56 protein-coding genes and 1 riboswitch (2 of these 57 running past the window's edge) are annotated in these 57,671 nt (G+C 40.4%); of the genes, 20 read left to right on the plus strand and 36 right to left on the minus strand.

Annotated features, from left to right (window positions below; genetic code table 11):
• Together EEJ45_RS07325 and EEJ45_RS07330 are read left to right on the plus strand one after the other, a co-directional pair.
• A protein-coding gene (locus EEJ45_RS07325; RefSeq protein ID WP_124564148.1) for a glycerophosphodiester phosphodiesterase crosses the window boundary here: on the plus strand, nt 1-598 show its 3' portion. It extends 134 nt beyond the left edge of the window; 598 of the gene's 732 nt are visible here — the last part of the coding sequence; its start codon lies beyond the left edge, outside the window; its stop codon occupies nt 596-598.
• 136 nt (nt 599-734) lie between these two features.
• Nucleotides 735-2,786 (plus strand): transglycosylase domain-containing protein, encoded by a 2,052-nt coding sequence (locus tag EEJ45_RS07330; RefSeq protein WP_124564149.1) that lies wholly within the window; start codon nt 735-737, stop codon nt 2,784-2,786.
• A 217-nt stretch (nt 2,787-3,003) separates the two neighbouring features.
• On the opposite strand, the gene EEJ45_RS07335 is transcribed toward EEJ45_RS07330, so the two are convergent.
• Both EEJ45_RS07335 and EEJ45_RS07340 read right to left on the minus strand, forming a co-directional pair.
• A complete protein-coding gene (locus tag EEJ45_RS07335) occupies nt 3,004-3,513 on the minus strand; it encodes a YwhD family protein (RefSeq protein ID WP_124564150.1) in 510 nt (169 codons plus the stop codon).
• Nucleotides 3,514-3,528: 15 nt separating this feature from the next.
• Entirely contained in the window at nt 3,529-4,197 is a 669-nt protein-coding gene (locus tag EEJ45_RS07340) for a site-2 protease family protein (protein ID WP_124564151.1), read from the minus strand.
• On the opposite strand from EEJ45_RS07340, the gene EEJ45_RS07345 reads away from it, so the two are divergent.
• Entirely contained in the window at nt 4,120-4,500 is a 381-nt protein-coding gene (locus EEJ45_RS07345) for a 2-hydroxymuconate tautomerase (protein ID WP_245999850.1), read from the plus strand. The two genes, EEJ45_RS07340 and EEJ45_RS07345, sit on opposite strands and share 78 nt — an antisense overlap.
• A 24-nt stretch (nt 4,501-4,524) precedes the next feature.
• Here EEJ45_RS07345 and EEJ45_RS07350 read toward each other — a convergent pair whose 3' ends face one another.
• Both EEJ45_RS07350 and EEJ45_RS07355 read right to left on the minus strand, forming a co-directional pair.
• Entirely contained in the window at nt 4,525-5,832 is a 1,308-nt protein-coding gene (locus EEJ45_RS07350; RefSeq protein WP_124564153.1) for an HD domain-containing protein, read from the minus strand.
• A 75-nt stretch (nt 5,833-5,907) separates the two neighbouring features.
• Nucleotides 5,908-6,132, minus strand: coding sequence for a YuzB family protein (locus EEJ45_RS07355; protein WP_124564154.1), 225 nt, complete (start codon nt 6,130-6,132; stop codon nt 5,908-5,910).
• 557 nt (nt 6,133-6,689) lie between these two features.
• Here EEJ45_RS07355 and EEJ45_RS07360 point away from each other — a divergent pair.
• The 5 genes from EEJ45_RS07360 to lipL all read left to right on the plus strand — a co-directional run bounded on the left by EEJ45_RS07360 (nt 6,690) and on the right by lipL (nt 10,372).
• Nucleotides 6,690-7,358, plus strand: coding sequence for an RsfA family transcriptional regulator (locus EEJ45_RS07360; RefSeq protein ID WP_124564155.1), 669 nt, complete (start codon nt 6,690-6,692; stop codon nt 7,356-7,358).
• Nucleotides 7,359-7,583: 225 nt separating this feature from the next.
• Complete coding sequence (locus EEJ45_RS07365; protein WP_124564156.1) at nt 7,584-8,024, plus strand: MarR family winged helix-turn-helix transcriptional regulator; 441 nt, start codon at nt 7,584-7,586, stop codon at nt 8,022-8,024.
• A gap of 16 nt (nt 8,025-8,040) precedes the next feature.
• On the plus strand, nt 8,041-8,679 hold the full coding sequence (locus EEJ45_RS07370) for a nitroreductase family protein (RefSeq protein WP_124564157.1): 639 nt from the start codon (nt 8,041-8,043) through the stop codon (nt 8,677-8,679).
• A 26-nt stretch (nt 8,680-8,705) separates the two neighbouring features.
• Nucleotides 8,706-8,999, plus strand: coding sequence for a putative quinol monooxygenase (locus tag EEJ45_RS07375; RefSeq protein ID WP_124564158.1), 294 nt, complete (start codon nt 8,706-8,708; stop codon nt 8,997-8,999).
• Between the two features lie 539 nt (nt 9,000-9,538).
• Complete coding sequence (gene lipL, locus EEJ45_RS07380; protein ID WP_124564159.1) at nt 9,539-10,372, plus strand: octanoyl-[GcvH]:protein N-octanoyltransferase; 834 nt, start codon at nt 9,539-9,541, stop codon at nt 10,370-10,372.
• A 37-nt stretch (nt 10,373-10,409) separates the two neighbouring features.
• Here lipL and pta read toward each other — a convergent pair whose 3' ends face one another.
• Nucleotides 10,410-11,381, minus strand: a complete 972-nt coding sequence (gene pta, locus EEJ45_RS07385) for a phosphate acetyltransferase (RefSeq protein WP_124564160.1) — start codon at nt 11,379-11,381, stop codon at nt 10,410-10,412.
• Nucleotides 11,382-11,595: 214 nt separating this feature from the next.
• Between pta and hemQ the strand changes: the two genes are divergently transcribed.
• The 3 genes from hemQ (at nt 11,596) to gerQ (ending at nt 13,373) form a co-directional block, all read left to right on the plus strand.
• Complete coding sequence (gene hemQ, locus EEJ45_RS07390; protein WP_124564161.1) at nt 11,596-12,339, plus strand: hydrogen peroxide-dependent heme synthase; 744 nt, start codon at nt 11,596-11,598, stop codon at nt 12,337-12,339.
• A 188-nt stretch (nt 12,340-12,527) separates the two neighbouring features.
• The gene (locus tag EEJ45_RS07395; protein WP_124564162.1) at nt 12,528-12,956 is read left to right on the plus strand and encodes a cell wall hydrolase; all 429 of its coding nucleotides are present in this window, start codon (nt 12,528-12,530) and stop codon (nt 12,954-12,956) included.
• A gap of 15 nt (nt 12,957-12,971) precedes the next feature.
• A complete protein-coding gene (gene gerQ / locus EEJ45_RS07400; protein WP_124564163.1) occupies nt 12,972-13,373 on the plus strand; it encodes a spore coat protein GerQ in 402 nt (133 codons plus the stop codon).
• Nucleotides 13,374-13,739: 366 nt separating this feature from the next.
• Here gerQ and EEJ45_RS07405 read toward each other — a convergent pair whose 3' ends face one another.
• The 3 genes from EEJ45_RS07405 to EEJ45_RS07415 are packed head-to-tail and all read right to left on the minus strand — an operon-like array spanning nt 13,740 to nt 15,379.
• On the minus strand, nt 13,740-14,111 hold the full coding sequence (locus EEJ45_RS07405) for a DUF423 domain-containing protein (protein ID WP_124564164.1): 372 nt from the start codon (nt 14,109-14,111) through the stop codon (nt 13,740-13,742).
• Between the two features lie 21 nt (nt 14,112-14,132).
• Nucleotides 14,133-14,390: a YwdI family protein gene (locus tag EEJ45_RS07410; protein ID WP_124564165.1), complete on the minus strand. Its 258-nt coding sequence runs from the start codon at nt 14,388-14,390 to the stop codon at nt 14,133-14,135.
• 5 nt (nt 14,391-14,395) lie between these two features.
• Nucleotides 14,396-15,379: a potassium channel family protein gene (locus tag EEJ45_RS07415; protein WP_124564166.1), complete on the minus strand. Its 984-nt coding sequence runs from the start codon at nt 15,377-15,379 to the stop codon at nt 14,396-14,398.
• A gap of 93 nt (nt 15,380-15,472) precedes the next feature.
• Between EEJ45_RS07415 and EEJ45_RS07420 the strand changes: the two genes are divergently transcribed.
• Entirely contained in the window at nt 15,473-16,738 is a 1,266-nt protein-coding gene (locus EEJ45_RS07420; protein WP_124564167.1) for a purine/pyrimidine permease, read from the plus strand.
• A gap of 84 nt (nt 16,739-16,822) precedes the next feature.
• Nucleotides 16,823-17,641, plus strand: coding sequence for a Cof-type HAD-IIB family hydrolase (locus EEJ45_RS07425; RefSeq protein ID WP_124564168.1), 819 nt, complete (start codon nt 16,823-16,825; stop codon nt 17,639-17,641).
• A 26-nt stretch (nt 17,642-17,667) separates the two neighbouring features.
• On the opposite strand, the gene EEJ45_RS07430 is transcribed toward EEJ45_RS07425, so the two are convergent.
• Complete coding sequence (locus EEJ45_RS07430) at nt 17,668-18,330, minus strand: uracil-DNA glycosylase (RefSeq protein WP_124564169.1); 663 nt, start codon at nt 18,328-18,330, stop codon at nt 17,668-17,670.
• A gap of 100 nt (nt 18,331-18,430) precedes the next feature.
• On the opposite strand from EEJ45_RS07430, the gene EEJ45_RS07435 reads away from it, so the two are divergent.
• Nucleotides 18,431-19,669 carry an NADH:flavin oxidoreductase/NADH oxidase family protein gene (locus EEJ45_RS07435; protein WP_124564170.1) on the plus strand — a complete coding sequence of 413 codons (1,239 nt, stop codon included), beginning with the start codon at nt 18,431-18,433 and terminating at the stop codon, nt 19,667-19,669.
• 332 nt (nt 19,670-20,001) lie between these two features.
• Here EEJ45_RS07435 and EEJ45_RS07440 read toward each other — a convergent pair whose 3' ends face one another.
• From EEJ45_RS07440 to EEJ45_RS07475, 8 genes are all read right to left on the minus strand, one after another.
• Nucleotides 20,002-20,994 (minus strand): ABC transporter permease, encoded by a 993-nt coding sequence (locus EEJ45_RS07440; protein ID WP_124564171.1) that lies wholly within the window; start codon nt 20,992-20,994, stop codon nt 20,002-20,004.
• On the minus strand, nt 20,987-21,904 hold the full coding sequence (locus tag EEJ45_RS07445) for an ABC transporter ATP-binding protein (RefSeq protein ID WP_124564172.1): 918 nt from the start codon (nt 21,902-21,904) through the stop codon (nt 20,987-20,989). Before EEJ45_RS07445 ends, EEJ45_RS07440 begins: the two co-directional genes overlap by 8 nt.
• The gene (locus tag EEJ45_RS07450; protein ID WP_124564173.1) at nt 21,901-22,710 is read right to left on the minus strand and encodes an SGNH/GDSL hydrolase family protein; all 810 of its coding nucleotides are present in this window, start codon (nt 22,708-22,710) and stop codon (nt 21,901-21,903) included. The genes EEJ45_RS07445 and EEJ45_RS07450 overlap by 4 nt, the downstream gene beginning before the upstream one ends.
• A gap of 138 nt (nt 22,711-22,848) precedes the next feature.
• Nucleotides 22,849-23,769: a homoserine kinase gene (gene thrB / locus EEJ45_RS07455; RefSeq protein WP_124564174.1), complete on the minus strand. Its 921-nt coding sequence runs from the start codon at nt 23,767-23,769 to the stop codon at nt 22,849-22,851.
• The gene (thrC, locus tag EEJ45_RS07460; protein WP_124564175.1) at nt 23,766-24,827 is read right to left on the minus strand and encodes a threonine synthase; all 1,062 of its coding nucleotides are present in this window, start codon (nt 24,825-24,827) and stop codon (nt 23,766-23,768) included. The genes thrB and thrC overlap by 4 nt, the downstream gene beginning before the upstream one ends.
• The gene (locus tag EEJ45_RS07465) at nt 24,824-26,119 is read right to left on the minus strand and encodes a homoserine dehydrogenase (protein WP_124564176.1); all 1,296 of its coding nucleotides are present in this window, start codon (nt 26,117-26,119) and stop codon (nt 24,824-24,826) included. Before EEJ45_RS07465 ends, thrC begins: the two co-directional genes overlap by 4 nt.
• 196 nt (nt 26,120-26,315) lie before the next feature.
• Nucleotides 26,316-27,221: a homoserine O-acetyltransferase MetA gene (gene metA / locus EEJ45_RS07470; RefSeq protein WP_124564177.1), complete on the minus strand. Its 906-nt coding sequence runs from the start codon at nt 27,219-27,221 to the stop codon at nt 26,316-26,318.
• Nucleotides 27,202-28,503 carry a bifunctional O-acetylhomoserine aminocarboxypropyltransferase/cysteine synthase gene (locus EEJ45_RS07475; RefSeq protein ID WP_124564178.1) on the minus strand — a complete coding sequence of 434 codons (1,302 nt, stop codon included), beginning with the start codon at nt 28,501-28,503 and terminating at the stop codon, nt 27,202-27,204. Before EEJ45_RS07475 ends, metA begins: the two co-directional genes overlap by 20 nt.
• 89 nt (nt 28,504-28,592) lie before the next feature.
• Nucleotides 28,593-28,695: riboswitch (SAM riboswitch) on the minus strand.
• A gap of 236 nt (nt 28,696-28,931) precedes the next feature.
• Here EEJ45_RS07475 and EEJ45_RS07480 point away from each other — a divergent pair.
• On the plus strand, nt 28,932-29,684 hold the full coding sequence (locus EEJ45_RS07480; protein ID WP_124564179.1) for a DUF6944 family repetitive protein: 753 nt from the start codon (nt 28,932-28,934) through the stop codon (nt 29,682-29,684).
• A gap of 35 nt (nt 29,685-29,719) precedes the next feature.
• Here the strand turns inward: EEJ45_RS07480 and EEJ45_RS07485 are convergent, their stop codons facing one another.
• The 3 genes from EEJ45_RS07485 to EEJ45_RS07495 all read right to left on the minus strand — a co-directional run bounded on the left by EEJ45_RS07485 (nt 29,720) and on the right by EEJ45_RS07495 (nt 32,499).
• On the minus strand, nt 29,720-30,949 hold the full coding sequence (locus EEJ45_RS07485; RefSeq protein ID WP_124564180.1) for a S8 family peptidase: 1,230 nt from the start codon (nt 30,947-30,949) through the stop codon (nt 29,720-29,722).
• 135 nt (nt 30,950-31,084) lie between these two features.
• The gene (locus tag EEJ45_RS07490) at nt 31,085-31,204 is read right to left on the minus strand and encodes a YjcZ family sporulation protein (protein ID WP_124564181.1); all 120 of its coding nucleotides are present in this window, start codon (nt 31,202-31,204) and stop codon (nt 31,085-31,087) included.
• Nucleotides 31,205-31,419: 215 nt separating this feature from the next.
• Nucleotides 31,420-32,499, minus strand: a complete 1,080-nt coding sequence (locus tag EEJ45_RS07495) for an alpha/beta fold hydrolase (RefSeq protein WP_124564182.1) — start codon at nt 32,497-32,499, stop codon at nt 31,420-31,422.
• A gap of 708 nt (nt 32,500-33,207) precedes the next feature.
• Here EEJ45_RS07495 and EEJ45_RS07500 point away from each other — a divergent pair.
• Entirely contained in the window at nt 33,208-35,751 is a 2,544-nt protein-coding gene (locus EEJ45_RS07500) for a bifunctional diguanylate cyclase/phosphodiesterase (RefSeq protein ID WP_124564183.1), read from the plus strand.
• Nucleotides 35,752-35,827: 76 nt separating this feature from the next.
• On the opposite strand, the gene EEJ45_RS07505 is transcribed toward EEJ45_RS07500, so the two are convergent.
• From EEJ45_RS07505 to EEJ45_RS07565, 13 genes are all read right to left on the minus strand, one after another.
• A complete protein-coding gene (locus EEJ45_RS07505) occupies nt 35,828-36,022 on the minus strand; it encodes a YbdD/YjiX family protein (protein ID WP_187695350.1) in 195 nt (64 codons plus the stop codon).
• Nucleotides 36,012-38,087: a carbon starvation CstA family protein gene (locus EEJ45_RS07510; protein ID WP_124564185.1), complete on the minus strand. Its 2,076-nt coding sequence runs from the start codon at nt 38,085-38,087 to the stop codon at nt 36,012-36,014. The genes EEJ45_RS07505 and EEJ45_RS07510 overlap by 11 nt, the downstream gene beginning before the upstream one ends.
• Nucleotides 38,088-38,207: 120 nt before the next feature.
• The gene (locus tag EEJ45_RS07515; protein WP_124564186.1) at nt 38,208-38,921 is read right to left on the minus strand and encodes a LytR/AlgR family response regulator transcription factor; all 714 of its coding nucleotides are present in this window, start codon (nt 38,919-38,921) and stop codon (nt 38,208-38,210) included.
• Between the two features lie 191 nt (nt 38,922-39,112).
• Nucleotides 39,113-40,312: an MFS transporter gene (locus EEJ45_RS07520; protein ID WP_124564187.1), complete on the minus strand. Its 1,200-nt coding sequence runs from the start codon at nt 40,310-40,312 to the stop codon at nt 39,113-39,115.
• 157 nt (nt 40,313-40,469) lie between these two features.
• Nucleotides 40,470-41,147, minus strand: a complete 678-nt coding sequence (locus EEJ45_RS07525; RefSeq protein ID WP_124564188.1) for a GntR family transcriptional regulator — start codon at nt 41,145-41,147, stop codon at nt 40,470-40,472.
• 144 nt (nt 41,148-41,291) lie between these two features.
• A complete protein-coding gene (gene rfbD, locus EEJ45_RS07530) occupies nt 41,292-42,143 on the minus strand; it encodes a dTDP-4-dehydrorhamnose reductase (protein WP_124564189.1) in 852 nt (283 codons plus the stop codon).
• The gene (gene rfbB, locus EEJ45_RS07535; protein WP_124564190.1) at nt 42,143-43,165 is read right to left on the minus strand and encodes a dTDP-glucose 4,6-dehydratase; all 1,023 of its coding nucleotides are present in this window, start codon (nt 43,163-43,165) and stop codon (nt 42,143-42,145) included. Before rfbB ends, rfbD begins: the two co-directional genes overlap by 1 nt.
• 10 nt (nt 43,166-43,175) lie before the next feature.
• Nucleotides 43,176-43,733: a dTDP-4-dehydrorhamnose 3,5-epimerase gene (gene rfbC / locus EEJ45_RS07540; RefSeq protein ID WP_124564191.1), complete on the minus strand. Its 558-nt coding sequence runs from the start codon at nt 43,731-43,733 to the stop codon at nt 43,176-43,178.
• A gap of 8 nt (nt 43,734-43,741) precedes the next feature.
• Nucleotides 43,742-44,614, minus strand: coding sequence for a glucose-1-phosphate thymidylyltransferase RfbA (rfbA, locus tag EEJ45_RS07545; RefSeq protein WP_124564192.1), 873 nt, complete (start codon nt 44,612-44,614; stop codon nt 43,742-43,744).
• Between the two features lie 149 nt (nt 44,615-44,763).
• Nucleotides 44,764-45,471 carry a glycosyltransferase family 2 protein gene (locus tag EEJ45_RS07550; protein WP_164464221.1) on the minus strand — a complete coding sequence of 236 codons (708 nt, stop codon included), beginning with the start codon at nt 45,469-45,471 and terminating at the stop codon, nt 44,764-44,766.
• Nucleotides 45,472-45,486: 15 nt separating this feature from the next.
• Complete coding sequence (locus tag EEJ45_RS07555; RefSeq protein ID WP_124564193.1) at nt 45,487-46,311, minus strand: glycosyltransferase; 825 nt, start codon at nt 46,309-46,311, stop codon at nt 45,487-45,489.
• Nucleotides 46,312-46,337: 26 nt separating this feature from the next.
• Complete coding sequence (locus tag EEJ45_RS07560) at nt 46,338-47,687, minus strand: hypothetical protein (protein WP_124564194.1); 1,350 nt, start codon at nt 47,685-47,687, stop codon at nt 46,338-46,340.
• Between the two features lie 48 nt (nt 47,688-47,735).
• On the minus strand, nt 47,736-48,518 hold the full coding sequence (locus EEJ45_RS07565) for a glycosyltransferase family 2 protein (protein ID WP_124564195.1): 783 nt from the start codon (nt 48,516-48,518) through the stop codon (nt 47,736-47,738).
• 432 nt (nt 48,519-48,950) lie between these two features.
• Between EEJ45_RS07565 and EEJ45_RS07570 the strand changes: the two genes are divergently transcribed.
• Nucleotides 48,951-49,964 carry an LCP family glycopolymer transferase gene (locus EEJ45_RS07570; protein WP_124564196.1) on the plus strand — a complete coding sequence of 338 codons (1,014 nt, stop codon included), beginning with the start codon at nt 48,951-48,953 and terminating at the stop codon, nt 49,962-49,964.
• 26 nt (nt 49,965-49,990) lie between these two features.
• On the opposite strand, the gene EEJ45_RS07575 is transcribed toward EEJ45_RS07570, so the two are convergent.
• Nucleotides 49,991-51,244, minus strand: coding sequence for a flippase (locus tag EEJ45_RS07575; protein WP_124564197.1), 1,254 nt, complete (start codon nt 51,242-51,244; stop codon nt 49,991-49,993).
• A 426-nt stretch (nt 51,245-51,670) separates the two neighbouring features.
• On the opposite strand from EEJ45_RS07575, the gene EEJ45_RS07580 reads away from it, so the two are divergent.
• The 3 genes from EEJ45_RS07580 to EEJ45_RS07590 all read left to right on the plus strand — a co-directional run bounded on the left by EEJ45_RS07580 (nt 51,671) and on the right by EEJ45_RS07590 (nt 55,147).
• Entirely contained in the window at nt 51,671-52,309 is a 639-nt protein-coding gene (locus EEJ45_RS07580) for a trimeric intracellular cation channel family protein (RefSeq protein WP_124564198.1), read from the plus strand.
• 416 nt (nt 52,310-52,725) lie between these two features.
• Complete coding sequence (locus EEJ45_RS07585; RefSeq protein ID WP_124564234.1) at nt 52,726-54,366, plus strand: PTS transporter subunit IIBC; 1,641 nt, start codon at nt 52,726-52,728, stop codon at nt 54,364-54,366.
• Nucleotides 54,367-54,370: 4 nt separating this feature from the next.
• Nucleotides 54,371-55,147, plus strand: a complete 777-nt coding sequence (locus EEJ45_RS07590; protein ID WP_124564199.1) for an endonuclease/exonuclease/phosphatase family protein — start codon at nt 54,371-54,373, stop codon at nt 55,145-55,147.
• A 37-nt stretch (nt 55,148-55,184) separates the two neighbouring features.
• On the opposite strand, the gene EEJ45_RS07595 is transcribed toward EEJ45_RS07590, so the two are convergent.
• Together EEJ45_RS07595 and EEJ45_RS07600 are read right to left on the minus strand one after the other, a co-directional pair.
• Complete coding sequence (locus tag EEJ45_RS07595; protein WP_124564200.1) at nt 55,185-57,365, minus strand: DNA topoisomerase III; 2,181 nt, start codon at nt 57,363-57,365, stop codon at nt 55,185-55,187.
• A gap of 237 nt (nt 57,366-57,602) precedes the next feature.
• Nucleotides 57,603-57,671: the final stretch of a putative DNA binding domain-containing protein gene (locus tag EEJ45_RS07600; protein ID WP_124564235.1), read on the minus strand. 1,332 nt of this gene lie beyond the right edge of the window; the window shows 69 of its 1,401 coding nt (coding positions 1,333-1,401); its start codon lies off the right edge, out of view; it ends in the stop codon at nt 57,603-57,605.

A 57,671-nucleotide genomic window follows, 5' to 3' on the forward strand; every position in this document is an offset into this window, starting at 1 on the left:
CGAGGTTGTGGTCATTCATGACGAAACATTAGATCGAACAACGAATGGAAGCGGGCTTGTTTGTGAAAAAACGCTGAACGAATTACAAAAGCTCGATGCTGGAAGCTACTTCGGTTTTAATGGAGAGCATGTTCCTTCTTTAAAGGAAGTTTTGAACTGGATGCACGGCAATACCCTGCTTTTAAATATTGAGTTGAAAAATGATATGATTCGCTATACGAATTTGGAACAAAAGGTTATTCATCTAGTACGGGAATACAATATGGAAAAGCGCGTTATTTTATCATCGTTTAACCATGAATCGGTCGGTATGCTGGGCGATTTAGCCCCTGATATTGAACGCGCTATTTTGTACCATCACCCGCTGGAGGATCCGCTTCAGCAAGCCCGCAACTACCAAGCGCACGGGCTTCACCCAAATTTCAGATTACTAACTCCCGAGTTTGTCTTAGAGGCAAGGCAACAAGGCTATCCACTACGCCCTTACACAATTAATCAGCCACAAGATTTACAGTCTATGATTGACCTTGGCGTGGATGTCATTATTACAGACTGGCCCGAGCGAGCATTTTCTTTACTAAACAAACGGAAGTCCTGACTAGGGCTTCCGTTTGTTTTTTCTAGTTGATAAAGTTCGTTTAAAAACACCCTAAACTCCCAATAATAAGAAAAGCGGAAGCTTCACGTGCTGTGACTCTATATTTTCTTTTAAAAAAGTACTTTGGGGGTCTCCTATGGAACTAATTGCAAATAAAGCCAAGTATATTCGTGCATTTGTTATTATAAGCGTAACCATTTCAATTATCATCGCCACAGGGATTTCCTTATTTATTATCGGCGCGAAAATTGCAGGGCCGCCGCCCGTTTCTGTTCCGCAAACGACAGTATTTTATGCAAATGATGACTCTGTTATTGGACAAAGTCATACCGGACAGAACCGCCATTGGGTTTCTCTTGAAAATATTTCTCCTTTTGTAAGAGAAGCTTCACTAGCAATTGAAGATCAGCACTTTTATGATCATTACGGGTTTGATATAAAGAGGATTGCAGGCGCAGCTATCGCCGATTTAAAAGCAATGGCGATGGTACAGGGTGCGAGTACCATTACACAGCAGTATGCTCGTAATTTATATTTAAGTCATGATAAAACGTGGAAGCGCAAGTTGATGGAGGCTCTTTATACGATTCGTCTAGAAGTAAACTATGATAAAGCTGAGATATTAGAAGGCTATTTAAATACCATCTATTATGGGCACGGCGCTTATGGCATCGAGGCAGCCTCGCGCTTATATTTTAATAAGCATGCAAAAGACTTGACTTTAGCAGAAGCCAGCATGCTTGCCGGAATTCCAAAAGGACCGAGCTACTACTCTCCTTATTTGAACGAAAATCGTGCAAAACAAAGACAAAAGCTCATTCTTTCCCAAATGCATGAGCAGGGCTTCATCACACAGCAGCAAGAAGATGCGGCAGGAGCTGAAAAACTAAAGCTGCAACCATTGAAGCCGCAGGAAGCATTAGAAATAGCCCCTTACTTTCAAGACGCCGTCCAGCAGGCTCTCGCCAACGATTTGCATATGGACGAGCAAACATTAGAACGCGGCGGGCTTCGAATTTATACCACACTAAACGTAAAGCTACAAGAAATTGCGGAACAAGCTGCCTCTATGATTCCAAGTTCTACAGAGCTTGAGACAGCTATTGTTGCCATGCACCCTAAAACAGGTGAAGTGCAGGCTCTTATCGGTGGACGCGACTATAAAAGAAGTCAATTCAACCGCGCCACACAAGCATATAGACAACCGGGTTCAACCATAAAGCCGCTTCTATATTATGCAGCCCTAGAACAAGGCTTTACACCGGCGACACGCTTAAAGAGCGAATATACAACCTTTTCCTTGTCGGATGGCGTATCAACCTATCAACCAACCAATTATAAGAACTATTATGCTGAGGATTTTGTCACGATGGCGCAGGCTCTGGCAGTCTCAGATAATGTATATGCCGTCAAAACGCACATGTTTTTAGGAATGGATAAACTCGTAAAAACCGCAAAAGAATTTGGAATTACGAGTGAGATGAAAGAAATCCCGTCGTTAGCGCTCGGCAGCGAGCCTGTAAAACCGCTTGAAATCATTAACGCCTACGGTATGCTTGCCAATGGTGGTAAGCAAATTAAGCCAATTTTCATTCGACGCATCCTCGATAAAGATGGCACTGTCTTATACGATACACACGTGAAAAACAAACAAGTTTTAAATAAAGATAATGCCTTTGTTGTAGCTGAAATGATGACAGGCATGTTTAATAAAAAGCTGAGTGGTTATGCGAGCGTTACTGGTCAGACAATTGCAGGAAAGCTATCGCGGCCATATGCGGGCAAATCTGGGTCAACAAAAACAGACAGCTGGATGATTGGCTTTACACCTCAGCTCGTTACGGGGGTTTGGACCGGCTACGATCGTGAGAAAGAACTAACAGACGTCACTGAACAGCGCTATGCAAAAGAAATATGGGCCAAAATCATGGAAGAAGGCCTAGCAGAGGAGCCGGAAGAACCTTTTGTGAAAACATCGGGGACTGTCGCCCTTGATATCAACCCGCAAAATGGAAAAATTGCAACCAAGGGCTGCCCGGTCAAAGTAAAAATGTATTTTGTAAAAGGAACAGAGCCAACAGATCACTGCATGGAGCATCTCGATGGTACAGAAGACTTTAACAGCATGAAAATTAAAGCGAAAGAAGATGCGAAAAACGGCTGGTGGAAGCGATACATGCCATGGTAGTACAAAAGGTCCCCGCAAAGCTGCGGAGACCTTTTGTTGTCCTAGTTTTTCGTGTAGATAGGTTCGTTTTTAGTTTACTGGAAATCTTATCTTTTCACAAGGCAAGAAAACAAGCTTTTTTAGACAGAAAGAAGAGCGAAAACCTAAGACGTAATCCCGCCTTATAAAACCAAGCCATCAAATCAGTTACTCTCGTATTTCTTCTCTGCACATCTACTTAGGCAAGGGCCTGTTTTAGTTCTTCCTTTGATCTCTCCCACATGCCTGCATCGTGCTGTTGTAGGAATTCCCTGAGTACCTTCTTGGACTTTTCATCCATATAATCAACCATGATGTGACGTTTTAAGGATTTATCCATCTTGTTTACGTGCTCCGGCAATGATTTATAACCACGGCGGATTTCGCGGTCAACCGTCATTTCACAGGCTGTTACCCCCGCATAATAAGGACCTTCTGGTAACCGCTCGATTGTTACCCATACAAGCCAATATGGCTTTCCATTTGGCACTTCGCTTTTCGTTGGCAAAAATTTAATACCTTTTTCTACCACGCTGCGCGCATGCATGGCCCCCATATCAACGAAAGCAATGCCCTCTTCCACATCTACAAAGACAGGTGACATATTTTCAAGGCTAAGCGCTCCAACCCCAAAGCCCCCGTGACCGCTTGTAGAATCATCTTTAATAATATTGAAACCAATTGCTTTTTTCTTTGGTTGTTCTTCCATACGTAAAACCTCCTATTATCCAAATATCGGTGCCAGTAAGCTTTGTAATGTATCTAGAATGTTTGGTACAACAACATTAAAAATGGGCTGAATTGTATATTGATCAAGTGGTGTTACAACTAAAATCAAGAAAATAATAATACCGTAGTTTTCAAACTGTGTCATTTTAGCGCGGATGTTCGTCGGCATGAGGTCCTCCACAATGCGATAGCCATCCAACGGAGGAAGTGGCAACAGATTGAACACGAACAACACAATATTTAATACAATGAAGATGTTAAAAAAGCGCGACAATGTTTCTGTCACAGATTCCGGTACCATATCTACCACGCCAAAGCTAATTAACGCATACCAAATTGCTAAACCGATTGTGCCGAGTATTAAGTTGCTGACAGGACCAGCAACAGAAACCAAAATACCGGCAAGACGCGGTTTTTTAAAGAAATACGGGTTCACCGGCACAGGTCTTGCCCAACCGAAGCCAAGCAGTAAAATGGCCAGCGTTCCGACAATATCTAAATGCGCAAGTGGCGATAATGTGAGACGTCCTTGCTTTTGGGCTGTCGGATCTCCAAATTTATATGCTACATATGCATGGGCAAACTCATGGACGGACAAAGCCGCCGCAAGCGCCAGCAAAACCAACGGGATATCTTGAAGCGGATATGCGAAAAAGTGTTCCATTCTTCATCTCCTCTATTTCAATATACTTATTTTTATCTATATCATACATTTTCTTGGGTGGAAGCGCTCCAAATTCGTTATAATAAGATTGTAATTTCATACAAAGGAGCGATACATATGCCATACGTAACGGTTAAAATGCTAGAAGGTCGCACTGAAGAGCAAAAGAAAGCCCTAGCAGAGAAAGTCACTGCCGCAGTAAGTGAAACAACAGGTGCAACAGCTGATAAGATTGTTGTGTTTATTGAAGAAATGTCTAAAAACCACTACGCAGTAGGCGGCAAGCGTCTAAGCGACGAGTAGAAGCACCGGCGCGCTATGCGCGCCTTATCCTTTTCCTTCCAGTAAAGAAATAATCTTCTCCTTCACTTTTCCCTTTTTACTATCTTCATAAATTAAATCATGCGGGTAAAACAGTTTTTGGTCTGTGCGTTTTTTGCCTGTTATCGCTTCAACAATATCAGACTCCCTTGATAGCTCGCGAAGCTCACCATTTGGCATAAGCAATAAAATTGGAAGTCGTTCCTCCTCTTCACCTGCACGGTAAAAATCATAAGGTAAGTCCGATGTTGAGTCCACCACAAGGTAGTATTCCGGATCGATCCCTGCCTTTTTGAATAAGCTACTTAATTCCACCCAATTATTCAAGCCATGTTGTTTTTCAGTGAAGTCGACGTATTTAAACAGATTACGGTTCATAAAGCGGCGACATAAATCGCGCAAAATACTGTCCTCTTCCTCCTGCCACACTTGAAAATAGTAATACATAATATTTTCATCTAATTTTAGGTAATCTTCAAGTGTCACCTCTTCCTCAAACAGCGAGTAAAAGTGAGCAGGTTCATATTTAAAAGTGTAGTACTGACTGTGCAAAGCCTTAGCCCGATGCAAAATTTTTGTTAAAATCACTTCCGCACTTCGTGTGACAGGATGGAAATATACTTGCCAATACATTTGATAACGGCTCATAATGTAATGCTCTACCGCATGCATACCGCTCGCTTTAATGACTACTTGATCACCTTGAGGGCGCATTACACGCAGGATACGCTCCATATCAAAATTGCCGTAGCTAACACCTGTAAAGTACGCGTCACGAAGCAAATAATCCATTCGATCAGCATCAATCTGGCTAGAAATCATACTGATAGCTAACTTATTATCAGAAGTTTTTGCGATAACATCAGATACGCGCTGCGGAAAATCCGAACCGACACGGCGCAACACGCGGTTGACCTCGGTATCTCCTAAAATAATTCGCTGTGTAAACTTTTCATGATTTAAGTGAAATACCTTCTCAAACGAATGCGAGAATGGTCCATGTCCCAAATCATGTAAAAGCGCGGCACATAAGCAAAGCAAGCGGTCCTCCGCATTCCATTGCGGTCTGCCGTCAAATACATCATCAATCATGCGGCGCACAATCTCATACACACCTAAAGAATGATTAAAACGGCTTTGTTCAGCACCGTGAAATGTATAAAAGGTTGTACCGAGCTGTTTAATGCGGCGCAGTCTTTGAAATTCCGATGTTCCGATTAAATCCCAGATGACTTTATCACGAACTTGGACATACTTATGTACAGGGTCTTTAAACACCTTTTTTTCGTCAAGTTTGCCGTTTGTATATACCAAGGAACGCCCTCCTTTAGGCTGTGATATATCTATTATATACAAAAAGCACTTCTTTTGTATAAGAAGTGCTTCGTATTATTTACCTAGCTTGTCTTCAATTTTTTTGATGAGCTCGTCCTCATTTGGTGCTGCTATCGGACGATTGTTAACAAATGCAAAGGATTTTTTACGTCCTGGTCCGCAATATGACTGACAACCGATTTTAATATCAGCATCCGCATCCACCTTTTTCAGGCGCGGTAGCAATGTTTTCAAGTTCGTTGCTTGACAATCATCGCATACACGAAATTCATTTCCCATATTGTACATCCCTTCTCTATCACAAACTTTTACTACATAGTATTTACAATTTATAGCGGTACAAGTAGAAAACCAACAGTCTTTTTAGATAAAGGCTGTGTTAAAACCTACTGTTAATCATTTGCATTAATTGATTGGAGTGAAGGGGTGAGACTCTTGCGGGAAAAGCAAGTCAAAAGAAGACCCCGCAGGCACGTAGCGCTGAGGAAGATCCCTGTCCGCCCGCAGAAAGCGACCCCCCGTAACGGAAATCAACAACAAACTTTAACAGAGCCTAGATAAAAAAGAAAATGGGCGGCGTTTTCGTTTCTTGATCATCCATATGTCAGAAGAACCACATGTACTTTATATCATATCTGGTTTGTATCAACAAAATTGCAGGTGTTTATTTTTGCATCTTGGAGATAATACAAAAGGTATTGTACCTTTCTTTTAGATGTCATGCAAGTAGCGCAGAGTAATCTACCATTTTTATGAAAGGTTTGTATAAATCATACGGATTTTGTCCATTCTAAAAATAGTAAATTATAAATCCGATGAACTAGGGAGATGAATCTATGAAAGTAAGACAAGATGCTTGGACTGAAGAAGACGATTTGTTGCTTGCAGAGACCGTTTTGCGCCATGTTCGTGAGGGTAGTACACAGTTAAATGCATTCGAAGAAGTGGGAGATAAATTGAATCGTACCTCTGCTGCATGCGGATTTCGCTGGAATGCTGTTGTTCGCTACACATACGATCAGGCCCTGCAAATGGCCAAAAAGCATCGAAAAGAGAGAATGAGAGCAGCAAGCGGCGAGCAAGCGAAAAAACGATTGCTATATAATCCGCCAGTACCGGCCTTTACCGCACCGATTGATGAAGATATCGAAAGCTTTGAGGAAACTGTACCTGCAATGCAGCGCTACTCTGGCGGGCAGCTTACAATGTCCGATGTGATCGAGTTTTTACAAACAGTCGGTGGTAGCGGAGCCAAAGCCGAAGCATTGCAGAAAGAGAATGAGAGACTTAAACGCGAAGCAGCCGAACTCACTCGACAAAATCAAGAGCTTGCACATAAAATCAATCAAATGGAACAGCAGTCTACAACGATTCAAGAAGACTACGAAACCATCTTAAAGATTATGAATCGCGCGCGTCAGATTGCGTTGATTGAAGACGAAGAACGCTCTGCGACAAGCTTCCGAATGGATCGTAACGGCAACCTCGAGAAGATTGCTGAGTAAGAATTCATTACAAAAGAGAAAAATAAAATTTACAATTAGTTCCATATAGAAAAAATGTAAAACCCATGCACAGTGCGTGGGTTTTCTGTTTATCTATTTTACTGAAATTTTTAAATTTAACAACGTGAAATATACTACTTGCTTTTATGTGTTCATAGTTGTATATTAATTGATGTATCAAAAATTGACATGTCAATTATTTAACCAAAGGTTTGGAGGTAACGCGTGCCGCACTCAAAAGAAATACACATTTTAAACGAGCTAAAAGCATTGAAGGTTCAGCTGGAAACTACATTTGAAAAGTGCACAGGCGTCAGTCAATCGCGCTTAGAGATCTTAAATCAGTTATTTCAGTCAGAGGAACTCAGTCAATCTCAACTGCAAAAAACACTGCAAATTGACAATGCAGCTATCACTCGTCACCTCAAACAACTCGAAGCAAGCGGACGAATTACACGCAGAAAAAGCGATGCAGATAATCGCATTACTCTTGTACAGCTAACGCCGCAGGCAAGACAGGAACTGGCTTCGTTATGGGATGAGAAGGTTGATTTCGTAACTAACATGCTAGAAGGGTTTTCTTCTGAAGAAATTGATATGACCCTTCAGCTATTACAGCGCATTGGAGCCAATGTTGCCAAAATAAAAGCAGATCGCAGCTTATAAAAAGGAGAGAACAACTATGACAAGCACGACTTTGCTTAATGATTTTAATACAATTGTAAAAGGTCGACGTTCCATTCGTAAATACGATACAAACGTAAAAATTTCAAAAGAAGAAATGACACAAATTATTGAAACTGCAACGCTAGCACCTTCTTCTGTTAACATGCAGCCTTGGCGTTTTGTTGTAATTGAAAGCCCGGAAGCAAAAGCAACACTTGCACCTTTAGCACGCTTTAACCAATCACAAGTAGAAACGTCTTCTGCAATGATTGCGCTATTCGGCGACTTAAACAACTTCGACTATGCAGAAGAAATCTACGGCCGCGCTGTTGAGCTTGGTTACATGCCGGCTGAGGTAAAAGAGCGTCAGCTAGAAGCAATTGGCGGCTTATATGCTAATGTAACGCCAGAGCAAATGAAAGATATTGTGCTAATTGATGGCGGCTTAGTAGCTATGCAGTTTATGTTAGCTGCACGTGCACACGGTTATGATACTTGCCCAATTGGTGGCTTTGAAAAAGATCAAATTGCAGAAGCTTTCGGTATGGACAAGGACCGTTACGTTCCGGTTATGCTCATCTCTATCGGTAAAGCAGAAGATACTGGTTATCAATCTGTACGCCTTCCTGTTGACCGCATCACAGAGTGGAAATAATAAAACAAACTAAGGAAGTGGCTACCATGATTATTATTCATGCGACGTTAACAATTGATGCAACAAAAGAAGCGCTGTTTTTACAAGAAATTACACCTTTATTAGAAGCATCTCGTGCTGAAGAAGGAAATATCTCCTATACATTGACGAAAAATGCACAAAAGGAAAATGAGTTTATCATGGTAGAAGTGTGGAAGGATTTACGTGCTGTGTCTGCGCACAACACGAGCACTCACTTTACTGCTTTCTCCGAGAATGCAAGAGACTTTGTCATTGCGCCAATTGAACTAAAAATGTATGAAGCAAGTACGTTAAAGTAATATGAAGCAGCTTGTAGGGGTAACCTGCAAGCTGTTTTTATATATTTGACACTCCCACCCCTAAAGAGGCAAGCTGGCTAACGCCAGTGGGATTCTTGTATGACTTTGCGTTCGCAGTCTATTTCTGTTTTGAACAGCCTACAAGATGAGGGTGTGCCATCACCCTTCCATAGGCAGTGCGTATAGCACCTATGGCGACTATTCTGTTACCAAATAGCCTAGCTTTTGGTTCTCAAATGTGTTGTAGCGTCTTATTCTTGACGACTTAATACATTTTACGGAGTAGAGGAATTTGCTACTCCAACCTCATATGTATTCTGTTTTCAGAGAACATGTCGTTTTAGAGACTTTTGCTTGTCTATGAACCAAGTATAGCATACAAACATATGTTTTTCTATTGAAAAAGCGACACTTTCATCCCACGCCTAAAGGCGGTGCTATTGCACCGTAGTGGGCTTTCCCGTATCGCAAATTCTGTAACGAATGCTATAATATAGATATCAGTCATGTTAATTTGTAGAACGTAAGGAGTTTATCTTATGAGTCATATAGATATTTTAAAACAACCCGAGTGGCGCATTATCGACCAATCAAGTATGGGACCGCAATTTCATGCGCTTCAGTCCTTCGCGATGGACGACACGCTGTGTACGGTGGTCGGCAGCGGAGATTCACCCGCTACGATGCGCTCTTGGGTGCATCACGAAACAATTGTACTCGGCATCCAAGATACCCGCCTTCCTCACTTACAAGAAGGTATTGCCCTGCTAAAGGAGCGTGGCTATCGCGTGATTGTACGCAACTCCGGCGGATTGGCGGTTGTATTGGATGAGGGTGTGCTGAATGTTTCATTAATTTTGCGCGAGTCTGAGAAAAGCATTGATATTAATTTAGGCTACGATGCCATGTATGGCTTAATTCAGCACATGCTTCGAGATTTTCCGGCTGTGATTGAGGCAAAAGAAATAGTAGGCTCTTATTGTCCTGGCAGCTATGATTTAAGTATTAATAATCAAAAGTTCGCAGGTATCTCACAGCGCCGCATTCGCGGGGGCATTGCCGTACAAATTTATCTATGCGCAGACGGTAGCGGCTCGGACCGAGCTCGGACGATTCGTGACTTTTATGATATTGCTCTGCAGAATGAAGAGACCAAATTTACCTTTCCAACCATCATCCCGGAGACGATGGCATCTCTATCCGAGCTACTTGGGCAGCACATCACCGTTCAGAACTTAATGCTTCGTCTATTTCAGTCCCTACAAAGCATGGGAGGTCGCTTGCGTGCGGAACCCCTTTCTCCGCAAGAGGCAGAATTGTATGAGCATCATTTGCTGCGTGTCATGGAACGGAATAATAAAGTGCTTGTATAGAAAAAGAGACTGCATCGCAGCCTCTTTTTCTATACACTTATAAAGCCTGTGCCGCTGTAATTAAAGCAAGCTTGTATACATCTTCCTCGTTACAGCCACGAGACAAATCATTAACAGGCATGTTCAAGCCTTGTAGGATCGGTCCAATTGCTTCAAAGTTACCCAAGCGCTGTGCAATTTTATAGCCGATGTTACCAGCTTCTAGGCTCGGGAATACGAATACATTCGCATCACCTTTAATAACAGAACCTGGCGCTTTCTTTTCTGCTACAGATGGTACGAAAGCCGCGTCAAATTGGAATTCGCCGTCTAGTGTTAACTCAGGCGCCATTTCTTTTGCGATGCGCGTTGCTTCTACCACTTTGTCTGTTTCTGGAGACTTTGCAGAGCCCTTCGTTGAAAAGCTTAGCATTGCCACGCGCGGCTCAACACCGAATAGATCGGCAGTTTTTGCACTTTCAATTGCAATTTCAGCCAAGTCCTGTGCATTAGGTGAAATGTTGATTGCACAATCAGCGAACACATATTTTTCGTCTTCACGCACCATGATGAAAACACCAGAAGTTTTTGTTACACCTGGCTTTGTTTTAATAATCTGCAAAGCAGGACGTACGGTATCAGCTGTAGAGTGTGCCGCACCGCTTACAAGCCCTTGCGCTTTGCCCATGTAAACAAGCATTGTGCCAAAGTAGTTTTCGTCCTGTAAAATTTTACGTGCATCTTCCTCAGACGCCTTCCCTTTACGACGCTCCACAAAAGAAGCGACCATTTCATCCATTGCTTCATATGTAGACGGATCATAAATGGTAACACCGCTTAGTGTTAAGTTCATACTTTGCGCCTTCGCTTCAATATCGCCTTTAGCGCCGATTAAAATCGGTTTTACAAGCTCGTCCTTTGCTAATCTTTCAGCTGCGCCTAAAATGCGCTCATCCGTTCCTTCCGGGAAGACGATTGTCGTGCCTTTTCCGTGTAGCTTATCTTTTAACACTGCAAATAAATCACTCATTCGTAAAGCCTCCTCAAAAATGTACTCCATCCATTAGGATAAAGCTTTTTGTATATAATTTAAACTTTATCGGCTTAAAAAATGAGCAAACACAAAATGATTATATATTACAAATTTTCAGGAATAATTGTGTCAGCTTTATATAGGATTTTAGTTTTGCTCTGTTTTTGTGCTATAGTAAGGATATGACAATCTACATAATGAGGTGACCGTAATGAGTGAAGCAGCACAAACACTGGATGGTTGGTACAGTTTACATGATTTCCGCACAATGGACTGGGTTTCTTGGAAGCAACTTCCGAGCGACGAGCGCGAAAAGGCAATTGCAGAATTTTTACATATCGTAAGCAAGTGGAACGATACAGAAGCAGCTAACGCAGGGAGTCATGCGATTTATTCCATCGTTGGTCAAAAGGCGGACATCATGTTCATGATTTTGCGTCCAACAATGGAAGAATTAAATGAGATTGAAAATGAATTCAATAAAACAAAGCTTGCGGAATACATGGTTCCTGCATACTCCTATGTATCTGTAGTCGAGCTAAGCAACTACCTTCCTGCGGGCGAGAACCCGTATGAAAATCCACAAATTATGGCGCGCTTAAAGCCAATTCTGCCAAAAATGAACCATGTGTGTTTCTATCCAATGGATAAGCGCCGCAACGGTGAAGACAATTGGTACATGCTTTCCATGGAAGACCGTAAAGCAATGATGTACAGTCACGGTAAAATTGGTAGACAATATGCAGGAAAAGTACGCCAAATCATCACAGGCTCTGTTGGTTTTGATGACTATGAGTGGGGCGTAACACTCTTTGCTGATGATGTGCTTCAATTCAAAAAGCTTGTATACGAAATGCGCTTTGATGAAGTAAGCGCGCGCTTCGGCGAGTTCGGCTCTTTCTTTGTCGGCAATATTCTTCCAGTAGAGAAGGTTGCGAAGTTTTTAGAAATATAATTCATAAGGTGTCCAAATGGGCGCCTTTTTTATTTGTCCAATTCTTAGTCATAAGTTGATTTGTTACCTCATAGTTATGAACTATGTGAGTTCATTTCAGTTTGTATTGCCGTGCATGGATTCACTCTGCTTTTTTCTGATAAACATCTAAGAGCGATTTACGCACGTATGAAAAACGGGGTGAAGATATGGGGGTTATCGCTTACAACGAGGAACAAGTTAAGCTTTTGGCACGTCTGATGCGAGCAGAAGCAGAGGGTGAAGGACAGCTCGGCATGCTGATGGTTGGCAATGTCGGTGTGAACCGTGTTTTGGCAAATTGCTTGGACTTTAAAAAGATTCGTAGCTTACAACAAATGGTCTTCCAAACTCCTGGTGGTTTTGAAGCAACACAAAAGGGTTACTTTTACCAAAGGGCGCGAGAAAGCGATATTGAGCTGGCTCGCCGTACAATTAGAGGCGACCGCTTCTGGCCAGCGTCCTTCGGTTTATGGTTTTTTAGACCGGCTGGTGCATGTCCGACGAATTGGTACAATCAAAAGAATTCTGGGCGCTATAAGAAGCACTGCTTCTTCCAGCCATCAGGAAGCGATTGTCCAAAAGTATTCTCTATTTAATAAGGAGGTTTACGTATGAATCAAGGTCCATATTACGGAAATGGTGGCGGTTTTTATCAAGCTGCAGGTTCTCAGCTGCCACCCGCGCAACCGAGTCCTCAGCAAGTACAGGCCGCACAGGCACAATATGCAATGTCACAAGGTATGTTGCCACTTGAGCAATCTTACATCGAAAACATCCTACGTTTAAACAAAGGCAAACAAGCAACTGTTTATATGACGTATGAACGCGGCAGCTCCCTTGGCACACAGGCCTATAAAGGCATCATTGAAGCTGCAGGCCGCGATCACCTCATTATTAGCGAACCGGAAAGCGGCAAACGTTACTTGCTATTGATGATTTACCTCGATTACGTTGAGTTTTCAGAAGAAATCGTTTACTTCCCGCAAGGCACTGCCACATACGCACCAAGATAAAAAGCACGGATTCCCGTGCTTTTTCTTGTTTAGAACAATACCCCTTTGAACTAGCTCCTTCCTAGTGGTCCATTCTTCTCTTCTATTATCGGCCGATTTCCTTCTTCTATCGGCCAAATTCCCTCTTCTATCGGCCGAGTTCCTCCTTCTATCGGCCAAACTTCTCTTCTATCGGCCGAACTCTTCCTTCTATCGGCCAAACTTCTCTTCTATCGGCCGAACTCTTCCTTCTATCGGCCGAAATTCTCTTCTATCGGCCGAAATTCTCTTCTATCGGCCGATTTCCTTCTTCTATCGGCCAAGTTTCTCTTCTATCGACCGATTTCAAACCACATAAAAAAGATTGGCGAGTACTCGCCAATCTTTTTACATCCCTTTCATAACCGCAATTGCTACTAACACCCATCCAGCTAGGAATGCTAAGCCGCCAATCGGTGTGATTGCCCCTAATACTTTTATACCTGTTAAAGCCATAACATATAGGCTACCAGAGAAAATAAGAATACCTGCAACCATCAGCCAGCCGGCCGCTGTCAGCATGGATGTTTGGCCAAGTTTACCAATTAAAAAAGCGATAACAAACAAACCACCAACATGAAACATTTGGTATGTAACACCTGTTTTCCAGTTTTGTAGCATGCGCTCCGTTACTTTTCCCTCTAATCCATGTGCACCAAACGCACCAAGCGCTACTGCTAAAAATGCAAATACACTACCCAATACGAAAAAAAGCTTCATCTCCTACACCCCTTTTACTCATTAGAAATCCAAAAGAGAACCGCCATTTGCATCATTTTCCTGCAAGTACTTCGGCGTCATTGTCTGCGTTACTACAGGGTTGGACTCCGTTAACGGAGCAGAACGCACCTCCTGCATATTCTCTTCTAATACTAAATCGCATAACGCGCGAACAGCCGTTAAATGCTCTCTTACTTTTTGTGGGTTATGCTTGTGTTGCTCAGTTAACGTCATTTCTTTCATCAACTTGTTTACAATTGCATCAATTGCAATTTGCATCCTATTCACCTCTTATTTTGACATGCTGCTTCTAAACTCTTTAGCCTTTCCGACGGTCCAAACACTATTATCATATCATGTTCTTGCAAAATTTCATCATCGGCAGGGTTATGAATAACAGATTCTCCTCGTAATATCGCTAATACAGTGACATCAAACCGACCGCGCATAGCATTTGCTCGCAGTGTATTCCTCGCTAAAGGAGAGTTTACGCCAATCCGTACTTCCTCAATGCCAAACATTTCTCCCGTCGTTAAAATAGTATCGACATAGTTCACGCTCAATGGCTTCATGATATCCATTGCCATGCGCCTTCCTGCAATACTCGAAGGATTGATTACTTTATTCGCACCTGCCCGACGTAATTTTTCCTCTGATTCTATTCTTTCCGCACGAGCGACGATTTGTACATCATGATTGAGACCGCGCGCCGTTAACGTAATGAAGACATTTTCCGCATCGTTAGGAAGGGCTGCAACTAAGCCAGCCGCTTTCGTAATGCCGGCCTTGTGAAGAACCTCATCTTCGGTCGCATCTCCCTCAATATAAACCAATTCGGATCCGAACTCCATTTTTTTATCAATGACGATAAAAGGAATACCTTTGCTTTGTAACTCCTCTGTAATTTGCGCTCCACCCCTGCCATATCCACAAATAATGACATGCTTCTCTAATGCTGTTATTTTCTTTTCCATCCTTCTCCTCCCAAACATATGAAAAATTTCCCCTTCAATAATTAACGCAGTAGCCGCACCAATCGCGTACGTGACAATTCCAATCCCAAGTGGAATAATGGTGAGGGCAAAGGCTTTGCCTGCCGTTGTTTGCGGAATCGCATCACCATATCCTACTGTTAAAACGGTAATCATTGTCATCCAAAGTGAATCAAAAAAATTGAGAGGCTCCAGAACCATAAAGCCAATTGTTCCAACTACGATTACTGCAGCCATACAAATTGCTGCGATAACCAACTGTTTGTAAGCGTACATAAACATTCTCCCTTTTTCTTTCCTGTAAATCCCTATATACTAGAATAGGTACAATTTGGAACTCTCCTTTACTACAGAAAGAGGTTGATACAAATGAAATTGATACTGGTCGCTCTGCAATGGGCTTTCTTTATTTTAGCAGGTAGCCTTGTTGTCCCCATCAGCATCGCCGCTGGATACGATTTGGAAGGAGCGGAGGCGCTCGCTTTCGTCCAGCGTACGCTATTTGTACTTGGAATCGCCGGGATCTTGCAGGCATGGCTCGGGCATCGCTTGCCCATTCAAGAGGGACCGGCAGGGTTATGGTGGGGCGTGATGTCCCTGTATGCCGGACTTGGCATCGTTTTATTCGGCTCACAAACAGAAACGCTGCGCGTCATGCAGTATGCGTTTATGCTAAGCGGTATACTTTGCATATTACTAAGTGTATTTGGCTTAATTGATAAGCTGGTACGATTTTTTACACCTACAGTTATCGGTACCTATTTATTTTTGCTTGTGGCGCAGCTAAGCGGTTCCTTCTTAAAGGGCATGGCAGGCCTTGGGCAAAATCATGACACGGTACAAGGTGGAATCCTTGCGCTTTCTCTATGTATTATTCTTGCTTCGTTACTCTTTAAAAAAATACCTGTAATTGGTCAATATTCTGTCTTGTTCAGTATGCTGCTTGGATGGGGCTTATTTGCATGGTTCGGCTTCGCTGAGCCTCTCCCGTCCATAACACAAATAATATCGTTGCCCCGTATATTTGTGTTTGGACTTCCTCGCATGGAGACTAATATGATTGTGACGGTGGTGTTTGTTACATTACTACTGCTTACAAATATGCTAGCGAGCATTCGCGTTGTCCAACAAGTACTTGCAGGACAAGATGTTTCTTTTGCAGAAAATCGCTTTAAGCAAGCTGGTATTTTCTCAGGAGTTGGTCAGCTCCTTGGCGGTTTGTTCTCAGCTATAGGGCCTGTAGCAATCTCGGGATCCGCAGGCTTTATTTCTTCCTCCAAAATCAATACGCGCCTGCCCTTCATTCTCGGCTCGGCGTTAATTGTAATCATGAGCGTATTCCCAGGGGTAACCGCTTTGTTCGCTGGCATTCCACCAGCAGTCGGCTACGCCGCTCTATTTCCTGTATTCTCAGGAATGCTAGGGCTCGCCTTTAAAGAGTTTGAGAGTGTAACAGACAAAGAAAGAATGTTTCGGATTGTAGGTTTTTCTTTATTTACAGGCATCGGCGTTATGTTTATCCCGCCTCAAGCCTACACTTCTCTGCCGCCTTTTCTCGCTTCCTTTTTAAGCAACGGCTTAGTTCTAGGTGCTGTTATGGCAATTGTGTTAGATGCTTGGCAACCGCGCAAATGAGTTGGAAAACTTCTCTCATTGCGCTCTTTTTTGTTTGTTGTTAGGATAAAGCTATGGAATCCATTTCAGAAAGGATTTGTATATATGACTTATAAAATGATAGTACTAGATTTAGATGATACACTACTTCGTGATGATCATACGATTTCACCTCGTACCAAAGAAGCTTTGATGAAAGCGCAGGAAGCTGGTGTAAAGGTTGTGCTTGCCTCGGGGCGCCCAACTTATGCGATGCTCGATATCGCCAAGGAGCTTCGTCTAGAAGAGTTCGGCAGCTTTATTCTATCTTTTAATGGCGCTAAAATTATAAACTGCCGCACAAACGAGGAGCTTTTTAGCAGCACACTTTCTCCAGAAATGGTAAACCGTCTATATAACATCAGCCGTCGTGAGGACTTATTTATGCATACGTATGTAGGCGATGCGATTGTAACAGAGGCAAATAATCAGTATACAGAGATTGAAGCGGATATTACAGGCTTACCAATTACCGAGATTTATAGCTTACCAGAAGCTGTTACAGAGCCAGTTGTAAAAGTATTAATGATGGAAGACCCGGAGCGTTTGGCGATTGCTGAGAAAAAACTCCAAGAGGAATTGCAAGATGAGCTAAGTGTTATGCGCTCCAAGCCTTTTTTCCTCGAATTTACAGAAGCTGGTGTGACAAAAGGAACGAGCTTACATCACTTAATTCAGGAGCTAGGCATCACGCGTGAGGAGGTCATCGCTATGGGCGATAGCTATAATGATTTGGCGATGATTGAGTTCGCGGGACTTGGCGTTGCGATGGGCAATGCACCGGATGATATTAAAGAAAGAGCAGATTACGTAACAGATACAAACATGAATGATGGCGTTGCGAAGGTTGTAGAAACATTCGTACTACAGCCAGTACTTGCGTAGAAGAAGAGGCAAACCGCCTCTTCTTTTTATATACACCAATCAATTGGCTTTTCTCCAATTCTTACAAGATGTTCATTTATTCTTGAAAAAGGCTTACTTCCAAAAAAGCCTTTATTTGCGGCAAAAGGGCTTGGATGCGCAGACTCAATAATTGGATGACGTGTGATTAAAGGTATTTTTGCTTGTGCATGTTTGCCCCATAACACAAAAACAACCGGTTTTTCACGTTCATTCAAAAGCTCAATGATGCGATCGGTAAAAACCTCCCAGCCTTTTCCTTTATGAGAATTTGGCTCTCCTTGCCGCACAGTCAATACCGTATTTAAAAGTAGCACACCCTGCTTTGTCCATTTTACTAAGGAACCGTGATTGGGGATAGGGCATCCTATGTCACTATGTAGCTCTTTAAAAATATTTTTTAATGACGGGGGCTGTTTTATGCCTTCATTTACAGAAAAGCTAAGTCCCTGTGCTTGATTGGGACCATGGTATGGGTCTTGCCCTAAAATAACAACAAGGGTGTCGCTGTAACTTGTATAATGCAGCGCATTAAAAATATCTTGCGCAGGCGGATATATGGTTTGTGTCGCATACTCTTCTTTTAAGAATTCCCTGAGCTCCTTATAATACGTTTTTTGAAACTCCTCCTCTAGCAGGTTGTGCCAGTCGTTTTTAAAAATCGGTGCCATCTACATTCATCCCTTCTATGTATTTCTTCCCACCATCGTACACGTTGTGCTTATGAAAAAGCAATGACTGCATGATACAATAACAATAAAGAAAGGGGCGATGAACGTGACCATAGATGTATTAGCTAAGCCGCTTACACTTCCCTGCGGCACCGTAATCAAAAACCGCTTTTTTAAATCTGCGATGAGCGAGGGGCTTGCAACCGTAGACCACCGTCCTACTCCGTTCCTTACCAACCTGTACGGGACATGGGCAGATGGCGGAGCCGGTCTTGTTGTGACAGGCAATGTCATGATAGACGGCCGCGCCTTAGGAGAACCCCGCAACGTCGTGCTGGAGCATGAGCATGATTTAGATCGGTACAAACAATGGGCAAAGGCAGGTACAGCGCATAACACACACCTTTGGATGCAACTAAATCATCCCGGCAAGCAAGCCCTGTCTGTACTAACGAAGGAATCTGTTGCGCCGAGCTCTGTTCCACTTTCTGGTGATATGAAACGCTTTTTTGCGCCTCCACGCGCCCTTACAATAGAAGAAATTTATGATTTAATCGAACGCTTTGGAAATGCCGCGATTATCGCGAAGCGCGCTGGCTTTACAGGTGTACAAATCCATGCCGCTCACGGTTATCTCATTAGCCAGTTCTTGTCGCCTCTTCATAACCAACGGAATGATGAATGGGGGGGATCGCTACAAAATCGAATGAAGTTTTTACTAGAAGTGTATTATAACATCCGCTACAAGGTTGGAAAGAGATTTCCAATCGGTGTAAAGCTCAACTCAGCTGATTTTCAGCGCGGTGGCTTTACAGAAGCAGAGTCCATGCAAGTTGTAAAAGAACTGGCACAGGCTGGAGTTGACTTACTTGAGATTTCAGGAGGCACGTATGAAAACCCAAGCATGACAGGCAGAAATATGAAGGAAAGTACAAGAAAACGCGAAGCATATTTTTTAGACTATGCGGAGCGGGTGCGAAAGCTGGTTGAAACGCCGCTTGTAGTCACCGGAGGGTTCCGCACACCCCAGGGTATGGCTGAGGCCATCGCAAGCGGCGCAACCGATATGATTGGTTTAGCTCGTCCTCTCGCGGTAGAACCGGACTTACCTAAGAAAATACTGGCCGGCGACATGAAAGTACGGCAACTACCGCCTATCCAAACAGGTGTTAAGTTCATTGATAATGCCGCGATGCTTGAGATGATTTGGTATGAACAACAGCTTGAGCGCATGGGAAAAGGAAAAGAGCCAAAGCCATCGTATAGTGCTTGGCTATCTCTTGCGCAGACTATCGTGACGCAAGGTAAGAATGTATTTCAGAAACGAAGAAGTCAATAATTCACATTTTCATTTTCTGATTCACATATGCCATATTCTTATTTGCTAATATAAAAGGTTGTGCCGCAAGGGAGATTCTTATGCGGCCAAACTTACAGCAACCACAGATATCTATACGCAAAAAACGTTCTTTCAAAAAGCGTTGGGTGTTGTTACCTCTACTCGCAACTTATATCGCAACAATTGTTTGGTATACAAACAAGCCATTACCAAAAGGCGTCTCCTATGAAGGCGAGGTACACCGCGTACAAAACGTCGACTTTTTATTTTTCTTGTAAAAAAGGAGCTGACCTCAAAACGCATTCGCGTTTTCGTTCAACTCCTTTTCTCATTTAATTCGATATATCCTGCCTTGTAAACACCACAAATGCAATAATGAGAGAAACAATGCCCCAAATACTTAAATTCATCAGAGAGAAGCCCATGGACAAGCCTTTTAAGGTTGGAAGCTGTCCAGACAGGTAGTCTGTTAGCTGCATGTTCACACTGAAGATATACTTAGCGCCTTCCCATGCTGTGGCAAATCCGCTTAAAATTCCCCCGGCAATAAGCGCCGCCAGCATCACACCCATGCCAGCTGGTGTATTGCGAATCAGTACCGAAACCATAAAGGAGATGGTACCGACAACAATCGCAACGAACCAGGCAAGACCATATGCCATTAAAATATACTTCCACTGTGGGATGAGATGCACATAACTTGTATTTAGACTGCCGTTTTCTACCACAAATCCTGTTAAAATTGGTAAATGCCAACCGCCATAACCAAATACAATCCCAGATAAAGCATAAGCAATGATACCGACAAGCAGAACGATGAAGGAAACGAATAGAAGCATCGTCACATACTTACTAAGCAGAATCTTCCACCTTCTTATCGGCCGTGTCAATAGCATTTTAATCGTACCATCACTGCGGTCACCCGAGACAAGGTCGATGGCAACAATCATTACCAAAAGTGGAATAAACAGTGTAATACCTTGCTCGATAAATACACGAACAAATGTAGGAGCACCTGGTGCATTCGGGTTGATATCATTATCAAGATAGTATTGCTGTTGCTGTACACTTACTTGGAGCCACTGCTTCCACTCTTCTGGCAAACGAGAATTGTTGAGTCTATTTTGCGTATCAACAATCTGCTGCTGCAGCGCTACCTTCCAATCTGATGTTCCAAGACGCTTTATCGTTGTTTCGACCTGCTTAAGCTGCGCGTATACAAAAATGGGAATGAGCACAACTAAAATTAATGTGATTACAAAAATACGTTTTTTACGATAGATTTTTTCTGCTTCATTATATACAAGATTAAAAAACTCACGCATTGCTTCCACCTCCGGTCAACTGCATGAATAAATCTTCGAGTGTTACCGCTACCTCGCGTACACCTTGTACCTCCAAGCCTTTTTCAATAAAGGCTTTATTATAGACGCTGATCATATAGGAAGGCATGCGACATACAATAATATTTTCATCCCTTATAACCTCGCTGATTGCAGGGTCCGCAAGCAACATACTTTCCGCTGTTTCTGTGGGTGTAACAATCCACTCTACTTTATCAGCTGCTTTCTTTATCAAATCGTCAATTGTAGAAACGGTGATCATTTTACCGTGATTGATAATAGCAACACGGTCGCACATCATTTGCACTTCGCTAAGTAAATGACTTGAAATAAATACGCTAATATTGCGCTCCTTCACAAGGCTATGAACAAATTCTCGGAGCTCGCGGATACCAGCTGGGTCGAGTCCATTTGTTGGTTCATCTAGGATTAGTAGCTGGGGATCGCCAAGCAAGGCCTGGGCAATCCCTAGACGCTGCTTCATTCCAAGCGAGTAGGTTTTTACTTTATCGTGAATACGCTGATCTAAATGAACGAGTTTAACAATCTCCTGAATTTTTTCGTCCGTTACATCACCGAGCATGCGCGCAAACTGCTTCAGATTTTCCCACCCAGTTAAGTACGTATATAATTCAGGGTTTTCAACAATGCTGCCAATTTGCTTCATTGCTTGCCGAAAATCCTGCCTCACATCATAGCCACCGATTGCGATACGTCCTTCTGTCGGCTTAATTAGACCGACTAGCATACGGATGGTTGTTGTTTTGCCGGCGCCATTTGGTCCTAAAAAGCCAAATACCTCACCGGACTTTACTTCAAAAGAGATATCTTCAACAATTGTTTTTTTACCGATTACCTTCTTTAATCTATCTACCGCCAACACTGTACTCATTTTGCACCTCCGTTTTCAGCTACATCTAGTTTTGTTGTCATATTGTGCAAGAGACGCTCCGCCATTAATGCATATCCCGCTTCATTCGGATGAAAATGGTCGGAGTATAATAGCTTTGTTCCACTGCTTTGAAATAAATCAAACGTTGGTACTACATACACACGTTCATAATCTAGTGCCGTTTTCTCTAAGGAGCTGTTCCAATCGGCCACAATGCGTGATGTTCCCTTTAATTCTGGAATATCCTCAAATGGGTTATATAAGCCTACCCAAAAGATTGGACTATCTGGGTTTACTTCACGAATTTTCGTCAAAATTGTTTTGGCGTTTGCTTGAAATGTCTCTGTGTCTGGACGATATTGCGTAAAGTCTGTATTCGCCAGCGTTTCCCAGCCAGGGAAGAGGTCGTTTCCTCCAATTGTTAATACAATGACATCCGCCTGCCCAATTGTGTAACGGGCACCCTTGTCAGAAAGCTGCTTAATTAAATCTGGAGCCTTCGCGCCACTTACAGCTAAATTTGTTAAGGTTGTCTTTTGGTCAAATTCCTCTTGTAAGCCCTCCTTCACACGGCCAATATAACCGGTTCCATTTTTATCTCCTACTCCTCTTGTAAGAGAGTCGCCCAAGCTTACAATTTGGAGGATATCATTTCCTTTTTTCTTAATCTTTATTTCCGCCTGCTTCGGCATGTTAGAAACGCGCGGCTGTAGTACATCCTGCACCCCTGTCACGAATCCATAGGCAAACAACATAAAGGATGCTACTGTCATAGCGAGAAGTACTTTTATCACACCTGATCTCATGCATACACCATCTTTCTGTTAACGTAATTGCACACATTATATCAAAACACTTTCACAAAAGAAAAAGTTAGGGTCTTATGAACCCTAACTTTTTTGTAAATATGAAAATTCTATAAATAATCTTACAAAACCTTATGTTTATAAACTCCGAATCGTCTCATCATGCGTAATAACCTTGCTTCCTTCATTCACAACTTGTAGCACCTCTACTATACAGCCTGAGAAGTAGGGGGCAAATTCTGCTTGTACCGAGGCGGCAGCTCCTTTTCTAACATAACAAAGAACTGCAGGTCCAGCGCCGCTCAAGGCATAACCGTATACATCAGGATGCTCAGGCATGGTGCGCAGGGCTCTGAGCTCTGGGATGAACGACTCACGATACGGCTGATGAAATAAATCTCGTTTCATCGCTTCTCCTGCCAGAGACCAATCTTCTTTTAACAGAGCGGCCACTAACAAGTTGCTGACACCGCTGCCTTGGATAGCCTCCGCATAAGAAAGAGTAGGAGGCAGCACGCTTCGGGCATCTGACGTTTTTAGTTCGTATGATGGAATGATAGCTACAAGCTCCAATTGATGAATCTGTTGATGAACAAGCATAGCTCTTTGTCCGTCATATGTTCCAACAACCAGACCACCGTAAAGAGAGGCACCCACATTATCCATATGTCCTTCCATAACAGAACCAATATCTAGCTTCTCTTGCATGGTCATGTGCAAGCCGCAGAGTACATTTGTTAGTTCGATGCCCGCGATAATGGCGGAGGCACTGCTTCCGAGGCCACGCGCAAGCGGAATATCACTTGTCACCTCTAAGTGGCAATACGGCAACGTTACGCCGTACTCTGCGGCGACAGCAAGTGCCGTTTGAAACAGCAAATTGCTTTCATCCTGCGGGATTCCCTCTAGCATCGCTGACTTTGCTTCGCAATGCCAGGAATCAGAAGGATATACATCTATGTGTAGGTATTTACTGATGGCAAGCCCAATTGAATCAAAGCCCGGCCCTAAGTTAGCTGTACTACCAGGCACTTGTATCGTAAACATGGGAAATGTCATTGGAGCACCGCCCCCTGAATATGTGCAAATACAACCTTTTCATCATTTGGAAGTACAACTGGTTGTATGTTTTTCACATCGATTGCGGTATTTGGGTCCTTTAAGCCATTCCCTGTCAAGACAGCAACGACACGAGAGCCCTTTGGAATTTCGCCGCGTTCAACTTGCTTGCGAACCCCCGCGATGGACGCACAGGAGCCTGGCTCGGCAAAAACACCCTCTGCTTGCGCAAGCAACTCATACGCAACAAGGATTTCTTCATCTGTTACTTCATCGATCTTACCTTGTGAATCAACGGCGGCTTTGACAGCCTTATCCCAGCTTGCTGGATTGCCAATACGAATGGCAGTCGCAATCGTTTCTGGTTCTTCAATTTTATAGCCACGCACAATTGGTGCCGCGCCGGATGCCTGAAAGCCGCGCATTTGTGGCAGCCCCGTCCCTTTTTTCTCGTGGTACTCCGTAAACCCCTTCCAGTATGCGCTGATATTCCCGGCATTGCCCACAGGGATTGCTAATACATCTGGGGCCTGCCCTAACGCATCGCAAATTTCAAAGGCAGCCGTTTTCTGCCCTTCCAGACGATACGGGTTAACTGAATTTACAAGTGCTACAGGCGCCTCTTCACTCAGCTTGCGTACCATCTGCAAGGCATGATCAAAGTTGCCATCAATACTGATAATTTCCGCTCCATACATGACAGCTTGAGCTAGCTTCCCGTACGCAATCTTTCCATTTGGAATCATGACGATACATTTCATACCAGCGCGTGCGGCGTAGGCAGCAGCCGAAGCAGAGGTATTACCTGTTGAGGCGCAAATAACTGTCTTGCTTCCCGCTTCTTTGGCTTTCGCAACGGCCATGACCATGCCGCGATCTTTAAAGGATCCGGTTGGATTCGCACCCTCTACTTTTACATATAGCTCTATTTCCCATTCGTTCGAAAGCTTTTCCAGATGAATAAGCGGTGTGTTTCCTTCATGAAGTGTAAGAAGCGGTGTTTCTGGTGTAATCGGTAAATATTGTTTATATTGCCTTAATAATCCCTTCCATGTCATTTGCTTTCACCTTCAATTCGATAGCTTGCCTTCACACATTTTACGGCATCCAGCTCTTCTAGCTTATGTAAAAGAGTTTGATAGTTTTCAAGCGTTGCGCGATGCGTTACAATGACGATTTCAGCTGTTCCTTTTTCTTCAAGCGGCATTTGAATAATTTTCTCAAAGCTGGCATCATAAGAAGAAAATAAAGAGGTAATCTTAGCAAATACACCTACTTCATCCTTTACATGCAAACGAAGAAAATACTTGGCAAATACCTCGTTATCTTCTTTTAATACCTTTTCATATTGCGGTGACACTGCGCTGTTTCCTGTAACACCTAACCTCATATTTTTCATAACTGCTACAAGGTCGGATACGACAGCTGTTGCGGTCGGCAGACTTCCCGCACCTGGACCATAAAACATTGTTTCGCCCACAGCTTCTCCATATACGTATACGGCATTAAACTCATTTTGAACAGAAGCCAAAGGATGCTTATTTGGTAATAGTGTCGGTTCTACACTCACCTCAAGCTTATTACCATCACGTTTTGCAAGTCCGATCAGCTTCATCGTATAACCAAGATCACGGCTATATGATAAATCCTCTTCCGTAATAGATGTAATTCCCTTAACCTTTACATCCGTCAGCTCCACATTTGTTGAAAAACCAAGCGTTGCTAGGATTGTCATCTTTCGTGCTGCATCTAGCCCTTCCACATCTGAACTCGGGTCAGCTTCCGCAAAGCCGAGGTCTTGCGCTTCTTTTAACACATCTTCATATGCTTTTCCTTCATTAGACATCTTTGTTAAAATGAAATTTGTTGTTCCGTTTACAATTCCCATCATTTTTGTAATTCGGTCTGATGAAAAACCATCCACAATGCTTCGTAAAATCGGAATGCCTCCAGCAACACTTGCCTCATAAAATAAATCACATTGATGCTCCTTAGCGATTGCAAGCAGCTCTGTTCCATATAAAGCCATTAAATCTTTATTCGCAGTCACAACATGCTTGCTGTTACGCAGAGCTTGCAATATGTATTGCCTCGCTTGTTCCACCCCGCCCATTACCTCAATAACGACATCAATTTCTTCATTATTTATAACTTCATCTGCATCCGTTGTTAACAGGGTAGGAGAGATAGCGACATCTCTTTCTTTTTCCGGATTTTGTACAAGCACCTTTGTGACTTTCACAGGACAACCGATTTGATGAGCTAAGCGATCTTGATGAGATGCAATAATTTTGACTACTCCGCTACCAACAGTTCCAAGACCTAGTAGTCCTACTTTAATTTCAACCATCTTTCCCCACCCCTTTGTTTATTTATCTGCAATTATATAAGCTGCATATTTTAAAAACAATGTTTTTCGAACATTCAGAATATAAAACGATTACTTTACGTATAGTAACCGTTTTCAAATACATCTTATTTAAATGTCGAAAAAATATATAAAAAGGCAGCATTGACTGCCTTTTTGCAATCTTATATTCAATTCATCACAGGATATAAGGTGTCGTTTGATACACATAATAATTGAGCCAGTTTGAAAAAAGCAGATTCCCATGGCTGCGCCAAGCTACAAACGGCTCTTGATTTGGATCATTATGCGGATAGTAATTTTTAGGTACGTTAATAGGTATACCTTTCGCAACATCGCGCTCATATTCTTTCTTTAACGTATCTCTAGAATACTCACTGTGCCCCAAAATAAAGATATTTTTACCGGCACGATCTGCCACAAGATGGACGCCCGCTTCTTCCGAACGTGCCAACACATGCAGATCAGCAACGCGTTCGATATCTACTGCACGTACCTCTGTATAGCGAGAATGTGGCGCAAAGAAGCGTTCATCAAATCCTCTAAGCAGCGGCAGATTACGCTCTTTTAATTCATGCTCAAACACACCGAACATTTTTTGTGGTAAGTCATACTTGGGCACCCCATAGTGATAATAAAGGCCTGCTTGTGCACCCCAGCAAATATGAAGTGTAGAAGTGACATTCGTTACGGAAAACTCCATAATTTGCTTTAACTCCTCCCAGTAATCCACTTCCTCAAACGGAAGTGTCTCAACGGGTGCACCGGTAATGACCAAGCCATCAAAACGTTGATTTTTTATATCCCGAAATGTTTTATAAAAGCTAGTTAAATGCTCCTGCGATACATTTTTAGAGTGGTGAGATTCCATGTGAAGCAAATGTACGTCTACCTGAAGAGGCGTATTTCCAAGAAGGCGCAATAGTTGCGCCTCTGTTTCTTGTTTGGTGGGCATTAAATTAAGAATGGCAATTTTTAATTCCCGAATGTCTTGCGTTGTTGCTCGCTCTTTTGTCATCACGAAAATATTTTCGCTTTCAAGAATTTGACGAGCTGGCAAATCTTTATCCACGATGATGGGCATATTTCTTACCTCCTGATAATGCTTGATTCAGGTCTGTAATCAAATCCTCCACATCCTCAATTCCCACAGATAACCGAACTAAGTCCGGTGTCACGCCTGCCAGACGTTGCTGCTCCTCTGTTAACTGGCGATGTGTTGTACTTGCGGGATGAATAACCGATGTACGCGCATCTGCAACATGTGTAACCAGTGCAGCGAGTTTTACTTGTTCAATAAACTCCTTCGCTGCGGCAGTACCTCCTTTTACACCAAAGGTCAACACACCGCTAGCACCTTTTTTTAAATACTTTTCTGCCAAACTATGCTGTGTACTGCTTTCAAGACCTGGATAATGAACCCAGCTAATACGCTCATCTTTCTCGAGCCATTTTGCAATCTCCAGCGCATTTTGACTATGACGCTCCATGCGCAGGTGCAACGTCTCTAGACCTATATTGCTGATATACGCATTGAAGGGGCTCATACAGTTTCCATAATCGCGTAGTAACTGCACACGTGCTTTTACAATGTAAGCGGCAGCACCAAAATCTTTTACATACTGTACACCGTGATATGTAGCATCTGGCTCAACTAATTCTGGATATTTTCCATTATCCCAGTTAAAGTTACCACCATCAATTACAATGCCACCAAGAGAGCTAGCGTGACCATCGATGTACTTGGTTGTGGAATGAACGACAATGTTGGCTCCATACACAAACGGTTGACATAAATAAGGAGTTGCAAGTGTATTATCAATAACCAATGGTACATCAAGTTCTTTTGATGCCTTTGCAAACTCCTCAAAATGTAATACATTCATCGCAGGATTACCAAGTGTTTCTCCATATACAAGTTTTGTGTTCAACTTGCCAAGCTTCACAATTTCTTCAGCTGGCAGGTTGGGATCAAAGAACGTAACTTCAATCCCAAGTTTACGTAGACTTACCCCGAATAGATTAAATGTGCCACCATACACTGTCGATGAGCAAAGCAAATGATCTCCTGCATTACAGATATTTAAAATGGCAAGCATAATCGCAGCCTGACCGGATGCTGTTGCTACTGCGCCAACCCCACCTTCGAGTTGACTAAGCTTTTGTTCGAATGCATTGATAGTTGGATTACCAATTCTTGTGTAAATGTAACCTTCCGCCTGCAAATTGAATAACGCTGCTAAATCATCCGGTGTATCGTATTTGTAAGTGGTGCTTTGATATAGCGGTAAAACGCGTGGCTCTCCATTCTTTGGTGTATATCCTCCTTGTACGCAAATTGTTCCTTGTTTCCATTGCTCTCCCATTCCCAACACCCTTTCCTATATAAAATAAAAAACTGCTTCTCTCGCCCAAAGGCAAAAGAAGCAGTCCTATTACACGCTCGACCATACTTCTCTTATCTTTCAGCATTATTCTGCAGGATGTAGCACAATTCCGTTGTCGGCTGTTGCTAAGGTTTCGTAGGGCCTGGTCCCTCCACCTATTCTTGATAAGACGTATGAAATTAGCTTGATTTTATATACAAACAACAAAAAAGTCAAATTATTTTTTGAATTTTTAAAAATTTTATTTTGAGTACCGAAGATTTTTTCACCACGTTTTACACACATCTTGTAGATTACATACTGTTGTTTTATTGAAGTCACTTTTTTAACATAACAATTTTTTACAATCACTCATTCCCTATCTTGAATATAATACGATGACAACAAACAGAATGGACGCATGGCTTATGAGCAATCAATTTAAAGAAATATTCGGAGCCACGATAGCTGCCATAGGGACTATCACCGCAGCTATCGGTAGTACACCACTTCCTTTTCTAGGAGATGGTTTAAAAAGCAATCTTGATTTGTACGGCAATGTTCTCCAGGCAACAGGTAACGCACTAGAAGCTGACGGACAAGATGGTATATCTTTAGAAAAGATAGGAAATGAAATACAAGCCACGGGGAATTCAATTGTTGTTGCCGGTATCCTATTAGATCGGGACGGAGATGCTGGCCAAAGGGCAATTATAACTGGAAATTGGCTACAAGCTCTAGGTGGATTGGCTGCGCTTGGAGATGAATTTGAAGATCCCTCGGCAGCTGGGCAAAACTTTAATATTACAGGAAACTTACTGCAAGCAATTGGAAATTCTCTACAAGCGATTGGAGGTATTCGGCAGCTGCGAGAAGAACGACAGGAGCAAAATCAACCGGATAAAGAAGAAACTTCTTCTGATAAGGAAGCTCCATCTGATAAGGATACGAGGGTAGATATAAAAGAAGAGTCCAAAAAAGAGATTGGACCTAATGGGTTACTGATAATGGATCGTAATGAAACGATTATATTCGTAGGCAGTTGGGTGCAAGCCGTTGGATCTGTCCTATCTCTAATTGGTCAAATCAAAGAAGAATCGCAAGAAATAAGCGAGAAATCAGATATGAGTCAAAAGGGCAAGAAAGAAACAGAAGATGATAAAGAAGAATCATCTGATTGATAAGAGAGTGTCTCCATTTGAGGCACTCTCTATTTTCATGATAATAATAGTTTAAAAACTTGTTGCATCAATAGGTATCCTTCACGTACAGAATTAAAAGACTGTAAGCTTTGCAGCATCGTTAACTTGACCTTCTCTGGTGAAAACGGCGGATATGCCTGCAAAATTAAAGCCGCCATTCCAGAACAAATTCCCGTAGCCATGGATGTGCCCGATAATGTAATATACGTACCACCTACGACAGCTCCTGGATTCTGCAAACCAAGTGTAGAATTGGGTGAATAAGCAGCCGTAATATTATTGCCTGGTACAAATAGATCTGGTTTTAACAAGCCATCTATTGTAGGAGATTTACTTGTGTAAGGAGCTTTTACATCATCAGAAATGTTAGCTGTATTCAAATCATCAATAGCGCCTACAGTTACAACTTTGGGGTGGATGCCAGGGGTATCAATAGAAAGCGCTGCCCCATTGTTTCCTGCAGAGGCTACAACAAAAATACCTGCATCTACAGCCAATGCAGAAGCGCGCGCAAGAGGATCGTCGGAGTACGTTAATGTTGGGGGGCCTCCTAGCGATAGATTCATTATTTTGATATTGAATTGTGCTTTATTTTGAATCACATAGTCAATTCCGGCAATAACGGTAGAAGCTGAGCCGCCTCCACTGCTGTCTAATACTTTTATTCCAATTAATGAAGCATCTGGAGCAACTCCCGTGTATAACCCTCCCGAAATGGATCCATTTCCAGCGGCACAGCCCGCGACATGTGTACCGTGCCCATTATCATCATATGGCGCTGTTGCACCGTTAACAAAGTCCTTAAAGTGGACAATGCGATTGATAGGCGTAACAAAATCAGGATGCGGATAAATACCTGTATCTACAATTGCAATTCCCACATTCAAACCTGTCAAGCCAAACGTGTTTCTAGTATAAGTCGCACCCGCCGCTGCTGTAGCTATATTTAAATTCGTACTTACTTTATAATCGCAGTAAACTTTTTCTATATCCTTTAATCTTGCTAATTGTCTTAAGTTTTTAATAGATAGTTGCGCAGCTATCAACTGCAGATTAATAATATTTAACCCTTCTTTTTCTTCAGGTGCTAACGTAATTAAATCTTGTAATTTTTTCACAGAAGAATCCTTTTTAATCTGTATAATAACTGGAATAATCACAGGCGATGTAGCATCTTTTTTTTCATTTATTTCTCTTATAAGTGTCTTATCAAACTTGTCCTCCAATTCAAAGCTCTCTTTCATTAATATCCTCCCTTGTTCAATCAAATATGTCTTTAGTACAAGGTATGTAAAACAAAGAAAACTGATATGGATATTAGGTTATTTTTTTATATATACAAAGAAAGACCCATGTTATACACAAGGGCCTAATAGTTTTTAGCGATCGTAGCCAAGGAAACTTGCACCGATGATAATCAAAAGAATAAACAATACAACCACTAAAGCAAAGCCGCCATAACCATAGCCGCAGCCACCGTAACCACCGTAACCGTACATAGCTTTGTGCCTCCTTATATATTACTAAGATGTGTGTACAAAGATATAATATGGTTATATGACGCTTTTGCGCACGTCCGAAATAAAATGGGCATTATATCCTGTGTCTTACGTCTTTCCTCTTTGTTTTACAGTATGTGTATCATTGATATAAAGCACTCACTATTGCCGGTTCGGGTACAAGCGGCGGTGCCGGAAAAGAAAAAGTTTATAGCTCATTTATCTACCAGCCATTCCTCCACTTTCTTTGCAAAAAGATGCGTATCCAGAATCCCCCCCATATGTCCATATATACTATGAAACCCAAAAAAGCTCGCTTGCTTTCCAAGCATCTGTAGCTGCTTTACAGTTTCCTCGCTCATATATGCTGGCTGCAAGGTATCTTCATAGCAAGAAATTAATAATACCTTCGCTTGAATACGCTCTAGCGCTTCCTGCATATTTGAAAAACCGTCTGATATATCTTGCAGCATAGTAGCTCGTGATGTATACAACCAATGATTTGCGTCACAATAAATGATGTTCTCTTTTACTTTTTCATAGATTTCTCTTTCATACGCAGCAGCTCGCTCCATACCTTGCACAGCTTGTAATGTTCCTCGGCTACTTTTGAACATATCTTCATACCATTTTGTACTAAATGCATTTGTGTACATCATCTGAGCTGCTAAATGAAGTCCTTCAAAAGGCTCTACTTTTCCGTAATATTGACCTCCATTCCAATTTGGATCTAGCTGAATAGCACGGATGGCGTGCTGTAGCACATTACATGATGTGGCAACTGGATTTCGCGCATTTGTTATTATACCAATACAACGTTCTACCATATTTGGTTCTTGAACAGTCCAATGAAGTGCAATCATTCCTCCGGCAGAAGGACCAATCACCGCATGCAGCTTCTGAATACCTAAAGAAGCAAGTAATGCCTTTTGAATTTTAACCATGTCAGCAAAAGTGAATACAGGAAAATCCATCCCATATGGTTTCCCTGTTGCGATATTTATAGAAGCAGGCCCAGTTGTAATAACATTGGGATTTTTTTGTTGGACATTACATAAATTTTCTGTACAAATTACAAAAAAACGACTCGTATCTATTGCTTTATCCTCTCCAATTAAGTCTCCCCACCAGCTTATTACTTGACTTGTCGCACTAAAATAATGACAGACAAGAATTACATTGTCTTTTTGTTTATTCAAAGTACCATATGTTTGATAACCGATTTGAATGGGGATTTCTTTTCCACAATTAAATCGATAGTTATTTTGCGAAAAAACCGACCTCTTTGCTAGCAAGCTCTCATCTCCCCTCTTGTATCTCAATACGAGGAAAAAATATAATTCCCTTCTTTTATATAAGAACACTATTTTATTGATTGTTTTTCTTATCTTCAGACTCTGTTAAAGTTCTTTGTTGATTGCTGCTGAGCGGTTAGGGGACCGTCTCTACTCTAATCCATATCACAAAAGAATAACCTACCAGTTGATCTATATAAGTACAACTAGAAAAACCGACATTCTTTTTTGGGGTGGGAAAGAAGAACGGGCAATGTATGGTTGCGGTCAGTGTCTAAGAGATACGCGTGTCAAGTAAGAACATACACACCTGAAGCTGTGAATTTCTTGCTGTTTCTATGTCGAACAAATCATGTAAATTTATATATACTGTAAAAGATGTTAGTTGATAGGAGCAGGCAGATAAATTCAAATCATACTGCTCATATAAATAGACGTATGATACAATATAAAAATGGCAGTACATTAGATTTTATATTATAATTATTTTCATATATTTTTGAGTACATGGAAATTGTTGTTTCATGTCTACTACCTTTTTCTTTCATTTCATTCATTAAGCACCTTCACTGACATCAATATGTTCGATTTATTACAAAAACTTAATCGTTATATTTTGTTTTTTAAATTTTAAATTAAAATTAACCTTTTATATCACATAACCTATAAGAGAAGATTCATATCACTTCAAGATAGGAGGTTTATCATATGAGAACTAGCCAGTATCAATCCTCTTTAAAAAGACATTCGTCTAGACCTTCATTACAATTTACACTAAATAAAAAAACTGAAATTTTAGACATAAATGAAGATGGACTTGTCCTACTCGGCTGGGAGCTTCATGATATTTTAGGCTCTTCTTTATTATCTTTTGTACATTCTGAAGATAGAGAATCCGTTGCTTCCTATTTTCAAATGTATGACTCTCATGAATACATTTCATTTCGCATACTAAGTAAACAACAAGACTACGTCCTTGTTCAACAATATGCTCGATTAATAGAAGATAGCGAGGGACACCTTCATTTTTTCGCTACCCTCGCTCAATTTCATAGACAGACGGAAGATTTATTAAGTGGACAGCAAAAGCTTTTAGAGTTAATTGCAAAAGGAATGGCACTTCCGCTTATTTTAGATGAGATTATCTATACTGCAGAACAAATACAGCCTGATATTATAGGATCTATTCTACTGCTTAAAGAAGGTCGCTTATACCATGGCGCCGCACCAAAGTTACCTGATACATACACGCATGCATTGAATGGGGTGCGATTCGGTCCCGGTATTGGCTCTTGCGGTACTGCTGCCTATCTAAAACAATTAATTATTGTAGAGGATATTTCCACAGACCCTTACTGGGAACATTATAAAGATTTAGCATTAACTCATGGTCTTAAATCTTGCTGGTCTCTTCCCATTTTCTCATCTAACAATGAAGTACTCGGTACGTTTGCAATCTATCATACGTACTGCAAGAAGCCCTCACAAGAAGATATTGAATTTTTTTATACCTTCTCTTATTTAGCCGGATTAGCAATCGAGCAGACTGAGATTAAGCAAGCACGAGATGAAAGTGAGCAACGATATAAGTCACTTTTTGATCAAAATATTAATGCTGTTATTTCACTAGATTTGGAAGGGCGCTGTTTAGATGTGAACGAAGCAGCTCTCGCTTTAGGTGATTTTACACGAAAGCAGTTCATCAATACGTATTTTACAGATTGGATTGTCAAAGAAGACCTTGCATCTACGTTGGAATTGTTTGAAAAAACTAAGGACGGCGCATCTCAATCTGCATTTTTAAGGCTATTAAAGGCTGATAAGCAAATTGTTCACCTCAATGTGACTTTTATTCCTATCCTTGTAGATCACAAGGTAACTGGTATATATGTGATGGCTGCCGATATTACAGAACGTATGAAACAAGAAGAAACTATTCGACATATGGCTTACTATGACGCACTCACCTCATTACCTAATCGCAGATTATTTTATAAGCGTATAGAAGAGGCTGTTCTTGCAAATAAACCGTTCTCTATACTGTATATGGATGTAGATCGTTTTAAGTACATCAATGATTCTTTAGGCCATAATATCGGTGACAAATTGCTCGTGCATGTAGGAGATCGTTTACAACAAAGCATCGGTAAAGATGGGAATGTATTTCGATTAGGAGGAGATGAGTTCACAATATTTACAATTGAATCCAATCATCATGATTCTGCCATTTATTTAGCAAAAAAATTGCTGCAAGCGTTTGAACCGGCTTTTGTAGTGGATGACTTTACTCTTCATGTAACCCCTAGCATTGGGATATCACGTTATCCACAGGATGGAACAGATGTAGAAACCTTGCTTAAACATGCTGATATTGCTATGTATAATGCCAAAAAAAGTGGGAAAAATCAATATCGTACGTATCAACCAAGTACACAGTTGCCTGCTCCTAGTCCCTTTTTATTACATGATTTGTATGAAGCAATTAATCATGATAGTTTAACTGTTTTATACCAACCTATCATGAATATCACGACAAATACGGTAACCGCTGCAGAAGCATTAGTGCGCTGGAAGCATCCTAAATTAGGGCTGATTTCCCCTAATTTATTTATACCCCTTGCCGAAGAAATGGGGATGATTACAACCATTGATATTTGGATGATTCGACAAGCTTGTAAACAAATTGACAGGTTGATGAGACTCAAGCTTGCATCTATCCGTATTTCAGTCAATATATCTGTTAAAAGCTTGTATAAGCCCAACTTTGCAAAATGCGTGATAGCTATATTAGAAGAATTTTCGTTACCACCACATTCACTAGTGTTAGAAATTAGAGAAGGCGTATTCATGCAAAAAGAAAGCGTTGTTATATCCAACTTGCAAGAATTACAAGGATATGGCATATCTTTTTCGATTGACGATTTTGGAACAGGCTATTCTTCTCTCGCTTCCTTAGAACGAATTCCAGCACAAACGATAAAAATTGCAAAATCGTTTATTGACTGCCTACCAAGCCCTGGATATGGTACAATTATCACTTCAACTTTGCTTTCATTGGCACAACAATTAAACATGACAGTCATTGCTGAAGGAGTTGAGTCCGTCGATCAGCTTACTTATTTAAAAGAACACGCATGTCAGTATGCACAGGGATTTTTAATTAGTCCACCTGTTATTGCATCACATTTAGAACAAATGCTATCGTATCAATTGCAAAAGACAGACTTTATACTTCCTACAAATACAACATAATCAATACGTTATCGACTAAACTGGAAAAGCTCAGAGCGCTTTACTCTGAGCTTTTCCGTTTTATTAAAATTATCGTTTAACAACAGCGAGAAACATTCCCTGCTTTTGTTTCAAACTTAGCTTTTTGAACATCTGCGAAGAAGGCTTTACGTGATAAGATTGGCTGTGAGGGCTGCTTTTCTTTCATGTATGCTACATACTTTTCATAGCTTGGAACACCAACTAATAAGCTAATAAACTCACGCCATTGTACCATTAACTTACGCATAATTTCTAGTCCCTTCCTCGTTTCGCGCAACATATGGCGATTCTTTCATTTCTACTACCTGATTGCGAAGTACCTTAACCCAAATGCGAGCGGCAGACAGTAACACTGCCAATACAACGATCATAAAGAAGGCACATAACGCGGCATCTACATAATCATTGGTAATAATCTGCTTCATCTGTGCTATATTTTTTGCTGGTGCCAATACCTTTCCTTCGTCCAAAGCAGTTTGGAATACGTTAGCATGAGATAAGAAGCCAATCTTAGGATTTTCATGAAACAACTTTTGATAACCCGCTGTCATCGTTACAATCAGAATCCAGGTTGTCGGAACGAGCGTCACCCATACATAGGCCTTCTTACCCATTTTAAATAGAATCGTTGTACCCACAAGCAGAGCAATACCCGCCAGCATTTGGTTTGCGATTCCAAATAACGGCCATAATGTGTTAATCCCACCAAGTGGATCAATAACACCTTGATAAAGGAAGTAACCCCACCCAAATACACATAGCGCCGTAGCAATAATATTTGATAAGGTTGAATCTGTGCGACCAAGCGGCTTGTATACATTTCCCATAATATCTTGAATCATAAAACGTCCGACACGGGTTCCTGCATCAATTGTTGTTAAAATAAACAACGCTTCAAATAGAATCGCAAAGTGGTACCAGAATGCCATTAAAGCTTTCCCACCAATCACTTTAGAGAAAATAAGTGCCATACCAATCGCTAAGGTTGGTGCACCTCCTGTACGAGAAAGAATGGTTTCTTCTCCTACATCCTTGGCGAGATTTGTTAGATCATCCGGTGTGATTGTAAAGCCCCATGACGTTACTGTTTTTGCAGCTTGTGTCACATCTGTACCAATCAAAGCTGGAGCGCTGTTAATTGCAAAATATGTACCAGGTGTTAGTACACATGCAGCAATGAGAGCCATAATCGCCACGAAAGACTCCATCAACATCGCACCGTATCCAATTGGGCGAGCATGTGATTCACGTTCCATCATCTTCGGTGTTGTACCAGAGGAAACTAGTGCATGGAAACCTGAAACAGCGCCACAGGCAATTGTAATGAACAAGAACGGAAACAAGTTGCCAGCAAATACAGGACCTGTTCCATCAATAAACTTGGATACGGCTGGCATTTCCAAGTTTGGTGCAACAACTAAAATGCCAATTGCTAAACCAACAATGGTACCAATTTTTAAAAAGGTGCTTAAGTAATCACGTGGTGCCAAAAGGAGCCAAACAGGTAAAGCAGATGCGATGAATCCATATGCGATCAGCATAAGTGCAATAGTTTCACCTTTAAATGTAAACAACTTTGCAAGCTCAGGTGTTTCCGCAACGTATTGCCCACCTACAATAGACAACAAAAGCAAGATAACACCAATTATAGAGCCTTCCCCAACGCGTCCTGGTCTCATATAACGCATATAAACTCCCATAAAGAACGCGATAGGAATCGTGGCAGCGATTGTAAACATTCCCCAAGGACTTCCCACCAACGCTTTTACAACGACCAATGCCAGTACCGCTAATAAAATAATCATGATTCCTAAAATACCTATCATTGCAATCAAGCCGGTCACAGGACCAATTTCTTCTTTAATCATTTCCCCAAGAGACTTTCCGTTTCGCCTTGTAGACGCAAAGAGAATAATAAAATCTTGTACAGCACCTGCCAATACCACTCCGACAACAATCCAAAGTGTGCCAGGTAAATAGCCCATCTGCGCTGCCAAAATTGGGCCTACAAGCGGCCCAGCTCCAGCGATTGCTGCAAAGTGATGACCAAACAATACCCATTTATTTGTGGGAACATAATCTTTCCCATCATTCATTAGTTCAGCTGGTGTTGTTCTGTTGTCATCTAATTGAAAAACTTTCTGCGCGATAAACTTACTATAAAAACGGTAGGCAACTGCATAAACAGATACAGCTGCAACAAGTAACCAAATGGCATTAATACTTTCGCCGCGGTTCAGTGCCAATACCGCAAATCCTGCGGCACCAAGTGCAGAAATGAATCCCCATAACACAATAGACTTTATACTTTTCAAATAAATCCCCCCTTGTTACGCCTTCAGAAGGATTATACTAAATTTTCAGAATAATAAAATAAAACATACCTTATAATGAAAATATAGTGAGATAAGATGTCAAAAATTGCCGATAACTTGTTATATCTCTAGTTTATTTCTTAAAATGCGCACATAATTGCGACTGACCGGAATAGGTTCACTACAATATTCCGTATATAAATTGTATGTTCCGTTATAGTAAGGCTTTAACGCCTTTATATAGGGCAAGTTAACTAAATAGCTTTTATGCACCCGCAGAAACTGATGTACATGAAGTTTTTCTTCCAACTCCTGTAGCGTATAAGTAGAAGTAAAATGACCATCTTTTGTATAAATAGAAACTGTCTTATTTTCTTTATTTTTACTTACATAAATGATATTTTGCGGTGATATATAAGCGATGCCATCCTGCTCTTCAATTGGTAGCTTATGACTGAGAGAACGACACCAACGAAGATGTTCTTTACGCATTAAATATACTAGATACTCTAAATCATCATCATGAAATGGTTGCAGCAAATAATAAAATGCCCGAAGTCGAAATGCTTCTATTGCATAATCTACTTTATTGCCCATTAAAATAATATTTGCCTGTAAATTGAGTTGGTGCAGCAACTCAGCAATTTCAAGACCACTTTCATCTGAAACATGGACATCTAAAAAGAGGAAATCAGGTTCATAACGCTTTGCTGCTTTAATAGCTTCTATACCTACTTTCGCCTCCACAAAGCTTGCCTTTACCTCACCGCGTTGAAATGCACGTTCAATCTCCAGCTTATGTTCAGGTACTTCACTCACAACCAAAACTTTCATCCGTCATCCGCCCCTCTTTGCTGTCTCTATAACTACCTTCTGTAAACCGCATTAATTACTTTAGATGTTTCTTGTTATAAATATAATACTTATCTACCTGCTTCTATTCGTCCCAAAATGACAAATTCCTCCCCTAACATACAAAAATTCCGCTTTTTATATAAAAAGCGGAATTTTATAGACCTTCTTTTTTATACGAGCTCTTGTTGTTTTGTTTCCTTCCCTAAAAACAAAACAGATAGTACTCCGATTAAAATCGCGATACAGAAGATCGTAAAGATAAAGGTAATTGATGCGTTTTGGGCAACTAAATAACCGATTAAAAGTGGTCCCAATATTCCACCGATCCGGCCAAACGAAGCCGCCATACCTGCCCCTGTCCCGCGCACAGCTGTAGGATACTGCTCTGGTGTATACGCATATAAAGCGCCCCATGCACCTAAGTTAAAGAAGGACAAAAATACTCCTGCTGTGATAAGCATAGTTAGTGATTCCGCAGCACCGAAAAAATAAGCACTCGCAGCTGTACCCAATAAATAAGAAACTAGTACAAATTTACGACCAGCACGCTCAATGAGCCAAGCGGCCGTAAAATAACCAGGAAGTTGCGCAAGTGTCATAATTAAGACATACTCAAAGCTCTTAATTAAGCTAAATCCTTTTAGTACCATAACACTCGGGAGCCACAAAAACATGCCATAGTAAGAAAACACTACACAAAACCATAAAATCCAAAGCATAATTGTTGGTCTTACATATGTAGATGACCAAACAATTTGTATCTTTTCCCAGGCAGATTGCTTCTGAACTGCACCTTCAAAGCGCGGAGAGTCCGGCAGGTTCAGCCTTAAATATAATGCATAGAAGGCTGGCAACGCACTGATGAGCATAGCTACTTTCCACCCGTAATGTGGAATAATAAAATAAGCAATCAATGCAGCCACTAACCAACCGCCCGCCCAAAAGCTTTCCAAAAGCACTACCACTCTCCCGCGCTCACTTGCTGGTACACTTTCCGAAACCAGTGTAGATGCAACCGGTAATTCTCCGCCGAGTCCCATCCCGATTAGAAATCTTAGCACAAGGAAGACAGATAGTGTTGGCGCTAGTGCTGATAAGCCGCTTCCCAATGAAAAAAGCAACAAGGTAATAATAAAGACCCATTTGCGGCCAATTTTATCTGCCAATAGTCCAAAGATAAGTGCACCAACAGCCATTCCAATTGAATTGATACTCCCAATCCAACCCATCTGTTGCACACTTAAGTCCCACTCCTTTTGCAAAGCCGCAATAACAAAGGAAAGCAGCCCCACATCCATCGCATCAAATAACCAACCGAGCCCTGCTACACCAAGTAGCTTATGCTTGGAAATTTCTATTTGTTTCATTATGTATTCTCCTTATTCATCTAAGTCCAAGTATCTGTTTTACCAGAACAGTAAAAGAGCAAATCTCTTTATATTTATACATGCGTTCTTCTTAAATACCGAACGCAACCACTCTTTATTCCCGGTTCAAAAGAAGCGCTCATTGCGCTCATACGTTTTCCTATAAAACGTCCTCTAAAGCCTTATATTGCAGTTTATTAATTTCGAGCTCGTGCAAACTTGTTTGCAGGTGCTTACGTATTAAATATTGCAGGGCTTCTCCCTCTTTTTGTTCAATAAACGCAACCATTCTTTCATGATCCTGTAAGTTGGTAACCTCATCTAAGCTTACATAGTTAAATACACCATACAAGATGAGATATATATTTATTTTTCTAAGCAATGTATCTAATGTCTCAATGAGAAACTTATTTCCCGTTCTTTTTGCAAGAAACAAATGAAATGCTTTATTGATTTTAATATACGTTAGAATGTCCTTTTCTTTATAAGCTTCTCTTTCTCCTATCATCATTTCCTGTAACTCTACAATATCCTGCTTTGTTACATGTTGCAGGGCAAGCGGTACTGCCATACACTCTAGCTCCGTTCGAAATTCAAACGCTTGCATAATCTCTGCGCGTGTAGGCTGCATAACAAAAGCTCCTCGATTTGGAACCATCGTCACAAGCCCTTCCTCCTGCAGCTTTTTGATTGCATTCCGAATCGGTGTTCGACTTACTTTTAATTTATCGGAAATTGTATTCTCAACCAGTTGTGTACCAGGCGCTATCTCTCGGGCTAAGATGGCCATTTTAATCCTTTCATATACTACTTGCTCCATGGACTTTCGCTTATTCATATTATGTCACGGCACCCCTTCGCACATACTTATTTGTACTATGATATCATAAAGAATTGTTATATCATAAAAATTTACTTTGCCGTACTAATATATCTTTGAAAAAGAATCCTTTAAAGTCTAAAAAAAGAACTGACGCTATGGTCAGTTCTTCTGTGCTGCTTCTTCTAAATAAGCAGCAAGCGCTTGTTGCCATTCTCTAAACGGCGTAAAGCCTTCTTTTGTGATACGTTTCTTGCTGAGCACAGAATATTTCGGACGCTGCGCAGGGCGCGGAAATTGCTCCGTAGTAAGCGCAGATACCTTCACATCCATACCTGCCTGTCTAAAGATTTCTTTTGCAAACTCGTACCAAGAACACACGCCTTCATTCGTTGCATGGTAAATACCATAAGCTTCAGATTGCATAAGTTCAATCATAAAGCGTGCTAAATCAACTGTATATGTGGGAGATCCAACCTGGTCATGAACAACACCTATCTCACCGCGTTCTTTACCTAAGCGGATCATCGTTTTCACAAAGTTATTTCCTTTTGTACCAAATACCCATGCAGTACGTACGATAAAATGCTTGTCCGTAATTTGCTGTACAAAGTTTTCACCGGCAAGCTTGGTTTCACCATATACACCAAGCGGTGCTGTAGGTTCATCTACTTCATATGGCACCGTTGCTGTACCGTTAAAAACATAGTCCGTACTTACATATAGTATTTTAGCATCATGTCTTTTCGCTGCTTCAGCTAAATATTTCGCGCCCAAAGCATTTACACGATACGCGTTCTCTTGATCGCTCTCAGCTTGATCCACATTTGTATACGCGGCACAGTGTAGAATTACATCAGGCTTCACGTCATCTATATACGTTTGCACAGCCTGTTCGTCTGTAATATCAAGAGACTCACGGTCTAATGCATAAATTGTATAATTCCCTTGTTGCAACTGCTCGACTACATCTTGACCGAGTTGACCTTTTGCTCCCGTTACAACTACTCTCATTACTCAGCCTCTAGCTTCTTGCCGTATTGTGTTTCAAAATACTCTTGATACTCACCGGAGATAATCTTTTCCCACCAGTCTTTATTCTCTAAGTACCACTGAATTGTTTGCTCGATTCCTGTATCAAAGTTGTATTTTGGCTCCCAGCCAAGCTCTGTACGCAATTTTGTTGCATCAATTGCATAGCGACGATCGTGACCAAGACGATCTTCCACGAATTTAATAAGAGACTCAGGTTTGTTCAAGTGTGCCAAAATTGTTTTTACAATCTCAATGTTTGTACGCTCATTGTTACCACCTACATTGTATACTTCACCGTTGCGGCCTTTGTGAAGAACCAAGTCAATCGCTTGACAATGATCTTCTACATGTAACCAATCGCGAACATTTAAGCCATCTCCGTAAATTGGAAGCTGCTTGTCATGAAGCGCATTGATAATCATCAACGGAATCAGCTTCTCTGGGAAATGGAACGGACCATAATTGTTAGAGCAACGCGTAATGTTAACCGGCAAGCCGAATGTTTCATGATACGCACGTACTAACAAATCTGCACCAGCTTTACTCGCGCTGTATGGGCTGTTTGCTGCAAGTGGTGTTTCCTCTGTAAAGTAACCTGTTTCACCTAACGTGCCATATACTTCATCAGTAGAAACCTGTAGATATTTCTTTACACCGATATTTTTCGCTGCATCTAACAATACTTGTGTGCCTTGCACGTTTGTGCGCACGAAAATATCTGGATTTGTAATACTTCTATCTACATGAGATTCTGCTGCAAAGTTTAATACATAATCAAATTTATACTCTTCAAACAAAGCGTTGATGAAATCGCGATCTGCGATATCACCTTTAACAAATGTATAGTTTGAAGCATCTTCAATGTCTTTTAAATTCTCTAAGTTACCTGCATATGTTAACGCATCTAGGTTCACGATATGATACTGGGGATATTTGTTTACCATATAGCGTACAAAGTTACTGCCGATAAAGCCTGCGCCGCCTGTTACTAATAATTTCATTGTAATCCTCCTATTTCTCGTATACGAAGTTAATCTCTGCTTCTGCTAATACAGGATGCTTTGTATCTTTTTCCGATAAAATTGGGTTGCTTGCTGGCCAATCAATGCCTAGTGCTGGGTCGTTCCAAAGAATACCCGCATCATGCTCAGGAGAGTAGTATTCATCTACTTTGTAGGCAACTGTTGTGTTTGGTACCAATGTGCAGAAGCCGTGCGCAAAACCTTTTGGTACAACAAGCTGACGCTTGTTATGCTCACTTAAAATTACACCTACCCATTGACCATAAGTAGGAGAGCCTTTGCGAATATCAACTGCCACATCATAAATCGCTCCCGTTACACAGCGTACTACTTTTGTTTGTGCCTTCGGATTTAACTGAAAATGTAAGCCGCGTAACGTGCCAACTGGTACAGAAAGGGATTGATTATCTTGGATAAAATCCTGCGTTAGCCCTAATTGTTCAAACAAGTCTTTGTTATAGCTTTCCATAAAATAACCGCGATGGTCACCAAAAACTTTGGGTTCTAAAATGACTACGTCCTCAATTTTTGTTTTGACAATATTCATATTTTCACCTATCTCGTTTGATTTGCAATCTTAATTAAGTATTGACCGTATTGATTTTTCTTTAATGGCTCCGCCAATTCTAGCAATTTTTCTCTAGAGATATAACCCATTTTATATGCGATTTCTTCTAAGCAAGCAATTTTTAACGTTTGACGCTTTTCAATCGTTTCAATAAATTGAGACGCTTCTAATAAAGATTCATGCGTTCCTGTATCTAACCAAGCATAGCCTCGACCTAATAACTCAACATTTAAAGCCCCAAGCTCTAAATATTTTTGGTTAATGTCTGTAATTTCAAGTTCTCCACGTGCTGAAGGCTTAATGCTTTTTGCAATTTCTACTACGCGATTATCGTAGAAATACAAGCCTGTTACTGCGTAATTTGACTTCGGTTTTTCCGGCTTCTCTTCAATAGAAACAGCTTTACCTTCCGCATCAAATTCAACGACACCAAAGCGCTCTGGATCATTTACATAGTAACCGAATACAGTAGCACCTTCTTCACGATGTGCTGCTTTATGCAATAATTGCGTCAAGCCATGTCCATAGAAAATATTGTCGCCAAGCACAAGGGCAACACTATCATCCCCAATAAATTCTTCGCCGATTAAGAACGCTTGTGCCAAACCACCTGGATGCGGCTGTACAGCATATGTAAGTTGAATGCCGAAATCAGAGCCATCACCTAAAATTTGTTCAAAACGCTCAATATCCTGTGGCGTAGAAATAACAAGAATATCTTTAATGCCTGCTAGCATTAAAACAGAAAGTGGATAGTAAATCATAGGTTTATCGTATACAGGTAACAACTGTTTAGAAACAACCTTTGTAAGCGGATAAAGGCGTGTACCGCTACCGCCTGCTAATATAATTCCCTTCATAATTACATCCCATCTCCTTGCAAATTAATTTACCCTTTTCATGGATAAGAGGTGCTTTATACACCGCACCTCACATTATAATGAAACCACACAAATACGAACAACATATATCTTATATTGTAACCATTTAGTAATAATAACTTAACTTTTTAATGCGTAGCTTTATATTGCATAACTGCTTTAATGGTACCTATCCTTCCTTTGAGCTGTTCATTGAAAGAACGCTTTCGCATACCTGTTACATTTCCACCATGGCGAACATATTTCATCAATGGCTTGCGGATATACGCTATTTTACGCTTACTCATCATACAAACCAACGCGATCCATTGGTCATGCATCTCAATAGACTTTGGAAACGGTATGATGTCGCGAACAATCTCTTTTTTAAAGGCCATGCAACACCCAGTAAAGCTATTTTTCACAATATTACCAATCAAGCCCTTTTCACGATTGTTATTATGGACATTCCAAGATTCGTGAATAATTTCACCGTCTCCATCGGTTACATATGCGTCATGCACAACAACGGATGCATTTGTAGCTCTAAATTCATTTACGACTGTTTCTACCTTATTAGCAAGCCACATATCATCTTGATCGCACAAAAAGATAATATCGCCGCGCGATTTTGAGATTGCTTTTTCAAAGCTTTTAATTACACCAGCATTACGCTCATTCACGTAAACCTCGACTCTATTGCCGTAAGTATCTTTGATTACCTGCACTGTATCATCTTTAGAGCAATCGTCCACCACTACGACCTGATCTTGCTCGCTAAGCTGCGATAGCACAGAATTTAATTGCCGAACGATGAAGCCAGCTCCGTTATATGTTGCTATACATACTGATATCATGGACAGAAATCCTTTCTATACTTTTAATAATGTGCGCAACGTATGCAGAGCGATTTTTTTGTTTTTCACAAACAATAACTGCTTTCCTGCTCGCATCATTAATTGCAATCTATATCGTTTTAAAACATGTCGCTTGTATTTTTTATAAAATTTCAGTTCTGAACCTATGATGCTTTTATATCTGTTCAAGGAAACTGTATCATAGTTCATCACAGACAACTCATGCTCGAGAGTCACAGGAGAGACAAGTACTTTATACCCCTCTTCGTACACCTTATAAAAAAACCAATGATCTAAAAAATCTAGTGGGAATTCTTGTGTGAAGCCGCCAATTTTACTGAGAAACGCCATATTTACAGCCGTTCCGGAATTAATAGCCATAACCGGTTGCTCCTGTTTACCTGCAACCGGTTTTTCACCTCGTAAAGGTTGCAACGTATGGCTGAAAACAGGAGAAATCATCGTTCCTTCACACATTACCATCGGTACAACAGCGGCTATTTCATCTCGATTTATCTCTAATTGAAAAAATGTATCTACATACTCTGGTGTTAACTCTGTATCATGATCTAATAGCAACAGCCATTCACTACCATTTTGTTTTGCCTGCTCCCAAGCATACTGATAGGCCTGTGCAATCCCTAGATTTCGTTCATCATGCACATAGGTTATACCTGCGGTAGCAGGAACTTCCTGCGGCTTTAGACTGTTATCATACACAATCAATTCATATTGCCCAGTAAAGTCTTTGTTATTGAGCAATGTCTGTTCCATTGTGACAAAGGTTTTGCTTTCCTGTAGCTTTTGATTGTAGAGGACCATTACAATTGTTGTTTTCATACAAATACCTTCTTTACCTGCATCTATTATGCAGTAGTTTTGATTGATTCCGCTTTACGTTTAGATAATACTAATACGATTAACAAAAAGCCGATTCCCAATGGATTATTAATGAACGGATTAATATTTGTTAAAAGTCCTAGCGCTGCTATACAAGCAAGCAAAGATACATCATTTGTATCAGGAACCCCTTTTTTCACATAATACATATGGTAGTTGTAATATAAAATAAAGCATACGTACAGCCAGAGTGCTAGTCCAATAATTCCTTGCTCCACTAAAATATCCAAGAAGCTCATTTCTATTCCTGTATCACGACCAGCAATTTCTGTTCCATAGCCACTACCAACGACAAAAGCAGGTACACTTTTAAAAACAAGATCTTTAGACGCCAAAATAAAATCAAGACGTGCATTCACACTGACATCATTAATCTCTTGCTCCGCTTTATCGCCTTTCGATGATTCTGTGCCTTCTTCCGTAGGAGCCGCGACATCCTGCCCAAAGCGCTCAATCGTCATGTATTTGTACATAAATGGCACAGCAGCGACAATCATAAGTGATACAGCGATTTTACGCATCATAACTTTAGATTGTACAACTGTCAAAAACTTATTTTTCAAGCCACGGATTGCATCTGTGAATGTTTTAACATCAAGGAACACGATGAACATAATGCCAAACATAAGCGCTAATAAAAAGCCCCTTGTCTCTGACCATACAATTGATATCAAACCCAATACAACATTTGCGATGTCAAGTTTAGAGTGTTTTCTGCTTAATAATGCATTCAAAGAAAGGAATACACCCATTAACACAAAGAAATGACTTTTATAGAACACACTGTGACTCGGTCTAAAAAATAAGTCATCATTCATTACATCATTTAAAAAGTAGTAATAAGAAGCAAAGTTGCTACTAAATACAGTCTTTCCTAATAGAGAAATAACAATTGTAAAAACAGCAACACCTAAAGAAGAATACTTTAAAATGGTAATAATAGTTTCTTTTTCATACCTATCTTTAGAAATGTAATATGCGAGCGGGAAGTACAATGCAAAGAATGCAACCCGAAGAAAATCCATTACAATCACTGATAAGGCATTTCCATTAATAGCACCTATCACTGCACTGACTACAAACCATCCCATTAACATATAGATTGCGATTGCTGTTCTATCAAATAACAAAAATGTATTTACCTTTTTATCAAAAAAGGCTCTGGTTTTTATAATTCTAAACAAGAAAGTCGCAACAACCAAAAGGAATAATACCTGCCGGATCGATAACACACCAAAGTCAATCAGCCTACCGCCACCGCCGACGAAAAGCTCAATAAAAAACACTGTTAACAGCCATTTTTCAAACTTATTCACTAATCCTCTCACTCCTGAAATAAATGTAGCCGAACTTATATTTTATATTTAAAACAGTTTCCAACCCCACTTATCAAAGAATTTATACATAGATTGCATAAAAATTTTAAATAACTTGGAGTTTTTGTGTGCTCCTCTTTCATAGTAATGAATTACTTCGGAAAACGGAGTATACACAACACGCTCGTCTCGCTGTCTAAGTTTTAAGCATAAGTCATAGTCTTCAAAGTACATGAAATAACGATCATCAAAGCCATTTACGCGTTTAAAAGCTTCTCCCCTAACTAGCATAAAGCAACCTGAACCGATACGAATATCAACATTTCTATCATTAGGTAGGTCTCGGCATTCATATGAATGCAGGCGTTTGCTGAACATTTTCTTTACAAACTGGAAAGGGATAAATCTAAGCGCATAATCAAAAACAGAAACGCGGTTACGTACTAAATGTTGCGTCGTTCCGTCTGCATTTAATACCTTAGGTACTAAAAGAGAAATATCACTTTGCTGCTCCATTATTTCCAACATATTTAATAAATCTTGCTTTTTTAAAATAATGTCTGGATTGAAAACAAGGAAGTACTTCTCATCTGCATGCATTAAATTATAATTGTGACCAAAACCAAAACCATTATTTTCATGATAAAATGTAAGATCGACGAGGTCCTTATAAGTTGCTAAACGCTCTTGATATTCTTTTTCTGAATTATTATCAAAGATAACGAACCGAAAACGTTCGTCACCGCCGAACTCTTCTTTAATATTATCTAATACCTTAAAGATATGTTTACTATTGTATGTTACTATACTGACAGCGACCATTGCACCCATTTTTTCACTCTCCTTATATTGAAGCAGAACCTATGATGCTCCTTTTCAAATCATATCTCATGTAACTGTAACAAACGATTTAAAACTAAAATCCCTTACTTATCTTGTATATCTTCATACAAATTTATCATCATAACCACTATAGAGCAGGCGAGTGTTCACTTTACATCCTACATTATGTGAAATACAAATAGAAAACTGTACCTACCCTTTAACAAATTAACATTATAACACTAACTATACCTAATTTGTACACAATATTGACAACTCGCAATTTAGTGTTAGACTTAGTTTTAGGCGGGTGATGACGCCTTATCTGATTCAGAATTTTTTTATTTTTAAATGTCTAATTTTTCAGAATTAGTATATCGATAGTTTAGTAACTGCTTTTCTAAGTAAGTCATTACAAACAAGCAAAAGGAAGACAATTATATGAACATTTCAAGAGAAAACATAAAGAAAAGTAAAAAGAAAACGATTGCACGTATACTATTATTTACTTTGTTTTTTGTAGGGTTATTAGGAGCAGGGTTTGCATATAAGCTATATTTAGACGTTGCAAAAGCTACGGATAAGATGCATAATTCTATATCAAGAACAAAATCCGAAAAGCGTGAAGAAGAACTTGAATTCAAGGAAAAAGACCCTTTTTCTGTGCTTTTGGTTGGTGTAGATGAACGCGAAGGACAAAATTCAAGAACAGATTCCATTCTTGTATTAACTGTAAATCCTCAAATGAAATCAACTAAATTGGTCAGTATCCCAAGAGATACTCGGGCAACCATTGTAGGCATGAATAAAAAGGATAAAATTAACCACGCTTATGCGTATGGCGGCATTGAAGGATCTATATTGACAATAGAAAACTTCTTAGATATTCCTATTGATTACTATATTAAAGTTAATATGGAAGGGTTTCGTGATATTGTAGACGCGGTAGGAGGAATTGACGTCAACAACAAGTTTGCATTCGAACTAGATGGCGTGTATGTCCCGGAAGGAGCTGTTCATTTAGACGGTGAACAAGCTTTGCAGTATGCGAGAATGCGTAAAGAAGACCCTAACGGTGATTTTGGTCGTCAAAAAAGACAGCGTGAAGTCATTCAAAAAATACTAGATAAAGGCGCTAGCTTCTCTTCTTTAACGAAGTATGACAAAGTTCTTAAGGCTTTAGAGCAAAACATTAAAACAAACTTAACCTTTAAAGAAATGATGGATATCCAATCTCATTATAAATCTGCCGCCTTCAACGTAGAACAGATTGAAATTCCTGGAGAAGGTAAAATCATGAATGATGAACTTTGGTATTACAACGTGGAAGAAAAAGACCGTAAAGCGTTATCTAATAAACTTCTAGAGCATCTGCATCTAAATAAATCTGTAGCAAATCAACAAGAAGTGAATACGGCGCAAAAAGATATCATCACAAATGAAAAACAACCATAAAAAGGAATCGGTTGCCCGATTCCTTTTTATTTTCCTCGCCACTTCCAAACATGAATTCCTTTTTTCCATAAGAAAATTGCCATTAAACTTGTCGCAAACGCCTCTGTCAAAACAGCGGTCCATGCAGTTCCATATTGTTTGAACTGAGGAATTAACAGGAACATTAATACAACACTGAAAATACTCGCTGCAATATAAATACGAGATAGCTCTTTTTTGTAATCAAAATTGATCATTGTTAAAATAGCAAATACATTGGCCCAGCCCAATATGAGTGGGAACGCTGATAAAATTTGCAAGATGGGTATAATTTCCTCATATTTAAATACAAGCTCAACAATTTGTGCTGCAAATACACCAACAAACAAGGATAATGTAGCCATAAGTACTGTAACAAGCCAGAATACTTTACGTAACAACGCAATAGCGGCTGTCCTAGATTCTTGTAGTGCTCGACTTAAATGCGGATATACCGTTTGAACAAGGGGAGTGATAATACTCAAAACAGCTTTGACCACTTTTTCCGCACTAGAATAATATCCGACGATGGTATTGCTTGCGAAGAAACCTAATATAAATACGTTGCTTGTCGTATATAAGCTTGTCATGATGTTTGATACAAAAATATGCCAACCTGATTTTAACTGATACATAATATCTTCTTTAGAAGGTTTTACAAAACGAACACCGTGGTGTGATGTAATTACATAAATAGCAATGATGCCAATTGCAATATACCCTAACGAGTTAAAGATAGGTACGTACATAAACTTTGATTCGTCTGTCACAAATACAAAGATACCTAGAGTGAAAATAACCTTAGAAATTGCATTTAAAATTGAGATTGTTTTCATTTTTTCTATCCCTTGAAAAAACCAAATTGGGAACAGAACATTTCCTAACACCATACCGAAAGTTAATATATAAATCATACTGTCCGCTTTGAACTTAGGTACAGTGTAAAGTAACACGATTAATACAATAAAACTGAGCATCATCAATAGCGTTCGCACTAGCATGACTGTAGAAAAGATAACGGAAAGCTTCTTATTATCTTCTCTCGCTAAGGAGATATCTCTTGTTGCTACAAATATGAAGCCATAATCAGTAAATAAGATAAAGTATTGAATAAAAGCTTGGGCAAAATTAATTAACCCCACCCTATCAGGCCCTAATACATGAAGTAAATACGGAATGGTAATAAGAGGTAAAATAAAGTTCAGCCCTTGTACACTTGCTAGGGAAACAAAGTTGGTAACCAATTTCTTTTTAACTGACATTTACTAAACTCCCATATGTAGTTTTGTTACAGGCTATTGTTACGTAATCTAAAAGATAACATATAAAGAATCATTTTCCTAATGGCATGACTTTATTGTGCTATTGATAAAGTTCTTTATCATTGTATAATACGTGCAATAACAAATGCGATAGAAACTTATTGTCCGCTTGGTAATAGATGATCTCTTATCCTAGTTTAATTCATTTTAAGACAATTATCATATTACAACATATTTCAAATTCATATTCTAAAGATTAGAACTTCAGGCTGCAAATCTACTATAATAAACGCTTTCTTATCATCTTTTACACCATTTTTTGCATGTCGCAAAACAACGATTGTCATTTGGAATACTTTATTGTATAGTTTCTCTATTCATTAGCAAATCAAGATATAAAGTATGGAATAGAGAGGGTTACAAGAAATGCTTTTAATTAATATTTTCGTCTTTATCGGCATCATAGCTGCTGCAGTTTCTGGGTCATTGGTAGGAATGAAGAAACGACTAGACTGGTTTGGAGTGATTTGCTTAGCAGTAGCTACAGCTTTAGGCGGTGGTATCATCCGCGATGTAATGATTGGTCATCTCCCTCCTGTCGCATTTATTAAACCGATTTACTTTTTTGTTAGTGTAGGGACGGCTCTTATCACTTGTATTTTTTATGAAAGAATTACGAAATTACAAAATGTTATCATGCTTTCAGATGCAGTAGGTCTTGGTGTGTTCACAGCAGTAGGCGCTAACGCCGCTGTTATGAATCATGTACATGAGCCATTTTTGGTCGTTTCAATGGGCTTAATTACAGGTATTGGTGGCGGTATCTTGCGGGATATTTTCGCAAAAGATATTCCTTATGTATTTCGCAAAGAAGTATATGCAATTGCTTCAATCTTAGGTGCAGTAAGCTTTCTCTTAACATATAATAGTGTATCGCATATATTTGCTCTCTATATATGCTTATTTATCACATTTGTTGTCAGAGTGGTTTCTTTTTATTATAACGTCCATTTTCCTGTACTAAAATCAGACTCTGCTATAGGTGAAGAGGTTAAACATTCGTAGGAACGTGGTGTTGGAGGATACCTTTCTTATTCCATTAACTAAAAAATAATATACACAGTAAAAAATAACGATACTAATCAATTTGATAAATTGAGATCTAAAACTGATTTTTGGAATGTAACCATTGGAAATATTTTAGTATACACATTACTGATTAATTACATCATCCATGTAAATTGAAAATAGCTTAAAACAAAAGAAAATATCCTATCTTTAAAGATAGGATATTTCCTTTTGTTTAATAAAATCTAAAAAAATAAGCGTTTCCTCTTGATTTATGAAAGCCCTTTTATTAGAATAAGATAGTGCAAGCGATTGCACTTATTTGCACAAAAACTTCACGCTATTATTCTAGTTTTTTATTTTTTCTGCATTATGAGAACGTTACCATAAAAGGAGGAACACATATGTCAAAAATGAAACAATTGATTTCATTCGACTTTTGGCAAAAGTTCGGTAAAGCACTGCTTGTTGTAGTCGCTGTTATGCCAGCTGCCGGTCTAATGATTTCTATCGGTAAATTAATTGGAATGTCCGCAGGAGACATTGGTTTTGTACAAACGATTGCACGTATTATGGAGGATATCGGTTGGGGTATTATTGTTAACTTGCATATCCTTTTTGCAGTTGCGATCGGTGGTTCTTGGGCAAAAGATCGTGCGGGCGGTGCATTCGCTGCACTTATCGCATTTGTCTTAACAAACCGTATTACAGGCGCAATTTTCGGTGTATCTGGTGATATGCTAACAAAAGAAGGTGCGACGGTTAAATCTTTATTTGGAACAGAGCTTGTTGTTAAAGATTACTTCACTTCTGTTCTAGGTGCACCTGCTTTAAACATGGGTGTATTCGTTGGTATTATCTCCGGTTTCTTGGGAGCTTCTCTTTATAATAAGTATTACAACTATAGTAAATTACCTAATTCTCTTGCATTCTTTAACGGTAAGCGTTTCGTACCTTTTGTTGTTATCGTAGGTTCTGTTGCGGCAGCACTTATTTTGGCTACTGTATGGCCATTTGTACAAGGTCTATTAAACTCTTTTGGTCGTTGGATCGCAACATCAAAAGATACAGCACCAATTGTCGCACCGTTCGTATATGGAACATTAGAGCGTATTTTACTTCCGTTCGGCTTACACCACATGTTAACGGTACCAATGAACTATACTGAACTTGGTGGTACTTATAAAATTCTAACAGGTGCAAAAGCAGGTCAAATCGTTGCGGGTCAAGACCCACTTTGGTTGGCATGGATTACAGATTTGAACAACCTACTAGATGCAGGTAAAACAGCTGCATACGAGGCTTTGCTTGGCGATGTCCACCCTGCACGTTTTAAAGCGGGACAAGTTATCGGTTCTACTGCAGCACTAATCGGTGCAGCTCTTGCGATGTACATGAACGTTGATAAAGAAAAACGTCACAAATATAAGCCAATGTTCCTTTCTGCAGGTCTTGCCGTATTCTTAACAGGTGTTACAGAGCCAATCGAATTTATGTTCATGTTCGTAGCGCCAGTTCTGTACGTGGTATACGCAATTACAACAGGTTTAGCATTCGCACTTGCCGATATCATTAACCTTCGCGTTCACGCATTCGGTTTCATTGAGTTACTAACAAGAACACCGATGATGGTAAAAGCAGGATTGACAAAAGACTTAATTAACTTTGTCTTCGCATCACTTGCATTCTTTGCATTAAATTTTGGTGTATTCAGCCTATTAATTAAAAAGTTCAATCTTCCTACACCTGGACGTAATGGCAACTACATTGAAGATGAAGCACCTGCTGCATCTGGCAGCAATAATGTAAATGATGGCTCTCTTGCAGCTGACTTAATTCAGTTACTTGGCGGCGCAGACAACATTGAAGATGTAGATGCATGTATGACACGCCTTCGTGTAACCGTAAAAGATCCAAGCGCTGTTGGGTCTGAGAAGGAATGGAAAGATAAAGGCGCATTAGGCCTAATTCTAAAAGACAAAGGTGTACAAGCAATCTACGGTCCAAAAGCAGATGTATTGAAATCTGATATTCAAGACCTTTTAGGAGCATAAAGCGATGAAGCTTTTAACGCTGAATTGTCACTCCTGGCAGGAAGACAAGCAATGGGAAAAGATTCGTGACATTGCGAAAGCAATACATGAAAATCAATACGATGTGATTGCCTTACAAGAAGTAAGTCAATCCATCGACCCTAACATCGAAGCGAAAAATTTCGCTTCGGTTTTGCTTGAAGAATTGCAGCAGCTCGGTACTTCAGAATACGAGTATGTATGGGACTTTGCTCATATCGGCTATGATGTATACGAAGAAGGATTAGCGATTTTAACAAAGCATCCTATCATTGATCAATCTTCTTTCTTTGTTTCAAGAAGCGAAGATACATCCTATTGGAAAACACGTAAGATTGTAGGAGTCACCATCGAATATAAGGGAAAACCGATTTCATTTTATAGCTGCCACCTCGGTTGGTGGGAGGATGAAGAAGAACCTTTCATGTATCAGGCAGACCGTTTGCTTGCACACGTGCAGCAAAACGGAATCTTCTACTTGATGGGCGATTTTAATAACAATGCCTTTATCCGCAGTGAAGGGTACGACTATTTACTCGAAAAAGGCTTATATGATACATTTGCCCTCGCAAAGGAAAAAGACAGCGGGATTACCGTAAAAGGCAAAATTGCCGGCTGGGATGAAAACAAAGCGGACCTTCGCTTGGATTTAATTCTTACAAACAAACCGGTCGCAGTCGAACGTTCAACGGTTATTTTCAATGGGAACAATCGTCCGATTGTGTCAGACCATTACGGAGTTGAAGTGGTCATTACAGATTAAAAGGCGCTGTGCACATTACATGCACAACGCCTTTTTCTTATTTATTAAATTTCAACTTTGCTAATGCATCTGCTAATGCTGTGTTTACTGGTTCATTATCCTGCTGTTTCAAGTACTTAGCTATGTCTTTCTTTGATACGTTCCCTTGCTTAGCTTTATTGCGACGCTCCTGAAATGCACTCATTTTTTCACGATGACCGCAGCTGCAGACAAAGATTTGTCCGTCACCTTGACCACGAAGCTCCATTTTCTTATGACAGTTTGGACATCTTGCGTTGGTCAGCTTAGCAATATTTTTACGGTGACCGCATTCACGATCCTGACACACAAGCATACGACCTTTTTTACCATTTACCTCAAGCATCGGTTTCCCGCAATCTGGACATCTTGTTGCTGTTACATTGTCGTGCTTAAATTTTTGGTCACTATTTTTCACTTCGTGTACGGCCGTTTTTGTATATTCACGAATCTCTTTTAAGAAGGTATCCTTTTTTAAGTTCCCCTTCGCAATTGCCTCAAGCTTTTGTTCCCACTCTGCAGTTAGCGCCGGTGATTTTAAATCATCCGGAACAAGCTCAAGCAACTGTTTGCCTTTAGAAGTAATATGAATATACTTGCCTTTTTTCTCAAGTGAAAAACTGTTGAACAGCTTCTCAATAATATCTGCACGTGTCGCGACAGTACCAAGGCCGCCTGTTTTTCCAATCGTCTGAATTAAATCCTTGCTTTCACCGGACATATATTTTGCCGGGTTTTCCATCGCGGACAAAAGCGTCCCTTCCGTAAAACGCTCTGGTGGTTTTGTTTCACCTTTTGTTTGCAGGACATTTAGAATTTCAATTTCTTCTCCTTGCTCGATAGAAGGAAGAACCTGATCAGATACATCCTCACGTTCCTCATCTTCAAAGTCATTATCATATACTTCCTTCCAGCCCTGCGAAAGAATTGTTTTTCCCTTCGCTACAAAGGATTCTTTTCCGATTGTGGCACGAATCGTTACTTGCTCAAACTCAAAGGCTGGTGATAGTACCGCTAAAAAGCGCTTTACAACAAGATCATAAATCTTTCTCTCTTTGTCACTCAAGGAACTAAGCAATACGGATTCTTCTGTCGGGATTATTGCATGGTGATCGGAAACCTTGCTGTTGTCGACAAAGGATTTACTTACCTTGATAGGCTTTTGCAATAATCTTGAGGCAATTTTTGCATACGGCTTTACATTACAAGCTGCAATGCGGTCCTTCAGTGTATCTACCATATCTGTTGAAAGATAACGGGAATCCGTACGCGGATATGTGACCACCTTATGCTGTTCGTAAAGCTTTTGCATAATGGACAGCGTTTCTTTAGCAGAGTAGCCGAAAATACGGTTCGCATCGCGCTGCAATTCCGTCAAATCATACAACTGTGGTGCGTACGTCTTTTTTAAGGTTTTCTGCACTTCCGTAACCTTCGCCTTTTGATTGCGTACCGCTTTTATAACGGCATCTCCTGTTTCTTTAGAAAATGTTCTTGTTTCCTTCGTCTTCCCATCCTGCCAAACAAACTTTATGCTCTTACCAATCGCAGTTACACCATAAAACGGTTTTGGTTGGAAATTTTTAATCTCTTCTTCACGCTTTGCGATAATTGCGAGCGTTGGTGTTTGCACACGACCACAGGATAGCTGGGCATTATGCTTACATGTTAAAGCGCGCGTCGCATTAATACCAACGAACCAATCTGCTTCAGCGCGTGCGACCGCAGACGCGTATAAATTTTCATACTCTTTACCGTCACGCAACTTACGAAAACCTTCCTGAATTGCTTTATCTGTAACAGATGAAATCCAAAGGCGTTTGATTGGCTTTTTCACCTGCACCTTTTCTAAAATCCAACGTGCAACTAGCTCGCCCTCGCGTCCCGCATCTGTTGCAATCACAATGTCTTTTACATCCTTACGAAGCAACTGCGATTTTACAGCCTGAAACTGCTTACCCGTTTGTTTAATAACAACCAGCTTTAAATGAGCTGGAAGCATTGGCAGATCTTCTATTTTCCATGACTTATATTTATCATCATAAGCCTCAGGATCGGCAAGTGTCACCAAATGACCAAGCGCCCATGTTACGATATATTGCTCTCCTTCTAAATAACCGTTCCCCTTCTTACCGCACTTTAATACACGGGCCAAATCACGGGCAACAGACGGCTTCTCAGCCAATACAACTGTTTTCATACAAACATCCTTTCCGGTTTCTTCTATTCTATATCTTAGACGTTTTACACATAAATGAAAAGCATCCCGGTATTTCATCATTCGTCAGCGCAAGACATAAACTGTGTGACAATACATTCCGGATTCCCTATAGCCATTTATACGCCTCCTTGCCATTACCTAGGAAATAGAATAAAGGAAGAGTGATCATTACTCTTCCTTTTCTTCTGTCTCTAGGTTTTAATATTATTCTTAAATCTATCGGTCAGTCCGCTGTTTTATCATGTATGCTTGCTTCGGATGATTCACCTGATTTGGATATTTCAG

The organism is Ectobacillus antri (genome assembly GCF_003852715.1).
In the GTDB taxonomy this organism is placed as follows: Bacteria; Bacillota; Bacilli; order Bacillales; family Bacillaceae_G; genus Ectobacillus; species Ectobacillus antri.

Excerpts from the sequence above, each read along its gene's own strand:
- EEJ45_RS07565 (WP_124564195.1), bottom strand. The coding sequence starts at position 48,518 with ATGGGTGCAATGGTCGCTGTCAGTATAGTAACATACAATAGTAAACAT.
- gerQ (WP_124564163.1), top strand. The coding sequence starts at position 12,972 with ATGAATCAAGGTCCATATTACGGAAATGGTGGCGGTTTTTATCAAGCT.
- EEJ45_RS07395 (WP_124564162.1), top strand. The coding sequence starts at position 12,528 with ATGGGGGTTATCGCTTACAACGAGGAACAAGTTAAGCTTTTGGCACGT.
- EEJ45_RS07450 (WP_124564173.1), bottom strand. The coding sequence starts at position 22,710 with ATGAGATCAGGTGTGATAAAAGTACTTCTCGCTATGACAGTAGCATCC.
- hemQ (WP_124564161.1), top strand. The coding sequence starts at position 11,596 with ATGAGTGAAGCAGCACAAACACTGGATGGTTGGTACAGTTTACATGAT.
- EEJ45_RS07335 (WP_124564150.1), bottom strand. The coding sequence starts at position 3,513 with ATGGAAGAACAACCAAAGAAAAAAGCAATTGGTTTCAATATTATTAAA.
- EEJ45_RS07525 (WP_124564188.1), bottom strand. The coding sequence starts at position 41,147 with ATGAATAAGCGAAAGTCCATGGAGCAAGTAGTATATGAAAGGATTAAA.
- EEJ45_RS07445 (WP_124564172.1), bottom strand. The coding sequence starts at position 21,904 with ATGAGTACAGTGTTGGCGGTAGATAGATTAAAGAAGGTAATCGGTAAA.
- EEJ45_RS07415 (WP_124564166.1), bottom strand. The coding sequence starts at position 15,379 with ATGTACGCTTACAAACAGTTGGTTATCGCAGCAATTTGTATGGCTGCA.
- EEJ45_RS07425 (WP_124564168.1), top strand. The coding sequence starts at position 16,823 with ATGACTTATAAAATGATAGTACTAGATTTAGATGATACACTACTTCGT.
- EEJ45_RS07375 (WP_124564158.1), top strand. The coding sequence starts at position 8,706 with ATGATTATTATTCATGCGACGTTAACAATTGATGCAACAAAAGAAGCG.
- EEJ45_RS07480 (WP_124564179.1), top strand. The coding sequence starts at position 28,932 with ATGAGCAATCAATTTAAAGAAATATTCGGAGCCACGATAGCTGCCATA.
- EEJ45_RS07330 (WP_124564149.1), top strand. The coding sequence starts at position 735 with ATGGAACTAATTGCAAATAAAGCCAAGTATATTCGTGCATTTGTTATT.
- EEJ45_RS07580 (WP_124564198.1), top strand. The coding sequence starts at position 51,671 with ATGCTTTTAATTAATATTTTCGTCTTTATCGGCATCATAGCTGCTGCA.
- EEJ45_RS07500 (WP_124564183.1), top strand. The coding sequence starts at position 33,208 with ATGAGAACTAGCCAGTATCAATCCTCTTTAAAAAGACATTCGTCTAGA.
- EEJ45_RS07585 (WP_124564234.1), top strand. The coding sequence starts at position 52,726 with ATGAAACAATTGATTTCATTCGACTTTTGGCAAAAGTTCGGTAAAGCA.
- metA (WP_124564177.1), bottom strand. The coding sequence starts at position 27,221 with ATGCCCATCATCGTGGATAAAGATTTGCCAGCTCGTCAAATTCTTGAA.
- EEJ45_RS07575 (WP_124564197.1), bottom strand. The coding sequence starts at position 51,244 with ATGTCAGTTAAAAAGAAATTGGTTACCAACTTTGTTTCCCTAGCAAGT.
- EEJ45_RS07440 (WP_124564171.1), bottom strand. The coding sequence starts at position 20,994 with ATGCGTGAGTTTTTTAATCTTGTATATAATGAAGCAGAAAAAATCTAT.
- EEJ45_RS07465 (WP_124564176.1), bottom strand. The coding sequence starts at position 26,119 with ATGGTTGAAATTAAAGTAGGACTACTAGGTCTTGGAACTGTTGGTAGC.
- EEJ45_RS07570 (WP_124564196.1), top strand. The coding sequence starts at position 48,951 with ATGAACATTTCAAGAGAAAACATAAAGAAAAGTAAAAAGAAAACGATT.
- EEJ45_RS07515 (WP_124564186.1), bottom strand. The coding sequence starts at position 38,921 with ATGAAAGTTTTGGTTGTGAGTGAAGTACCTGAACATAAGCTGGAGATT.
- EEJ45_RS07345 (WP_245999850.1), top strand. The coding sequence starts at position 4,120 with ATGGACGGACAAAGCCGCCGCAAGCGCCAGCAAAACCAACGGGATATC.
- rfbD (WP_124564189.1), bottom strand. The coding sequence starts at position 42,143 with ATGAGAGTAGTTGTAACGGGAGCAAAAGGTCAACTCGGTCAAGATGTA.
- EEJ45_RS07485 (WP_124564180.1), bottom strand. The coding sequence starts at position 30,949 with ATGAAAGAGAGCTTTGAATTGGAGGACAAGTTTGATAAGACACTTATA.
- thrC (WP_124564175.1), bottom strand. The coding sequence starts at position 24,827 with ATGACATGGAAGGGATTATTAAGGCAATATAAACAATATTTACCGATT.
- EEJ45_RS07405 (WP_124564164.1), bottom strand. The coding sequence starts at position 14,111 with ATGAAGCTTTTTTTCGTATTGGGTAGTGTATTTGCATTTTTAGCAGTA.
- EEJ45_RS07555 (WP_124564193.1), bottom strand. The coding sequence starts at position 46,311 with ATGAAAACAACAATTGTAATGGTCCTCTACAATCAAAAGCTACAGGAA.
- EEJ45_RS07475 (WP_124564178.1), bottom strand. The coding sequence starts at position 28,503 with ATGGGAGAGCAATGGAAACAAGGAACAATTTGCGTACAAGGAGGATAT.
- EEJ45_RS07410 (WP_124564165.1), bottom strand. The coding sequence starts at position 14,390 with ATGCAAATTGCAATTGATGCAATTGTAAACAAGTTGATGAAAGAAATG.
- EEJ45_RS07435 (WP_124564170.1), top strand. The coding sequence starts at position 18,431 with ATGAACGTGACCATAGATGTATTAGCTAAGCCGCTTACACTTCCCTGC.
- lipL (WP_124564159.1), top strand. The coding sequence starts at position 9,539 with ATGAGTCATATAGATATTTTAAAACAACCCGAGTGGCGCATTATCGAC.
- EEJ45_RS07490 (WP_124564181.1), bottom strand. The coding sequence starts at position 31,204 with ATGTACGGTTACGGTGGTTACGGTGGCTGCGGCTATGGTTATGGCGGC.
- rfbA (WP_124564192.1), bottom strand. The coding sequence starts at position 44,614 with ATGAAGGGAATTATATTAGCAGGCGGTAGCGGTACACGCCTTTATCCG.
- rfbC (WP_124564191.1), bottom strand. The coding sequence starts at position 43,733 with ATGAATATTGTCAAAACAAAAATTGAGGACGTAGTCATTTTAGAACCC.
- EEJ45_RS07430 (WP_124564169.1), bottom strand. The coding sequence starts at position 18,330 with ATGGCACCGATTTTTAAAAACGACTGGCACAACCTGCTAGAGGAGGAG.
- pta (WP_124564160.1), bottom strand. The coding sequence starts at position 11,381 with ATGAGTGATTTATTTGCAGTGTTAAAAGATAAGCTACACGGAAAAGGC.
- EEJ45_RS07550 (WP_164464221.1), bottom strand. The coding sequence starts at position 45,471 with ATGATATCAGTATGTATAGCAACATATAACGGAGCTGGCTTCATCGTT.
- EEJ45_RS07355 (WP_124564154.1), bottom strand. The coding sequence starts at position 6,132 with ATGGGAAATGAATTTCGTGTATGCGATGATTGTCAAGCAACGAACTTG.
- EEJ45_RS07340 (WP_124564151.1), bottom strand. The coding sequence starts at position 4,197 with ATGGAACACTTTTTCGCATATCCGCTTCAAGATATCCCGTTGGTTTTG.
- thrB (WP_124564174.1), bottom strand. The coding sequence starts at position 23,769 with ATGACATTTCCCATGTTTACGATACAAGTGCCTGGTAGTACAGCTAAC.
- EEJ45_RS07590 (WP_124564199.1), top strand. The coding sequence starts at position 54,371 with ATGAAGCTTTTAACGCTGAATTGTCACTCCTGGCAGGAAGACAAGCAA.
- rfbB (WP_124564190.1), bottom strand. The coding sequence starts at position 43,165 with ATGAAATTATTAGTAACAGGCGGCGCAGGCTTTATCGGCAGTAACTTT.
- EEJ45_RS07420 (WP_124564167.1), top strand. The coding sequence starts at position 15,473 with ATGAAATTGATACTGGTCGCTCTGCAATGGGCTTTCTTTATTTTAGCA.
- EEJ45_RS07360 (WP_124564155.1), top strand. The coding sequence starts at position 6,690 with ATGAAAGTAAGACAAGATGCTTGGACTGAAGAAGACGATTTGTTGCTT.
- EEJ45_RS07595 (WP_124564200.1), bottom strand. The coding sequence starts at position 57,365 with ATGAAAACAGTTGTATTGGCTGAGAAGCCGTCTGTTGCCCGTGATTTG.
- EEJ45_RS07370 (WP_124564157.1), top strand. The coding sequence starts at position 8,041 with ATGACAAGCACGACTTTGCTTAATGATTTTAATACAATTGTAAAAGGT.